Source organism: Thalassotalea litorea (assembly GCF_043642205.1).
Lineage (GTDB): Bacteria > Pseudomonadota > Gammaproteobacteria > Enterobacterales > Alteromonadaceae > Thalassotalea_A > Thalassotalea_A litorea.
The window spans coordinates 39,943-92,576 of sequence record NZ_JBHZSG010000012.1; the positions used below are offsets into that span (position 1 = coordinate 39,943).

Sequence of the window (52,634 nt, forward strand, 5' to 3'; positions counted from 1 at the left end):
GCGGAGTGGACGGGACTCGAACCCGCGACCCCCGGCGTGACAGGCCGGTATTCTAACCAACTGAACTACCACTCCGCATCTCGGTCTTTGCTCAACATGTCGTTGAATGCGGCGGGAATAATACGGTTATGGATTACATGAGTCAACACTTTTTTCAGATAAAACTTACTGACTGAACAAATGTCGACCAAAACGGCGAAAGTCGCCGCTAGCTTGCATATTTATTGAGCTTTATTCGGTTGCAATGTCTTCGACGGATAATCGCCAAATCGGTGCGCTACCTTTCTTTTCAACCGTATCCAGACGAGCTTCGTGGTCTTTTAACTCTTCAGCGTTGGCCATGATCACCGGTAATGGGTTGCGATTCGATTCGATTCTCCGAATACCTGCTGTAGCCCCTTCATCGCCATCGCCATGTTGCAAATTCAACGTATTTTGCAGTCTGGTCATTTCGATATAGACGAAAGCCAGCAACTGTGCATCAATCAATGCACCGTGATAGGTACGATCCACTAACTTATCTACGCGATAAAATCTCGCCAGATAATCCAACGTTTTGGGTGAGCCAAATTCATCTCGAGACACTTTTAACGTATCGGTAACGGTACAGATATCATGGGTCATTGGCAGACCGCGATTTACCATGGCAAATTCATGATCCATAAAGCCGACGTCAAATTTAGCATTATGGATGACCAGTTCAGCGCCACGAATAAATTCTATAAACTCATTAGCCACCTGGTGGAACAAAGGTTTGTCTGCAAGAAAGTCATTGGTCAGACCGTGGACGTCGATAACTTCCTGCTCCATTTCCATTTGCGGGTTAATGTAAACATGGTAATTGCGACCGGTTAACCGGCGGTCAATCATTTCGACACAGCCAATTTCAACAATTCGATGTCCAGCTTTTGGATCAATACCCGTTGTTTCTGTATCGAGAATGATTAATCGTTCTTGTTGTGTTTCTTGCACTTGATGTACCTGACAAATAAAGAATAATGACTTAACAAAATAGCCACGGGAAATTTTATCGGTCGTTGATAAAACCCCAAGCCGAAAAATTAGTATGATGGTACACTGGCACCAGCAATAAGCAAAGTAAGAATAATCAGCCTATGAAAAAACACGTGGATATATACACTGACGGCTCATGCCTCGGTAACCCGGGACCGGGCGGGTACGGAGCGTTACTGATATATAAAGAACACCGTAAAGAACTCTCGCAAGGCTATAAGTTAACCACCAATAACCGTATGGAAATGTTGGCGACTATTGTAGCTTTGGAATCATTGAAAGAGAGTTGTGATATCACCTTAACGACGGATAGTCAGTATGTTCGACAAGGCATAACACAATGGATCCACAATTGGATCAGAAATAACTGGCGAACAAGCGCAAAGCAACCGGTTAAAAATGCAGATCTTTGGAAACGTTTGTATCAGGAAACTCAGCGTCATAAAATTGACTGGAAATGGGTAAAAGGTCATTCTGGCCACCCTGAAAATGAGCGGGTTGATGATTTGGCCCGTACCGCTGCGGAAGGTAAAAATTTAATCGAAGATGTAGGCTATCAGGAGTAAATACGGTAAGTTACTACGTCATAAGAATCGGACCCACATTATCGAGCCGATATTTTAATAAATTCTCAGGATGAATTATGAACCCGGATATTAAAGCATTTTTCCATCAGGCATCATTCACTTTGACCTACGTAGTCTCCTGCCCGCAAACCCGGCAATGCGCGATTATTGACCCAGCGCTGGATTTCGACCCGATAGCCTGTCAAATCAGTTCTCAGTTTAGTGACCAATTGATTCAATACATTCAGGATAACCAACTTAACTTATCCTATATTCTGGAAACTCACGCTCACGCAGACCACATTTCCAGCGCCAGCTATTTAAAATCAAAATTAGGGGGCGAAATCGGCATCAGCGCAAACATCAAACGTACTCAATCGGCCTTCAAAGTGATTTTTAATATGGCCAAGCAGCTCAATGAAGGGGCTCAGCACTTTGATCGATTACTGCGTGAAGGCGATAGCCTAGCGCTTGGTAACCTATCCATTGATGTTCTGGAAACCCCCGGCCATACCCCTGATAGCATTACCTTTGTCATCGGCAAACACGCTTTTATAGGTGATACCCTATTTATGCCGGATTCCGGCAGTGCCCGTTGTGACTTTCCTGGCGGTGATGCGCGACTGCTGTATTCTTCAATACAAAAATTATACGCACTGGGCGATGCAACCTGTCTCTATATGTGTCATGACTATCAACCGCAAGGCAGAGCATTAGCCTTTCAATGCACTGTCGCTGAGCAGAAACAGCAAAACATTCAGGTTCGTGAAGGTGTCGCTGAGCAAGATTACGTAAAAATCAGAGAAGCACGAGACGCGACATTAGCTAATCCAACTCTTCTATTCCCTTCCCTGCAATGCAATATTCGGGCAGGAAAATTACCGATACCTGAAGATAATGGTCAGGTATATTTCAAACTTCCGGTGAACGTCGCTTAATTATTTAAGCGGCTCTTCCCTTTCCCAGTTTCGTCTTTTACAAGCTCAGGAAACTCGGCCAAATTAAGGCGCACCCGGGGAAGCAGGATCCCCGATGCTATCACTATCATGGCTAAAATCCATTGCACGTAAACCTGCGTGCCGATTTTTCCCTGCCAGATAATGCTATAGATACTAAACAAAACCGCTTCAATAATCAGTATCGCTAACGCCACCCAAATCATCCTTGGCCACAAAAACCTGACCAGAGGCGAGGCATCGGGTTTTCTGAAAAACACCACATAAGCAAACAATAACGACGGTACAGATACCGCTAAAGCGACATAAAACGTTTGTGGAACTGGATACGCTAACTGAATGAGCTGCAATTTATCACGCATGTTCACCAACGACAGCAAGCCCACCAGGTACGCTCGATTCAGATATATCATGACCAGATAAAACCACCACGACAACTTTAGGCATTGGTGGCGATCAAAATCTTTTAATGAGTACTTGGCATATGGATGTACTGCTTTCTTATCCATCGGGCTTTCTTAGTCCAAAATCTAATGCGGGAACAGATCCGCAAAATCGTCTTCGAGGTTATTAATCGCGGCTTTAATCGCAACTAAAGCACGGGATTTAAACTCACGATAATACAAGATATAAACAACCATAAGGCTGCTAAAAATGAATAGTAATGGGTGGAAGAACCAACAAAGTGCAGCTAATGCAAAATAATAAGACCGCAACCCATAGTTATACGCATGTCCGGCCTGATCCTGAACTACCGCCATTTGCTTGGCGTAATCTATCAAATTTTGCTTTTTGGTGCCTTCTTCAAATGGCGCCGCCCCCATCATGATATTAACAAAGCCATACTGGCGCATCGACCAGGTAAACTGGAAAAATGCCATAACAAAAATAATGACCAACAGGCTCAATTTAATCTGGATTAAAATGGGCGTTTTTTCTGCCGCATACGGGATTGCAGATAACATGCTGGAGACATTATCCACTTGGGTGAATAACGTTAAAACACCGGCAAGAACCAGCATGGTAGACGAGGCAAAAAATGCCACGTGGCGATCAAGATTAGATAACATAGCGGCATCAGATACCCGGATATCGTGATCAAACACATGCCGCATCCAGATGATCCGCGTTTGATGCAAACAGCGTGAAAGACACGGTGTGGTTTTAGCTTTATGTCGTGAAAACTGGGTATAGCCGACCCAGCTAGCAACAAAAATGAAAAGCGCGAAGTAATCTAATACTGTCAATGTCCAATCTCCTTGATAATCCGGGCTATTATGCCTAAAACAAAGTCATTATTCGACACACATATCTTAAATTTGTCGTTTTTTCTGTCCTTTCCAGCCCATTAAACACACCCTAAGCAGCTGTTAAATATAACGTTTATATTGCGCCGTAACAAAAATTTACAATTTGACATAAACACCGAATAAAGGTATAAAAAACCAAACGTTTTCGGTATCCCGGAAAAATAAAAATAACAGCAAAAATAGGAAGTTTGAATGATTTTGCTTAGGGAAAACGTTAAAGGTCTCTTACTTTGTGTTGGTCTTTTTCTTGTCTCATTTGCCTCCGTATCCAAACAGCAATTTTCAATTCCCCATATCAAGGCTGATGTTACGCTTGATGGAGAACTCAATGAGGCTGCCTGGCAACAAGCTCAGCGCGTTGACCTGGATATCGTCAACCACCCTTATAACAACACCCCTAGTCCGGTTAAAACCCAAGTCTATATTTTTGAAGATGGCGAAAAGATTAACTTTGCATTTAAAGCCTTTGATCCAAATCCGAAAAATATTCAGGCATTTTTGCGGGACCGGGATCAAGCCTGGGGAGATGATTTAGTCGGCATCAAACTCGATACGTTTAATGATCATCGCCTTGCATACAAATTTTTTGTCAACCCGTTTGGGGTCCAAAATGATGGCATTCAAAATGAAATGACCGGCGAGGACAGCAACCTTTGGGATGGTATCTGGTACTCTTTTGGCAAAATCACGGATTTTGGCTATTTAGTGGAATTTTCAATCCCTTACCGTGAGCTTAACTTCCAACCAGGTGATGATATTAAAACCTGGGGCATTGAAATGATGCGTTTGTACCCAAGAAACCAACGCTTGCGTATTTCTCATATCAAAATAGATCGTGACAATCAGTGCTGGGTTTGCCAGATGGATGAATTGACCGGGTTTGAAAACGCCAAAACAGGTCAAAACCTTACCATAACCCCGTCATTGGTTGCGTTACATAATAAAGAAAAAGCCGATTATTTATACCCCGATGACCAGTCGCAAACAAAGGATTGGCAGTCTGAAAATGACATTGAACCTGGCTTGAATGTCCGTTGGGGAATTACCCCGGATACGCTGTTGAACGTTACGTTAAATCCTGATTTTTCCAATGTTGAAACCGATGCCGGACAACTTAGCGTGAATCAAAACGAAGCATTATATTTCGATGAGAAACGGCCATTTTTTCTAGATAATTCTGAATATTTTTCCAGCCAATCGGATTTGGTTTATACCAGAAATATTGTTGACCCTGATTTAGGTGTAAAGCTGACAGGCCGGGAAAGTGGTCATTCATTTGGACTGTTTACCGCCAAAGACCAACAAACCAATTTTATTTTACCTGGCAATGTATATTCTCGTCCGGTTGAAGTGGCTGGCGATAACTGGAGCAGCGCACTACGTTATCGATATGATGTTAATAATGATCTGTCTCTGGGATTGATCTCAACCATTCGCCAGGGAGACCAATACCATAATCTCGTTTCCGGTGTAGATGGAAAATACAAAATCACAGATTCAAACAAAGTGGTCGCCCAGGTGATGTATTCGGATACCGAATATCCTGACGACTTATTTAATCAATTTTGTATGGAAGGCCAATGTGGTCATGCCAGCTTAGTTGGTAAGCAAGATGAACGTTTTTCAGATACTGGTTTTAAAATTGGTGTTGAGCACAATAGTACAAACTGGAGTCTTAGTGCCCACTATCAGGATTTAGGGCAGGATTTTCGCGCAGATTTAGGTTACATGCCGTTAATCGACATCAAGCAGTTGAAGACCAATATTGAACGCATCGTTTACAGCGATGACAGCTGGTGGACCGACCTATATTTTGGTGCCGAATATGAATCAACAAACAATCAGGAAAACGAGTTAATTAACGAATCTTTTGCAGCAAATTTTAGCATATTTGGGCCGATGCAATCATTCGCAATGATTAGTCTGATAGAAGAAAATCGAGTGGGACTTAGATTCAACCCAAACGATACCAGTATTGATGGCAATACCACCTTGTTTGATCTATCAAAGATGAATGGCGTATTTCTGATCCAACCCTTACCGAATTTTGTCTTTCAACTTTATGCTGAGGTCGGAGATGGTATCGATTACTACAACGATCGGGTTGGCGATGCGATTGTGTTTGCCCCTGAAGCGACCTGGAACATCAATCAAAATACTCAATTAGATATGGCGTATACCTTTGCTAAGCTCGACGCGGAAGGTGCCAATGTCTACATTGAAAGAGTATCCGATATGCGTTTAAGCTATCAGTTTGATATCAATAGCTCGATAAAATTAAACCTTGTTTATACCGATTCAGATATAAATCTTAGCAATGATGCTTGGGCATACGATTTTGCCAATTACGATTTTGACGATAATATCGCCGAAAAAAATAACGTGTCTGCGCAACTTATTTATTCTTATCGGATTAACCCACAAACGGTATTTTTCTTGGGCTACTCCAGTAACGGCTATAAAGCGATTGGCCAACCCAATACACCCGACCAATTCCTATTAAAAAGACTGGCTAAAACCGAGAATGAAACGGCCTTCTTAAAGCTCAGCTACGCCTGGATGTAACGGTAATAAAAGATTGCTCTTTGGAGCTTGCCTATCAGAGCAATCTTTTTCAGCACTTTACACGTGTTAGTGAAATAAACAAAGGCTAACACCGTTACATAATATGAATTGCGACACTGTCACAGTGCTGTTGATAGCAGGCCGTTAACTGGTTTTTTCCCTTCGGCAACGTATCATGCTCGATTCGTTCCCCTGCGACTCTTTCTTCGTTTAAATACCATTGCACCGGATTACGACTTGCTTTGGGCAATAGACTCTGTCCCGTAGCCAAAAACAAATGAGCATTGTCTTTTGGGAAAAGAATCTTCAGTGGTGATTGACTGATAATTCGATCAGGGCGTTGTATGCTCATCCAGTGTTGCAAGTGCTCTGGCCACTGATGGAGATTCTTGAGGTTGTGCTGAGTTTTCATGGTCACTGGCGTCAAACCATTGATGGTGTAAGCGCGGTGTAATGACCTGCACTGAGCATCAGCCACCAAGGTGCTGGCTAACCCACTGGGCCAACATATGGCTTTTTCCACTACATTATCCGGTTGTTCCCAGCTATCTCGTGGTTGCGGTAATTGATCAAAAACATCGAATAATAATGGCGCAGCCTGATTCGCGCCGGTCTGCCCGACAAAAGGCGAACCATCCGGTCGGCCAACCCACACCGCAACGGTATAACCGATACTAGAACCAATCGCCCAGGCATCCCGAAAACCGTAACTGGTACCGGTTTTCCAGGCGATTTTACGATTAAACGCCGCCGCAAACCGATCTGACGGCTCAATCTCACTGAGAATATTCGCAATAATCCAACTACTTTCCCGGGTAAGAAACGGCGACGTCTTTATTTCATCCATTGTGGTATAACGTGGAAAAATTATCTCACCGCCGCGGCCAAATGCTGAGTACATGGTCAACAGTTGTTCCATGGAACTCCCCACTCCGCCTAACGCAATACTCAAATTTGCGGTTTTTCGATGCAAGTGAATGTCTGCTGCTGCAACCCTATCGACAAAATACTGCGGCGTTAAACTATCCAGAACCGCAACAACCGGGACATTTTTACTCAGTTTTAATGCCATATCCATAGCAACAGCGCCATCAAAGCGTTGATCGAAGTTTTCTGGTTTGTAGCCAGAAAACGTTTGCGGCACATCGCTTAGCAGGCTTTTAGAATGCAATAATCCTCGTTCGAGCCCTAACGCGTATATAAAAGGTTTTAACGTACTGCCAGGAGAGCGGATTGCAACCGGCATATCAACATGCCCTGCCCTTTGTTTATCGAAAAAGTCAGCAGAGCCTTTGTATGCTTTCACTTCACCGGTAGCATTTTCCATTACCATCACTGCCATAGATAATTTTGCCGGTAATTGTTGCAAGTGCTGTTCAATAATGGCTTCAACATCAGATTGCAGCTGATGCGAGATAAACGTGGTGATCGATGACGTTATGGATTTCCCTATTGCTACTGATTGATTGACAAGATCATTGTCCTGATTTTTTGTCAGACTATGTCGTTGTCTTTGCCATTGTTGTTTTAATTTTCGACTCAGTAGCGGCGCCAGGGTTACCGTGCTTTGAATATTTCCCGACACCTTGTCTTGCAGATAAAAAGGCAATGCTTGCTGAGTAATCAGTCCATCCTGTTGCAAACGCTGTAGCACCTTATTGCGAGCATGAAGAGCCATCGCCGGGTATCTGTCAGGTCGATATTGATTTGGTCTTTGTGGCAGGACGACCAGTAATGCCGCTTCATTGATCGTTAACTGTTGCGCGCTTTTACCAAAATATCGCCAGCTTGCGGCAGCAACTCCTTCAATATTCCCACCCATCGGGGCATGGCGCAGATATAATTCAAGGATCTCATCTTTGCTGTATTTAGCTTCTAATTGCAATGCTCGGAATATTTGTTGTAGCTTACCCCAGTAACTGCGTTGATAGGGATGAAACAAACGGGCAACCTGCATCGTCAGGGTCGAACCACCGGACACCACTTTGCCGTAGTAGATTTGTTGCCCGATAGCCCGGACTAACGAGAACGGGTTAACGCCGGGATGCTGGTAAAAATATTTATCTTCATAGCTTAACAGGGCTTGCAGGTAAAATAGCGACACCTTGTCGCGACTCACATCAAAACGATAGAACCCCAGCTCATCTGTGAATTGGCGCAAAGGTGTACCATCGGCGGCAAGTACCGAGATGCCAACGGGCCGTTCAATAACCTGTAACGGAAATGTCCAGCTAAGGCCCTTAAATGTCAGCCAGGGCATAATTAGCATGATAGTCAATGCTACCCACCTTTTTCGGCTTAACAGCCGTCCCATGGGCTTAACCATAACGAAGGGCCACCGGCAATAATGTTGGATTCGTTCCATTAGCATTTGATATCAATGTTCTATCGTTAAAAAATCATTCTAGCTTAGCAACGGCTTGCGCAAGCGTGAGCATTTAAAGCTCAGGGTGTTTTTAGCTCAGGGCTGTTTTTAGGCTCACGGCTGTTTTTAGGCTCACGGCTGTTTGATCACAAATTCATCAAAAACGGGCTCAATAAAGAGTAGTCGCTCAGGCTCGTACATATCTTCTATCAACGCCGGTGTCGCCTTTGCAATCGACGGCGTTTCAGCACGGATCACGTAGGCAAAATTGTAATTTTTACGACCATCCATGGCGACTGCCGCTACATACCTGTCGTTTCGAAACTCTTCATGAAGTAGCGCTTCAGCTTTTAACCCTGCCGCGCGTAACACCTCATTGGCATTGGTAAACATCGGGTTTTCGATCACAAACCCGGTTGGGAGAAAATCGACCAGCAACGCCTGATCCACTTTTTCATTACTGTGTGCATCAATCACCACAATCAGTTTCTCCCCGACATTTAACGGCTCACCTTTATAGACATCACCATTTTCGCGCAATAGTTGCTTACCCAGGTTTTCATAATCCATGGTCGATTGATATGCCGCTTTATCGCTCGCTGGGCCCCTTGCCAGTATTTCCACATACAGAGGGAAATCATTGCTATTTTCAATCACCCCACCGTCAATCAGAGGTAATCGGGTGATCCCCATTTGTACCTTGTCGTCAAAATCGTGCTCATACGCATCGTTGTTATCCTGTGGGGCTTGTTCGTCGGTTTGTTGCTGAACATCAACATCCTGTTGAACAGCATGCGCGTATTGATATTGGTATGGTTGCTGACGATCCTGGCCGAGTAAGGTTCCAAGCTCCACCAGCGCGATTTGCTCTTGCGTACTTAAGTACTGTCTTCGATTAAGATCGCGTTTCACTTTTTGTATCAGGTCGTTACGCATGCGAATAACCTCATCCGACAACTTAACATAGCCACCTAGCTCACTGATCACGATGGCGATCCGGGCATAGTCTCGAAGGTACGAACCATAATCATAGTTCCACGAATGCTGTGCGATACGAGGGGTTTTCTTGCTATCAAGTAGTAATTTCTGCCCATTTTCAATATCCCCTTTAAGCATCAACGCCGCACCTAAATAGGCGCTTGCTAATGGCCCTGGGGCAAACCCGCCCTGTAATTGCTGCAATTTCCCATAGTCAATTTGATTGGTTTGGGCTAATAACCAATATCCGTAATATTGAGCCGGAGGTTGATTTTGGTAGGCACGTTGTTTAATCCGTTTTATGGCCCGGTTCATCATGCTTTTTGGCACAATTTGGGGATAATTTTCATTCGCTTTTAACAGGAAATCGGTGACGTAGACACTCACCCAGGGATCTTCTTTACCGTGTTTATTCCACAGCGCAAAGCCACCGGTCGATTTTTGCATCCCACTTAGGCGGGCGATGGCCGTTTCTAGCAAATGACGCGGGGTATTGTTGTCTAGTTTCGACTGCTTCTGGGCGTTTAAATCTGGATTGTCGATCAGCCAGGGTAATGCTTTCGATGTGGTTTGCTCCGCACAGCCATACGGATAAGCAAACAAGTGTTCGGCATAGGGCATCGGATCGAGTAAGGCATTGGCCGACAACGCCAAGCCACCAGGATGATTTTGACTCAGCTCGATGTCTTGCCAAAACGCATTGTTTAAGGTCAGTCTTTCCCCAGCAGATAACGTCCGTGTCGATTTCTTTGTTATTAATGGCATACCATCGCGCACCGGGACCGTCCAACGGCGACTAAACGAGGATGCCTGGCTTTTGATGTGAATGGTAACAGCAGCCGAGTCAATACCTTTGGCAACCTTAAATCGCACCGGAAGATGCGCTCTTTCTCCGTATTTTAATGCTACATTCAATTGCGCTTTAGACAATAGTTGCAATGCTTCTGGCAATTCTATCGTCATGTCGATTTCCATTGCATCATTAGCGCTGTCACTGTCGGCTTGATGAAAGACTTCCAGCATTACCTGAGACTCATCTCCGGGTGTCAGAAACCTCGGTATGGCCAGTTCGGCGACAATGGGTGCGCGAATCGTCACATCCTTGATTGCCTGACCAAAAGAATCCTGGGTAAAAACTGTGGCGATCACTTGCGCTTCGCCATTGTAATCGGGGATCTGCAGGGAAACCTTACCCTGGCCGCTATCATCAAGACGAATGGCTTCACTCATCAGGGTAATGGTTTTCGATTCAACCAGTTGGTCGGGGCGCTGATTGAATGCAACCTGAGCATCACCGCCATAGCGATGCTGAAGAAAAGAGTCCGGCCGTTGCTGATAAAATCTGGCGTACAAATCTACAACATCGCCCCCATAACGCTGGTGCGAAAAGAAATAATCAAATGGGTTTTGTGGATTGTAACCAGAAAGATTAACGATGCCTTTGTCTACCATTGACACCGTGACCCATGCCGGTTTTCCCGCACTGTCTTTAGCATCAATTTGCAAAGAAGCCGTTTGCAAAGGCAATAAGATATCCTGATGGCTAATGTGAACCTGCAATTCTCGTTCACTTCGATCCAGAGCAATTGGCGCGATCGCAAATAAACGGCGCGGCACGGCTGCCTGATTAGACACCAAGGTGGCGCTTAGGTATAGATCGTGGCGATTGCTATCGCTATCTATGGGCACAAGAATTGTGGCTTCACCTTCTGCAAGTTGTTGCTGATAAGTCCATTCCACCTGATCCGATTCCAGCGTCAACAGTAGCTTACCGGCCACCGGGGATTGGATTTGAACCGCAGCCGTGTCTCCCGCATGATAAGTGGTTTTATCCAATCTCAACCCTAATTGATCCGGCTTGGCGGGTTTTTGTTTGCCCGCACCCTGCCATTGGGCGTTAAACGCATAAGTTGTTTTGGTGCCGCCAGCTTGCCAGGTCACCAAACGATAATTTCCATATTCCACCCGTAATTTTAGTGGTTTCGATTGTCCTTGCTCCGTCTGCACTTGATCCATATACACAGGACGCCACTCATTGTCTCGATGCATGCTCCAACCGGCCTGATCTTCGTAAGTCCAATAGTATCCACCCCGATTACGTTCTAGCCGGTATTCAATATTACCAGCCAATAACGCCTGGCCATCGGCGGATAAAACACCAAGTTCAAAAGATACCTGTTGATAGGCCTGCACCTTAGCCGGCGCCTTGATCGCCGTTAATGGCTCGCCGCTCCAATAGGAAATTTTTTGTTTGCGGGTAATCGTAGCACCGCCTTGTTCAAATAATTCACTGGTCAAATTGACCGTAACCGGAGAGGATAATTTATCCAAAGACATCAATGGATAATCAAATGACGCTTTGCCCTCTTCGTCTAACTGAATCGCATCAAATTTGGGAAGATCCCGAGACGGATAAATGGTGTAAGGCGTACCAACAAAATACGCTTGATAAGGCCCTTGCAAATGATGTAACGATTGATAATACGGGGTGATTTTCAACTGATTCCCTGCGGTAGGCGCACCGAATAAATAACGGCCCTCCACATCGAGCGTGACTCTCGGCTTCGGTTGCAAAGTGATAGTACTGGTCTCGACCTGTAAATCCATCCGTTCAGGTACAAATTCAGAGACGAAAAAGGTTAATTGCGCAATGGCTTTTTTAGCGCCGGAATGGGTTTTCACCCGCGCATGCCATTTGCCTAATGCTGCACTCATAGGGATAAGGTATTGAGTTTGAAAAAATCCCGCATCATTACCCTGCAACCAGCGATTGGCAATGATTTTTCCATCGGGTTGTACAAATTCGACATAGAGCCGGGATTGCTTTACAAGCGCGCCATCCTGATCCCGTAACAAAATATTCAGCGGTAGCGCCTCTCCACTTTTAAATAAATCTCGATTCGAGTACACATAAGCCTGTACAGGCTGGTATGCATTGCCGGTTACATCAAAATCTGACAAATCCAGGGGCATTTCCTTTAGCGGCAACCAACCGGTATGTTGCGGAGTTTCGATCAGCAAGACTTCATTGCCTTGAGTTTTGTATGGAAACTGCCCAAAGCCGTTTTTTAACGTTCCTAGCTTGGTCTTTCCCACATTCGGTTGCAACACGTAAACGGTTGCGTCTTGGGCAAATGCGCTACCAGAAAAATAGGTCGCATGAATCGCCAGTTGCTGTTCAAAAACTTTCGCCTGAATACCAATGTCGGTGAGCAGAACCTGAATAAATTTTGTACTGTCATAATCAAACTGCCCCCCACCTTTCACTGCCAGTAAATACCAACCATGGCTTAAATCTGACGGCAATTTCAGATCCAGAGACTGACTTTTATTCACTGGCAGTTTAGGGAGTTGAAAGTCCAGTGTCGTAATCGATTTAAGGTATTTACTAAGTCGCTGCACCTGATAAGAGGAAACCTGTCGGTTATAAAAACTTTTTTGGATAAATTTTCCAGGCTCGGTTATTCGCAGTATTTCCACCGAAACACTGTCCAGATTGACCACAGACAGTGGAATGGTTCTGGGTCCATCGGCGGGTATCACCGGGCCTCTGCCCAAAATCGTGACATCGGAATTTATTTGCGCAATCGTGACATCTTTACTGGCAAAGGGTGTGACACCACCAATATCAAAGGCTTCCACCCGATAGCGACTACCTACCTCAACCTTTGTATTAATCAGCGCCAGATTATTTTTATTCAACTGGTTATAAGCTGATAGGTCCTGCAATGTTTTATCAGCCTGTATTTTAGAAATACGAATCTTGAATGGTTTATCGATGGCAGCAACCGGCTGCGCAAACTGGACAATTATGGCGGGTTTGTCTTTGTGCATATAGTGGCCCATGTAATCGACTTGATTGGCCATTACCGTGTTCATTACCAGTAGCAAGAAAAGTAACAACAAGGGTGGTAGGAAATTGTGCGAAAATTGGAACTGGTGGTGAATCCTGACTTGCATTCTTAGTCATCCGTATTTATGAAAGAAAGCGCCAAACGGCTGATATAATTACCATTTACATTGATTAAAATTAGCAGGCATTACCGTAAAGATCATGACCTATTATCGAATAATTGTGATCAATTATGACAATCGAAAAGCCAGTGAACCCGGTTTCATCATCGAACTTTCAACTGATTTTCAGCTAAATTTTAGCCGGTTATAATCAATCAGTTTTCGATAAGGCTGACGAAACAGTGATTATTCATCACTGATGACAATTTCAGATACGGTGTAAGAAGGTGTCAACGGCACAAATACAAACGTATTTTGACATAACAATGCGCCAGCAGTGACCTCGAACAAGGTATCCTTTTAAATCGTCATTAACTCCGGTGAGCTATGCTTGCTCATGTCGATTTACGGATACCTAAGTTGCGTTAGCTAATGTTGTTTTTGTCGAGCGGATGGCGGTGCTGACCGGGTTGTCGCTCTCGTTGGCGCTCGAGGTGTTGTTGTCTGATATGAACGTGTCGGCGCGCGCATGGTACTCGATGGTGTGCTACGAGGGCTCGGAGTTGTTACCGACGGCGTAGAACGGGTTGTCGGCATGGTGCGAACGGCAGGAGAAGACGCCGGCGTCATGCTGCGGCTCGACGAGTTCATTGCCGGTTGGTTCACGCTTCGGGTTGGCAGCGTTGTAGAGCGGTTCGACTCGCCTAGGCGTCTTGATGAGACGCTGGGTGGTTGCGATATCGTGCGAGTATTCGTAACCGTAGTGCGCGCTGGCTGATTCACCGGCGTTGCCGCATTCCCTGTTCGCAATCTCTGCTCGCGCAGCTGATTGTAGTCAGAACGTGAATGCGACAGCTTATCCTGAACCTGCTGATAACGATCACGACTCTGCAATTGTTGGCTCAACTGAGTATTAGAACGATTGATTTGTTCCGTTGCAGACGGTGTATCTGCCACCTGACGACGTTGCTCATTGCCTGACCGCGCCAAATCCCGGCGCTGCTGCTCAAACCTTTGCTGGTAATTTTGAATCAACTCTTTGTTGACCGGACGTTTTGCCAAATCCTCGTTGTTGTTGATTACAGGATTGGCCCGATTATTGAGTGCTGGAGATAGTGCAGTATTAGTTTTTGATGCGGGTTTAGAGCTGATATTGTTACCCGTATCTCTGATCTGCGCCTGTGTTTGTATGTCGCGTTGCAGCTGCTCTTGTTTTTGACGCATTAACTCTTTACGTCCTAAGCCCTGCTCGCCACCAACGTAACCCATTTTACGCATATCTGCGTTTGGCTGGGTAACATACGCATCACGATTTGATTGGTATTTTGTTTTTGTATAGTCGGTTCGGTAACCCACGCCTTTACGATGTTTAGGATCATGTTTCCATTGCTGCCCAAGATCTTTTTTAATCTTGGTGGCGTAGTAAGGTTTTTTATGATGATATTTGCGGCCAGGATAATGCTGGTTGCGATAATGATACGGCTTATATCGATAATCGTTATACACTCGCATATGATAACCAGGCCAGTAAAACGAATTAAAATGATAGTTAAACGAAATACTCACACCCGGCAGCCAGGTATAGTAACCAATCTGGGCAAAACGATTGTGATTATGATGCCAACGCCAATCCCAATAAACCGGCGGGTAATAACCCCAGCGCCAGTTTCCGTAAACTACGCGTGTATCGTAATAAGGCACATAAATAACTTGCGGCTCTGGTGATTGAATAACAATGACGTTGTCTTCTTTATAGACTTCGACTTTGTCCATATTGCTAAGGCTGCCAGCCTCATCAGCCTGCTGTCGCAACGACTGAATACTGGCAAGAAGACGCGACTCGTCGTCAAGGAATGCATCACCTAAATCCTGAAGCCAGTCCAGATCATCAGCGATCCGTTTTAATACTTCAGGAAAGGCAATCAACGCTTTCACGCTGGGATCCCAATCTTCCTCTGCCGCGGCTTTCATCGCTTCGTCATTTGCCAAAGATTCATTTTCTGCCCGCCAACGACTGGCTTGAACAACTTCTAATGGGTAGGTAGAGGCGATAAGAATATGGGTTAACAGGCTATCCGGATACAAGGCTATAGGCGCCAGCATTTGTTCTAGTTCCGCGTCGCTAAATACTTGCTCACCACTAGCTTGTTGCGGCTTATCCGGGGCATTCACCCGGGTTTCTTCGGGATTACTGATTTGCCGCGCCGTGTTGTTTGCTTGCTGCGCACATGCCATTGTCGCCGTTCCAGTCAGACAGACAAGTGCAAGCCATTGAGTTAAACGTTTCATAAACCACCTCTTCGCGAAGATGCTGTCCTTGCTGCCGGGTTGGTACCTTGAGTATAACCTAAACAGATGAAAGACGATCCTGACTCATATTATGTATAGGTATGACCCTGAGAACCTTGTTTAGTTTCAGCAAGACTCGAATGATGTCGAAATAGCTGTCATTGCAGCTCACTGAAAATACAGAAAAATTTTTCTCTTGTTATTGTTATACGTGATTGCGGGAGAGCTGTCTACGACAACACTCGTTCGTAAGATTGATAACTCATTAGTTAGTATTTTTGATAAACCGTGGAATGATTGGTTAAATAACTCATCCATTATGTTCGCCAACTGTCATATTAATACCGATATTTTATGGTTGGGCGTGTACAAGGTGCGAGTTCAGCGACGAAAATTAAAATATTGATCAGACAATATCGGGCCAAGATCCACGTGGTTATATCTTTTATGGACGTTTGTGGTGAATCTAACTCAGCCATTTATACATCACATAAGCGTCAACATAACCTTGCTCAGGGTGTTTAAACGCTTTAGGCAAGCGACCACAAATATCAAAACCGAGTCGTTGCCATAACCGCACCGCGCCGGTGTTTGAGCTGGCCACAAAATTAAATTGCATCGCCTTATAGCCAAGCTCTGCAGCCATCAGTTGCGAGTGTTCACACATACGGGTTGCCAGGCCTTTACCGCGGGCATCCTGTGCGACCATATATCCACAGTTACAAACGTGGCTACCCGGACCCGCTTGATTGGTTTTAATGTAATATGTCCCAAGAATATTGGTGTTTTGCTCAACCACAAACGTTTTCTCTGGCAGTTCCATCCAAACCCTGAAGGCCGATTGTTTGTCCATATCTGTTGGGTAGGCATAAGTATCCCCCTGGACAATAATCTCCTGCATAAATGCGAAAATTTGGTCAAAGTCATCGACCCTTGCCTCTCTTATTTTCATTAAGAAATCCCTCCGGATTCGTGTCACTGCAAGCGTTTATTGTCTGTCAACGGGCCCATACGGCATGATACCCTTCCATGGCTACGACCTAGACAGAGGCGAGCACGACTTGGCTCCCAGTCCCGTCATTACGCACATCAATCCGCAGTGCCATTTGTTCTTTTAACTCATTTACATGGGAAATAACCCCGATGGTACGACCGGTTGATTGCAAATCAATCAAGGTATTGATGGCTAGTTGCAACGAATCCTGATCGAGGCTGCCAAAGCCTTCATCGATAAACAAGGTATCGAGTTCAATACCGCCTGAGCGTTGCTGAACCACTTCAGATAGCGCCAGTGCCAGGGCTAAAGAGGCCATAAAAGACTCGCCACCAGACAAGGTTGCCACAGGACGTACTTTGCCGGTATGCGCATCATCAACGGCCAAGTCCAGACCGGCGGTCACATTGCGCTTTTGTTGTTCTTCGGCCTGACGTACCAGGGTGTATTGGCCTTTACTCATCATCTGCAATCGGCGACTGGCAATGGACAGGACATTATCGAGTATATCGGCGAGTACAAATCGCTCTAACGAGACTCGGACTTTACCTTTCCCGCTTGCGGCATTGGCAAGGGTGCCTATCACTTCATAATCTTGTTTATGTTGTTCCTGACGTTTTTGATACTGTTCTACACGCTGAAGGACATTCGCCGAACCTGCCAACGCGATAGCGGCCTGACTCACGGCTTTTTCCTGTTGCTGATAGCGGCCATCGATAGTATCCAAATTTGCCTGTAATGCTTCAAGATCGGATGCTTTTTGACCGGACAAACGCTCCGATAACAACGCCAGATTGTCTGCCAGTGTTTTTGAGGTTTGCTGGTATTCATTCACTTCCGTCTGTAAACGTCGCAGACTAAACTCATCCAGACACGCATCGCTAAACGCCTGCTGGTCAGGAAAGCTGCTCGACGTTAACTGTTGTTGCCAATAATGTTGCGCCTGTTGACATTTTTGTTGCAACTGCTCGCCATGTTGGCGTTGCGTCAACATTCGGCTTTCAATAGCGCTAAAACGCTCTGTAGCTTTTTGATAACCTTGCTGAGCCTGGGTTAACTGACTATCCAAATTAGCGATTGCCCGTTGATTATCCTCAATCGCCTTGGTCAACACGTCGTTATCACGATATTGCTCTGGCAATCCTTGTTCGGCATCAGATAGCTTCATTTTTGCGGTTGCGTGTTGCGCTGCAATGGCGGGTAAGCCTTGTTCTAACTGTTGCATATTCGATGCCAATCGTTGCAATTCATCATGCATGGCTTTGAGTTTATCGGTCGCTTTTAATAATTGTTGTTGCTGTTGTTTCAATCCCGTAATTTGGGTTTGATTATCAGCAAGTGCCTGCTCGGTTTCAACACAGGGTTTCACTTCGCCATTAGCCTGCTGCAACACTTGTTGGTGCTGGGATTGACACACTTCCAGCTCGCGTTGAACCTTAGCTAAATTCACCTGAGCACGTTGCAATAGCTGTTGTTTTTGATCTCGCATCGCCCGTTGCTCATCGAGCATGGATTTGGTCACCGTCTGTTCGGGCGATTCACTTTTTGCCGGTGCAGGATGCTGTGTTGAACCACATACCGGGCAAGGCTCTGATGGGTTTAACTGAGCCGCTAAAATCGCCGCTTGCGAGCTATGCCACTTAAACTCAAGTGTCATCAATGCGGTATGTTGATGTTCCAACGCCTGTTGGCACTCGTTAACCTGTGCTTGTTGCTGCTCCAGAGATTGTCGCAACTGCTGTTGCTGGTTGGTCAGTTGCTCAATTTGCCGACCCGCTCGTAACTGCTGCTCCAATACATGTTGTTGTTCAATGAACTTAGGCAAACTATCAACGGCTTTTTGCAAGGAAACAATCAAGGCTTCGCCTTTGTTAACCCGTTGCGAATATTCGCTGATTTTGGCTTTTGCCTGTTCGATACGCTGACGGCAGTCTTGTTCTGCCTGAGATTGTTGCTGACATTCGAGCTGGATCAACGCGAATCCTGTCAAGGTCTCCCGAAAATTTGCCAATTGCTGCTGGCTATCAAGCAAAGATTGTCGCTGTTGATATTGCTGTTGTGCCGTATGTAATTGATTCTCGTGTTCCTTAACGTTTTTTCTGGCTTCTATTTCAAGCTGTTGGGTTTGCGAAATTTGCTCTTGTATTTGCTGCAAATCCTGGCGCAATGATTGTAGCGCCTTAAAATCTGGTTCGAGCCGAGCCGCCTGCTCTGCCTGCTGCAATTTGCGGCCTTGCACCTGCATATCTTCAGCCTTTGCATGGTGCTCTGCCTGTGATTGTTGTAATCGCGCCAGTTCAGAAAAATCTTCGTTTAGTTTCTTGCCTTGTTGATAAGCAATAATGGCCTGCTGCCGTTGTTTTTCCAGTAGTCCCTTTTGCTCGGTCAGCGCCTCAAGCTGAGCTTGCTGCTGTTGTTGGCGGCTGAGTAATTGCGATAACTCCTGGACACTGGCTTCTTGTAATGCCTGATTGATCAGGTCCTGATTTTGCTCATAATCGCCTTTAATTAGCGCCGCTTTTTCTTTCAGGATTTGCTCAATTTTTTGATAAATCTGGGTTTGGAACAGGGTCGATAAAATCGCTTGCCGGGCATCGGATTTGGCCAGCAGTAGCTCGCGAAATTTGCCTTGTGGTAACACCATCACCTGGCGAAACTGGTCGACACTCAAACCAATAATTTCACGGATCCTATCATCCGCATCTTTTTTCTTTTTCGCCACTAAAGTGACTTCTTTTTGTTGTGCTCCATCATCGACTAATTCGCGAAAGTGGGCGCTGGCTTTTTCTTCGGTGAAACCATCACCTCGCTTAGCCGGCCGCAATTGTGTTGGCGTTCGGGTGATCCGATATTGTTTATCGCGGATCGCAAAGGTTAATTCCACCTGAGTCAGCGTGTCATCATCAGCATTGTCACAACGAACCGCAAAATCTTTGCGCGCTTCATCCGTGGTCTCGCCATACAAGGCAAAGCAAATCGCATGCAAAATGGAAGATTTACCCGCACCGGTTGGCCCATCAATCAAAAATAACGGGGCATGACCCAATTCTTGGAAATCGATCACCTGTTTATCGGCAAAAGGGCCAAACGCCTGGATGGACAGACTTAAAAACTTCATTCCTTGCCCTCCGTTAATGCTTTGGCCTGAGTGATAGCATCCTCGAGTATCTGTGTTTGTGATGGCGACAATTCATTTTCAGTTACCTGGCTGAAAAATTCGCTAAACACCTGCAGCTCATCCTTTTTAACGTCAGCATCCGCGTCGCCATTGGGGCTATGTTGGCTTGAGTCGTAGTCGCTCGAAAATTGCCTGCGCTCCATCTGCAATACATTGGGATAGACTTTTCTAAGACGTGCCAACGGCTCCAATAAGGCTTGTTTATCCATCAAGCGCACCAATAAATAATCATCAAAATTGGCGTCGTCTTTGCCTATTTGTATCAGTTCATCGAGCTCACCTTCGATAATTCTCAGGTTATGGCGTGCGTGCAGTGGCAACAAAGTAATGCTCGCAGGCTTGTCAGCAGTTAGCTCGACTAACGTTACCGACTTATTCTGCTGATGTTCAGAAAAGGAATATTTCAATGGTGAACCACTATAGCGAATATGTTGTGCCCCTTTAAATTGTGGCCCGTGTAAATGCCCCAGAGCAACGTAATCAAAGTCAGCCAGAGGCTGCCAGGATACCCGGTCTGCGCCGCCGATGGCTAAGGGGCGTTCCGAGTCAGATTCGCTGGCGCCATCAATAAAGCAATGACTTATCAACACCGATGCCATATCCGCTCTGTGCTTACGGTGCTCTTTTAAAATCTGTTCAGCCATATAGCTGTGCGCATCATCATAGGTTCGCAATACCTTATCGTCACCAAGTTCATTGGCGATTTGCTCAGCAAATGCTTCTCTGACTTCCACAGGATCATGGTACGGCAACCCATAAAACGCGACATTTTCACCTTTTTGATTTTTCACGATCACCGGCTCACTCGCCTGCTGCAAATCTGCGAGAATATGCAGGTTCGCCAGCCGCATCTGTCTGGCGCCAAACCGCAGTCGTTTGGCACTGTCGTGGTTGCCACTGATCATGATGATTGGAATGTTGTGCTGTTGTAAATCAACCAGAAACTTATCCAGTACATCAACCGCTTGCGCGGGAGGAACCGACCGGTCGAAAATGTCGCCAGCGACGATGATGGCGTCAACCTTATGCACTACGGCATATTCTTTGATCTGAGAAAGCACAAATTGCTGATCATCAAGAAGAGAAATGTTTTGGAAAAGACGACCGATGTGCCAGTCTGATGTATGCAAAAAACGCATGCCAATCCTTTGATATATGCTTCGAAGTCACGAAAATGTTCTGAATGTAATCACGAGTCTACCACAAGCGATTTTATCGGGCAGTAGGCGTAAAGATTTTTTGTGCGGGTTCTGTGAAAACTTCACTTATTGGAATGGGTATTAGCTTGCTCTTTATGTAGCAGTTCGTTAGATTGAGCAGCTATAAATTCGCTAATACATTGAATCTTGTCGTTTAAGAATTATGTTCTCAAATCTATTAACAACCAAACCGCTAATCGATGCCCAGAGTAAAGCCTGGATTGATGATACGTACGCCTGGCTAGAACGTCATTTTTCCAGTTCAGACCCAAAGCTGAAGCCTCGCTTCATTTTACCCACCAATGACTACTATCCTGGCCGGGTGGGCAGCGTTGATGAAATGGCGCAGAGTATTTTTGAGAAAACCGGCGAATATGCGGGCATGCGCCAGTGGCCGGTGGTATTGCGTTGTGCATCAATGGCTGCGCCACCACCAGCTAATACGTTGCCACATTTAAGTTTCCCTAATGGCTTACGCGGCACATCAATTCGCGTGGTCAATAACGACTTTTCCATGCAGGGTGGTCAACCAATGGTATGGCCATATCAGGAACCACAGGTGAACCATCCACAATTAATGATTGCTAACTTTGCTCAAGGCTACGCGGCATTGCTTATGCAACACACGATGGACAACCCACCCGGCGGGCCAGAGTTTCGAAACCAAACCATTGATTTACTCGCATGCTATCTGGGATTTGGTGTCATGATGGCCAATACAGCCTATCAATTCCGCGGTGGATGCGGCAGCTGTTACAGCCCTTCCGCAAATCGACAGACCATGTTAACGGAACAACAAACCGTTTACGCGCTGGCACTTCACTGCGTGAATAACCAGCTGGATAGCTCTCCCGTACGTAAACAGCTAAAAGCGCATCTGCAAAAAGACTTTAAACGCGCATTAAAGCAGGTTAAAAGCGATCATTAATTTATTCTATCGCCAGAGGCAGAAAAGCTCTGGCACAGCACTTTAAGCCGCTTATTCTCCCCCCACTACCTTTAGCGCAGTGTGTTATCCCGCTTGCCGCTCTTTTCCCATATGCGTCGTCAAAGCATGAAAACGACCAATAATACCAATCACATTAAGTTTGTGCACAATTCAGAGTTAGGGCAGAGGTTCACTGGCAACATAGACGTTATTGAAATTTACGTTGAAGGAAATCTAAAAGACGAAAGTTTACGTAGTGATTAATGAGGCATCTTTGAAACAGAGGGCACATGATGAAAACTATTGGACTTTGGATATACGATTGCTATACAACGGTGTTTGATTCGCGTAAAAATCCGCTGAGACACATACCGGATCCCGTCAGTCGTTTCTATATTATGACCATCTTAGCCACGATGTGGAGTTTTTGTTTCGCAATCTATTTGGGAAGCATGATTTACTTCGGCTTAAGCCTTGCCGCACACATCATTTTGCTTCTGATGTTTTTCTTCACTATTTCTGTTTTCTACGACGCCGAGAAAAATCACTCGTCATGGTTATTAAAGCTACGCCAAGAGCATTGATGATCTTTCGAGCACAACAACGCAGCATCACAGTTTCCAGCGTCAAAGGGTTTGAAGCATTGAAAAGGTGAGGCTTGTTACAACCATAGCGATAAGCCCAAATGCATTCGCATTGTGGTTTCGCTACCAGTACCTAGTCGTTGTTGATGTCAGCTCTGGCCATGGCAACTAATTCTTCAGCAGCCACCTTTCTCTCATCGATAACCACAGTCGCAGAGATTTTGTCCTGAATTGCCTGACGATTTGCATCCCAGTAGATTTGGACAAAGCCCAGCAGTCCCGTGGCAAGGCCGGCGCCATAGCCACCATATCGGCCAAAGCTGTCCCATATCGATAACCGTGTGCCATCAAGTTGAATGACCCGGATACCCAGCAGTTTCTTACCTGGGGTTTTACCATTGAACAACGAACCACAAACGGTGAAATAAAATGCTGCCCAACCAAATCCAAGTCCAAGATCACGAATCAGCGCTTTAAAAAACTCAATAATTGAATAAATCGGCTGGGTGGCTTTGTCCTTGATCTTACCGGCTCTACTCGGTTCGTCATCCACGGCAGGTGTGTTGTCGGATCCTGCGGGTATTTCCACCTCTGGCACCACAGTAACCGTTTTACTACCCGTATCAGCTTCGGCTGTTGCGGATTTATCTGATATGGGTTTTGCTGCCGATGTCGTCGTTGCATCAATCGCCACAGCGTCAGGCACTTTTTCTTGTTCTTGTTCTTGTTCTTGTTCTTTAGCCGATTGAGCCAATAATTCATTATACGAGGCGGTTAATTCCGACGCTAAACGTTGACGTTCTGTCGCCTTGATTGGCAATTCATTGGTAATTTCCGAGAATAAATTCTTAGCCTGTTGTTGTGTTAGATTAATGGATAACACTTGTTCTGGCACCGGCGCCAACACCTCTTGCCAGCATGCCACTTGCTGATCACAGCCTTTTTCTTTTACATTTGTCACGGTTTTTATAACGAACCCCGTTATCTCTAATGTTTTACCCAGATCAAACTCCGCTTCGATTGGGTCACCTGAGCCATTGGTAACTATCTCACCGTAGGATTGCCCATCATTGGGATCTAATGGGTTTTTGCCATTAAATAACGGAGGCAACAACTGTACTAATAAGACGAAAATGATAAGGGCACCGAAAAATCGCATGACCGCGCGGCGTTTGCTGCCATTAACTTTGCCAAGTTTTTTCGCCCGTTTTTTGCTGCCAAAGCGAAATGCTGCAATGGCAATGGCCAATGCTAAAAACTCACCGCCGGCGGAAGATAAAATGGCAATTAAAATTAAATCAATCAACATCGCGACGCCGCGTTTCCATGGTGATGCAATCGCGGTACCAAATAAATTCTGATCGATTGTAAATGCAAAAGGGGTAATGACTTCTCGAGTTTCACGGCGAGTAAATTGCGCTTCCTGCTCACCTTCCATGGGTAACGAGTTCATCTTGTCTCCTGTGCCTTTTTTGTTGTTTTTCAATCAATAACTACAATAACGCTTTTATGCCATTGGATAAACCGTCTAATGTCATCTCATACATCTCCCCTGCCATGATCTGTTCCATCAATCCGATGGATTGATAGTAGGGCCAATAGGTTTTGGATTGCGGATTTAGCCAAATACAGTGGCCAAAATGATCTAACAGGCGCTGCATCCAGACGCTGCCCGCTTCTTTATTCCAATGCTCAACGCTGCCCCCCGGATAGGTAATTTCATAGGGCCCCATGGTGGCATCACCCACAAAGATAATTTTGTAATCTTTGGGAAAGGTACGAATGATTTCCCAGACATCAATCGTATCATTGTGACGTCTCTCATTATCTCGCCAAACCTGCTCATAGATACAATTGTGGAAGTAAAAGTATTCAAGGTGCTTAAATTCTGTATGCGCCGCTGAAAACAGCTCTTCACAGGCAAGGATGTGATCATCCATCGAACCACCGATATCAAAAAACAATAATACCTTGATAGCATTATGTCGTTCAGGCCGCATTTTTAAATCCAGATAGCCGGCATTTTCAGCGGTGGCTTTGATGGTGTTGTCCAAATCCAGTTCCGATGCGGCGCCCGTACGGGCAAACTGACGTAATTTGCGTAACGCCATTTTGATGTTTCGCGTCCCCAGTTCAACATCCGCATCGAGGTTACGAAACTCGCGCTTATCCCAGACTTTCGACGCGCTACGGTTACGACTTTCATTCTGTCCGATTCGCATCCCACCGGGATGCTCACCATAAGCTCCAAACGGGGATGTGCCACCGGTACCAATCCATTTATTTCCGCCCTGGTGCCTTTTTTCCTGCTCCGCTAAACGCTCACGCAGGGTTTTCATTAACTCTTCCAGGCCGCCGAGTTGTTTGATTTTCTTGCGCTCTTCTTCTGTGAAGTGACGTTCAAAGCGTTTTTCCAACCATTCTTTGGGGATTTTATCCAGGTTTAAGTCGATGCTTTCTACCCCTTCAAAATAATCTGCGAATGCGCGGTCAAACTTGTCAAAGTGGCTTTCATCTTTCACCAGAATCACCCGGGAAATGACATAAAAATCATCTAGAGACGCAAAAATCACCCGCTTTTCTAATGCCTGAATCAAGTCCAGCAACTCTTTCAAAGTGACCGGCACCTTGTAGCGTTTCAGAGTAAAGAAGAAATCAATTAACATAGGTTCACAATCACAGGGAATTATCGAGAGCGATTTAAAAACGCGAGTTTTTCGAACAGATGAACATCCTGTTCATTCTTTAACAATGCACCATGCAATGGCGGTATCACTTTGTTCTGGTTGCTTTCATGCAACACTTCTGGGCTAATATCTTCAGCGACTAACAATTTGAGCCAGTCAATTAACTCAGACGTTGACGGCTTTTTCTTTAAGCCTGGTACGTCCCTTAATCCAAAAAACAATGATAAGGCTTCATCAAGCAAGCGTTGCTTAATATTGGGAAAATGCACATCAACAATGGCCTGCATCTCTTCTTTTTCAGGGAATTTAATGTAGTGGAAGAAGCAGCGCCTTAAGAATGCGTCAGGTAGTTCTTTTTCATTATTCGAAGTGATGATGACAATTGGACGCTGTTTAGCGACCACTTTTTCCTGAGTCTCGTAAACAAAAAACTCCATTTTATCGAGCTCAAGCAATAAATCATTGGGAAATTCGATGTCAGCTTTATCGATTTCATCAATCAATAATACCGGCCGTGTATTTTGTTCAAATGCCTGCCACAGTTTACCTTTGACAATATAGTTGCCAATATCCTTGACCCCTTCTTTACCTAACTGACTGTCTCGCAGCCTTGAAACCGCGTCATATTCATATAGCCCTTGCTGAGCACGAGTGGTCGATTTAATGTGCCACTGAAACAACTGGCAATTAAGACTGGCCGCCAGTTCTTCCGCCAGCATGGTTTTGCCCGTACCTGGCTCTCCCTTAATTAACAAGGGTTTCTCAAGAGTCATCGCGGCATTTACCGCTAACTGCAGATCCTGACTGGCAATATAATTTTGTGTACCTTTAAACACGAACAAACCTCCAATGCCGCGCTAAACGTTGAGCGACATTTATATAATGAATAGAAATAAGTAAATTACAACTGAATGGAATTAGTTATAACGTTCTATTACTTCTTTGAAAACTGAAAACTGAGTAATCTTAACTATAATACCAACAACCATCATCTAAACTGTATTTGAAAGCGTAAATTATCGCTACATAACAGTATGTTAGAGTATGCATTGTTGGAGTGCTTATTAATAAACGGTGCTAGTCACTGTGGTTAACGCAGCGTTTAATGCAAAGAATAACCCAAAGGACATATCATGACCAACGTATATCAAGATAACTCTCAATCTATCGGGAACACCCCGCTAGTAAAGCTGAATAGTATCACTAGCGGTAATGTTTACGCCAAAATCGAAGCTCGTAACCCGAGTTTCAGTGTGAAGTGTCGTATCGGTGCCAATATGATCTGGGATGCAGAGAAAAGTGGTAAGTTGACCAAAGGCAAAACCATTGTTGAGCCTACCAGTGGTAATACCGGTATCGCACTTGCTTTTGTTGCCGCTGCAAAAGGATACGATTTGATCCTGACGATGCCAAGCACTATGAGCCTTGAGCGTCGAAAATTACTTATTGCCTTAGGTGCGAAACTGGAACTGACGGAAGGCGCAAAAGGCATGAATGGTGCGATCCAAAAAGCCAATGAAATTGTAGCCCGTGATCCGGACAACTACGTTCTAATGGGTCAGTTTGACAACCCGGCCAATCCACAGATTCATGAGCAAACCACAGGTCCTGAAATCTGGAAGGATACCAATGGCGAGATCGACATTTTTGTTGCGGGTGTGGGTACTGGCGGTACCATTACCGGCGTCAGCCGTTACATCAAAAATGAACAAGGCAAAGCGATTCAGTCAGTCGCTGTAGAGCCGACTGATTCTCCGGTTATCAGCCAGAAAATGGCCGGCGAAGAATTAACGCCAGGTCCTCATAAAATTCAAGGTATTGGTGCTGGATTTATACCTGGTAATCTTGATCTATCGTTGATCGATAGCGTCGAGAAAGTTGGGAATGAAGAAGCTATGGCAATGGCGCATCGTCTGATGCGCGAAGAAGGTATTCTCGCAGGCATTTCTTCAGGAGCAGCGGCAGTCGCCGCGAAACGTCTGGCAGAAGATCCCGCCAATGCAGGAAAAACCATTGTGGTGATTTTGGCAAGCTCAGCAGAACGCTACTTAAGTAGCCCACTGTTTAGCGACACCTTCACCGATGCAGAATTGGTACAATAGCCACAAACTCTTATTAAATCTGGGGAAGCGAAAAACAGTGCTGTATCCTGTTTTTCTTTAAATGAATCCCTGCCAGAATCTGGCAGGGATTTTTTTATCCTTTTTAATGAGACACCCACGTTAAATTTCAATATTCCTGTCAGGATAATAATCGGAGGAGTAACGTATTGTATCCTCCGGAATCGAAGACTAAATTCAAAGTAAATTGCAGTTTTGGATAACCTTTACGATGGGTGTCCCGATAAAGGGTCCTGATAAGAGTTCGGCAAAGCGGGTACCAGAGCCTTTAAAAATCGAGCTTTACCAGTGAGCTAACGCTCGGTTAGCCTGGTAAAAGCGGCGCAACTTAATCTAGGCTCGGTAATTGATTGCGCGAAGAATGACGCTACCCTCCTCCTCCTCTGAACCTGTTTTGACAAAGCAATCAAAAACACGTCAACGGATACTTACAATGGGTGTCTTAATTTTTGTTTCTTTATTAGCGCTTTAAATGCTGATTTGCCATAAACGCTTGCGGTGGGTGTCCAATTAAATCCGCTGATTTGCCATAAACGCTTATGGTGGGTGTCCAATTAAATCCGTTCTGAACCTGTTTTGACAAAGCAATCAAAAACACGTCAACGGGTACTTACAATGGGTGTCTTAATTTTTATTTATTTATTAGCGCTTTAAATGCTGATTTGCCATAAACGCTTGTGGTGGGTGTCCAATTAAATCCGTTCTTGTGGTGGGTGTCCAATTAAATCCTGCGGTGGGTGTCCAATTAAATCCGTTCTTGTGGTGGGTGTCCAATTAAATCCGTTCTTATTAAATTGATGTGATTAGGAAACATTTAAGCCAATCCTGTTCAGACTTTGTATGACATCAATAAAAAATCCCCGACAAAGATGGCGGGGATTTCAACGTTTGTGTTTGTGCTTGGCGGCACTAAATTGTCTGGCGACGGCTTAGTTTAAGTTTTATTCCCCAAGTACTATGCCTTCTCGGCGGGGATCGGCGCCACCGATAAGTTTGTCCTGGAAGACTTCAATGCCGTGTAAGCCGCTATTTAAGTCACGAACACTAACCTTATGCCCCATCGCCTCTAGCGCCGGTTTGATGTCCTCAAGGTCGGTACCCTTTTCCAGGGTTGTTACATCATTGCGATGGGTAATTCTCGGTAAATTAATCGCGTCCTGAATCGACATTTGCCAATCCAGAACACCAATCAAGGTTTGAGATACGTAATTGATAATCCGACTGCCGCCGGGAGAGCCTACGACCAAACGTAAACTGCCATCGCCGTTAAAAACCATCATCGGCGCCATCGAACTACGCGGACGTTTTAATGCCTGTACGCGATTTGCGACTTTCACACCATTAACTTCAGGGATTTTTGAAAAATCTGTTAATTGATTATTTAACAAGAATCCGTTCACCATAACTCCTGAGCCAAACGCCATTTCTATGGTTGAGGTCATTGATACAGCATTGCCTTGTGAATCAACAATACTCATATGGGTCGTTGATGGAAGTTCGTAGGCGTTATCGTTGGCACGAGACAAGCTAGGAAATTCCCCTGGCTGTGCTTTTCCCATGTCTTTTTCAGGATTGATCAAGCGGCTTCGCATCTGCAAATAGTCCGGGGCTAGCATCTGCTGAGTCGGTACATCGACAAAATCTGGATCGGCGAGATACTTATTACGGTCGGCGAACGCCAATCTCGAGCTTTGGGTATACAAATGCGCCGCGGTGACGTCATCAGTGGTTAACTGACTGAGATCAAACGCTTGTAACTGACCTAAGATTTGCATAACGGCTACACCACCTGAGCTTGGAGGGCCCATGCTACATAACTCGAAAGCGCGATACGGTGCACAAACCGGTTCTCGTTGTTTAGCCTGATAGCGTTGCAGATCTTCCACCGACAGGCCGCCTGGCGATATCGGCGAATGTTGAACCGCTTTGGCAATATCTTTGCCAATCCAGCCATGATAAAAGACATCGCTGCCCTGCTCCGCCACATCTTTTAAAACGCGAGCAAATTCTGGATTTTTCAAGCGTTCACCCGCTTGTATGGCTTGCCCGTTTGGAAAGAAATAATTGCTCGACGCCGTTAGTTTTTTCAAGCCTGGGTTTATTTCCAGTTGTACTAATCTGGCAAGTCGCGGCGAAACAATAAAACCTTCTTCGGCTAAGCTAATGGCATCTGCAAACAAACTTTTCCAAGGCAGTTTGCCGTGTTGCTGATGAGCCATTTCCATCATTTTAAACAGGCCAGGAACACCAACACTGCGGCCACCGACGACGGCGTCGATCCAAGGGACAGCTTTGCCTTGCTCATTTAAAAACAGATCTTCCGTGGCCGAAGCGGGTGCAACTTCTCTGCCGTCAAAACTCAGCAATTCACCTTTTGCTTTGTCGTAATACAACATAAAAGCGCCACCGCCAATACCTGATGATTGTGGTTCAACCAGACTCAATACCAACTGCACCGCAATCGCTGCATCAACCGCGCTACCGCCTTGTTTCAAAACATTATAACCGGCCTGGGTGGCGAGCGGATTGGCCGCCGTTACCATAAAGGATTGTTTCACAACTGCCTGTTTATGGGTGACGCCGGTCGCCGCTTCGGGTTCACCTTCTTCGCGCTTTTGTTTCGCTGCGGGCGCGTCATTTATGCATCCTGCCAACATAGCAATACAGACAACTATCCCGGACAACTTCTGGATACTTACCATGAAAAAATCCTTATATTTGAGATTAATGTGAATTCGACCTAGTATGCGCAAGTTGCGCCTGAAAATCATTAAATTGTTCAAAGCCAGACAGCACTTTTTGATACTTATCCACGTTGTTTTCTAAAATTCCCAAAGCATGGACAGTCGATTCCAACGTTGATAAACCACGTGGGTCGTGATGTTTACGAATATGATATTGGCTAGTGAATGTTTCCGGCAGGGTCAATTGTAAAAGTGCATGCAAATTTTTCGACAACTGCAATATTTTGTAGGCTTTTTTCCAGGTGCCATCAATCACAATAAGGCGCCTTGTCTTACGTTCAGTAGGCGCAATTATCGACGCAATTTTGGCTCGTTCCCCAGGATACAGCAAACAAACCTGATAACCAGGTTCATTGATTAAAGTATTTAGCGTTTGATGTTCACTAAAATCTTCACCGACAAACAGATGACACTTTGCCAGGCTCAATGCTAATAATGCCGCAGTTCCTTTGGCCTGTTTTTCTTCACTTTTATGTTGCAAGATGATCACCTCCACTTCATTTTCCGTGGTATGTGAAAATTCACAAATACAGGTGACTAGCGGTCGATGGCACCTTGTGCAATACTGTCTGCTCATTGGTGAAAGCCAATTCAATAATTAAAACAACACCCATTATATGCGCGAAACCCTTTTATGTTGAAGTTATCTTTGCCCTTGCAATTGAATGCCTGGCTTACGCCGTTTATTGTTCTGCTTATTTCCGTATCCGTATTTTTGTTACCCGAAACCATATCGCAATCGCTCATTTATGACCGCGACGATATTGCCGATGGTCAATTCTGGCGTTTGTTAACCGGGCACTTTGATCACACCAATCTCAATCATATGTTACTCAATCTGGCAGGCCTTATTATGTTGTGGGCTTTGCATGGTGATCATTACCGGCACGGCTTATTTATCGCGGTGTTTTTAATGTCCGCGATAACCTGCAGCCTGGGCATCTACATCTTTGATCCAGACATGACACGCTATGTCGGATTATCTGGTGTCCTACATGGCATTTTTGTCTTTGGTGCTATCGCTGATATCAAGCAGCAAGATAAAACCGGCTATCTATTATTGCTCGGGGTCACGGGTAAAATCATTTATGAACAATTCGCTGGTGCCAGCGCAGATATGGTGGAACTAATAGGTTCTGATGTTGCCATTGATGCTCACCTGTTCGGAGCCATTGGCGGACTGTTGGCCGGTTTAGTCTGGCTATGGCGACCATTTGCAAGCCCAAAGGCTTGATACCAATCACACTAAGTTTGTGCACAACTCCCTCTGGGTGAGTTTTAAAGGCGTTTATTTTGCGTTACTGATTTTTCCTGATGTTGAGAGCGGTATAACCATTCTCTGCAATCAAAGCCTTGCCTAAAAGCCTTTAAATTCTCACTGAGTGAGCAATCATTTAATGTGATTGGTATTATACCAAAAAGCTACTGCTCATCCGATTTTGGTGAAACAGTAGCTTTATTGGCTTGCAAGGTGCTGGTTTACTCAGCACAAAACAAGGTTTAGAGCGTCTCTTCAAATAGCTTAAAGATACGACGGTATTCATCTAACCAACTGCTTGGTTGCACAAAACCATGTGGTTCTACCGGATAAATCGCCGTTTCAAAATCTTGTTTTTCCAGTTCAATCAATCGCTGCACCAGACGCACGGTATCCTGAAAGAATACGTTATCGTCAATCATAGGCGCATTGATCAATAAAGGCTTCTCAAGACCTTCCGCAAAATAAATCGGAGAGCTGCGCTCATAAGCAATGGCATCGTCACCGGGCATATTCAAGATATTTGACGTATAACCATGATTGTAATACGCCCAATCGGATACCAAGCGCAATGCAGATCCAGAAGCAAACACCTCAGGTTCTTTAAACATTGCCATCAAGGTTAAAAATCCACCATAAGATCCGCCATAAACCCCGATTTTATCTCGATCAACATCGGCGTTATCCACTAACCAATCAACGCCACTGAGCATGTCCTGAACTTCCGGCTCGCCCATATGACGATAAATAGCGGTGCGCCAGTCACGGCCATAACCTTTTGAGGCTCGGTAATCCATATCGATAACCGTATAACCTTGCTGAACTAACATTGAGTGGAACATAAATTCACGGAAGTATCCGGACCAGCCAAGGTGAGAATTTTGCAGATAACCCGCGCCATGCACAAACATCACTGCTTTTCCTTCACCGCCTTTACCTTCTAGGGCGTCGCCTTGATACACGCGAGAAAATACGCCTTGCTCGGTATGCTTTGATGGTACCTCGACAATACTCGGTGCAACCCAAGGCATGGCTTTAAATGCATCCGATACCGTATGGGTTAACTGCATTGGCTTATCAGCAGTGCCCACAGCTTTGATATACAATTCTGGCGGCATCGTCGTTGTAGAATGCTCAATCAGTAGCTTACTTTCATCTGGGGACAATGCATATTGATTCATGCCACCAAGATCCGTTAACGCTTCAATATCACCGCCGTCGCGAGCGACTCGATAGATTTCATAAATCCCGGGATGCTTAACATTCCCCTGAAAGTAAAACGCATCCTGGTCTTTCGAAACGGTTAAATTGCGAACTTCATATTTGCCCGATGTTAACGCTTGTGGCTTACGATCAACAGGTTTTACGTATAAGTGGGAATAACCCGACTCTTCCGACAGATAATAAAGGCTCGGTGAGTCTTTTAGCCAACCAAATTGATTGAACTCCCAGTTAATCCACGCGTCATCATGCAATCGATGCTGAGTCACTAACTGTTTTTCTTCAAAATCAATCGTAGCAATCCAACGGTCTTTGTTATCCCAGGCTTCCATCATAACGGCAACCTGAGAACCATCCGGATGCCATTTAATGCTATCGGAAAAACTCAGCAAATGGATGTTTCTTGGCGATTTTTTCGATTCGTAAGTTTTCCCTTCACGCGCATGGTTTTCTTTGCGTACGTCAGCAAGTACATCTTCATCAAAACCATCCAAGCTATTGTAATTCAATAGATATTGCGCATTGTATTGTAAATCAATAAGGTACAACTGCTCTGAATATTGACGATTGTCGCCGACACGGCGGCGGGCTGGTACTGCCGCGATATTGCCATCATCGGTAATATAGTTCGGCATAATATCGGAATCATTGCGCCAGCCCTCATTGCTGCCAGTGCTTACAACGATATAACGTCCATCAGGAGACAGTTTTGCCTGCACAATGCGCTTGTCTTTACCAAAATAGAACACCGCTTTATTGATGGTATCGTTTTCGGCACGAAGAGCGTTGTCTTTTTCATTCTGCAAAGCCTTATTGCGCTGTTGCAAGGCAACATAATCAATCAGTTTGCTTTGTTCCTGCGCCAGATAACTTTGCGCACCATTTTTGGATTTTGGTGTATCGGTCATTTGCAGGTTTGCTAACTCCGCAACCTGGAACGTTGCAAGATCCAGCGCATAAAAGCTATTGCCTTGGCGATACGAAATGCGCTCATTAGTCAAAAATTGTGCCGATGATTCTTTCGCGGTGGTAAAGGTTAATTGCTGTATGGAATCCGTTTCCAGATTCTTCAGAAACACATTACCTTCGAATGTGTACAGTTCTTGTTTACCATCTGCAGACGTCACCGCATTGCGATCGGAAAATTTATGCAGCTGGGCTAAACTGACCGCCTGCCCTTGCTGCTCACCAACCGCATGCAAGTATAGATCACGAACCGGGTTGCCTTCGCGCTTTTGTAAATACAATACCTGTTCACTATCATCGCCCCAATACCAACTTGTTGGCGTTCGGCCAATCCAGTCCGGATCTGACATGATCTTTTCCATAGTGATCACGCTGCTATTTTCAGCTAACTGGCTATTATCTGCTTTGATGACTGGTGTAAGTTCGAAATTTGCCGTCTGGCTGGTATCAGCTTGTGGGCTCTGAGAGGCTGCACATGCTTGCAGACCGAACACTATTGACGCAACCAGTGCGGTGCGTTTGACCGTGCACTTGATGCTCAAGCGGTTAACGTTTGTCATTTACATCCCATTTTGTTGTAATCGTTAAACATTCATTTAAACAAAAACTTGCCCCCCAGAGCAAACAGATCTTGTACCAATACGTTAATACGCCGATTTTCTGAGGTTAATTGCCTAAACAGTTAAGGTATTCATTTTACTCAGCAAGCTAAGGAAAATTACCTAACTCGCTTTAGTTTTCATGTAGCTCCAGTGGTAAACATTAGAAGCCGTCAATTAGACGAGCAAATATCTACCCATTAAACAAAAGCATATTGGCAGTTTGGTAATACGCAAATATTGCCGGTTGTTCGGTATTTTTAAGTGATGCCCTAACCTTGCTAACCTCTTCGTTGCAATTTTATAAAACAAAGCTCGACACCTGGTTCTCGCTCTTTGCTATAATGCCCTACTATTTTCACCATCATTGTTGTTTTCTATGATCCCACAACCTAAAGTCGCGCTGTTTGACTACCCCAAATATTGGGCCGAATGCTATGGCACGGCACCATTTTTACCGATGAGCCGTCAGGAAATGGACGAACTGGGCTGGGACAGTTGTGACATTATTCTGGTTACCGGCGACGCCTATGTCGATCACCCAAGTTTCGGCATGGCCGTTATTGGTCGCATGCTCGAATCACAGGGCTTTAGGGTTGGTATTATTGCTCAACCGGATTGGCACTCAAAAGATCCGTTTATGGCACTGGGTAAGCCGAATTTATTCTTCGGGGTTACTGCCGGCAATATGGATTCTATGATCAACCGCTATACCGCTGAGCGTCGATTACGTCACGATGATGCCTATAGCCCGAATAATGAAGGTGGAAAACGTCCAGACCGAGCGGTACTGGTATATTCACAACGTTGTAAAGAAGCTTATAAAGATGTGCCGGTAATATTAGGTGGTATCGAAGCCAGCCTCAGACGTATCTCCCATTATGATTACTGGTCAGATAAAGTTCGCCGCAGCGTGATTTTTGACGCAAAAGCGGATTTACTCATTTACGGTAATGCCGAACGCCCGTTAATTGAAGTAGCACACCGAATCGCTCGGGGTGAATCCCCGGAAACCTTAACCGATGTGCGTGGTACTGCGTTTATTACCAAGCAAGCATTACCTGGTTGGCGCGGCGTCGATTCGAGAAGCATTGACCGTCCCGGTAAAATCGATCCGATCCCGAGTCCTTATCAGGATATGACCCCGCAAACCTGCGCCAGTGACGATAAACCGGCTCAGGACTCAGCGGATGTGCAGATTGTCGATGTATCCAAAGAGCCAGTGCCGATCCAAATCAGCGATTATCAAAATAAAAGCTGGGATAAACGACACAAACCCTGGGAAAAAACCTATGTAAAACTGCCAAGCTTTGAGCAGGTCAGTCATAATAAAACGTTATATGCCCATGCGTCTCGAATTTTCCATCAGGAAGTCAATCCGGGAAGTGCCCGTGCGTTATTGCAAAGCCATGGCGATCGGAGTGTCTGGCTAAACCCACCGGCTTATCCATTGAGCGAAGCGGAAATGGATGGTGTCTTTGGTTTGCCTTATGCACGTGTGCCGCATCCGGTATATGGCGATGCAAAAATTCCCGCCTACGATATGATCAAAACGTCCATCAACATTATGCGTGGTTGTTTCGGAGGCTGCTCATTTTGTTCTATCACCGAACACGAAGGCCGTATTATTCAGTCTCGTTCTGAACAATCGATTCTCGATGAAATTGAAGACATCAAAGAAAAGGTGCCCGGATTTACCGGGGTGATTTCAGATTTGGGCGGTCCTACCGCCAATATGTACAAACTGCGTTGCAAAAGCCCGAAAGCGGAAGCCACCTGTCGCAGGCCGTCATGTGTTTGGCCGGACATTTGTGGCCATATGGATACCGATCACACGCCTACAATCAATCTGTACCGTAAAGCTCGAAAAGTTCGTGGCATTAAAAAGGTTTTGATTGCATCGGGAGTTCGTTACGATCTCGCGATTCAGGATCCTGAATACGTAAAAGAGTTAGCCACACACCATGTGGGTGGTTATTTGAAAATTGCTCCTGAGCATACCGAAGATGGACCTTTATCGAAGATGATGAAGCCAGGTATGGGTACCTATGACAAATTTAAGGAAATGTTCGATCATTACTCCAAAGTTGCCGGTAAAAAGCAGTTTTTGATCCCGTATTTTATTTCCGCTCATCCAGGCACGACCGACGAAGACATGATCAATTTAGCCCTTTGGCTGAAAAAGCATGACTTCAAACTCGATCAGGTACAAAATTTTTATCCCTCACCACTTGCGAACGCGACCACCCTGTACCATACCGAAATCGACTCATTATCGAAAATTCGTAAAACTTCGGCCAGCGTGCCTGTAGCCAAAGGTGGCCGTCAACGCCGCTTGCACAAAGCGATTTTACGCTACCATGACCCAGTCAACTGGCCGATAATTCGCGAAGCCTTGACTAAAAAGGGCTTGGCTCGAAAATTAATTGGTAATGGCCCGCAGTTTTTAGTGCCGCCGGAAACCCGCAGTGAAAAAAATCAGCAATTTCGTAAGGGCAAAAATAATGCCAGCGGCTACAAAACCTCACCGGGCCAAAAAGCAAACGCTCGCTCAAAGCCAGGGCAAAAAGGCTTAACTCGGTTCAGCAAAAACCAGTTTAAATAACTTACCAACGAAGACGGGGTGGTAATCCACTTTTCCATTCAGGAATCGATGAACCAACCCGTCCTGAGTTATTTGCCATAGCACGATGTTAACCGCTCGACGGTTATACCAATCACATTAAGTTTGTGCACAACTCAGAGTTAGGACAGAGGTTTAGTTACAACATAGGTTTCATTGATATAGTCATTCTATATTAATGAAATATAGGGTCGTAAATGGACCTTAAGATAAACTCCCTACGGGTGAGTTTTAAAGGCGTTTGGACTACGTTACTGATTTAGGTTGATTTTGAGATAATGGAGCGACCATTCTCTGCAATCAAAGCCTTGCCTAAAAGCCTTTAGATTCTCACTGAGTGAGCAATAATTTAATGTGATTGGTATTACATTCAATAAATTTATTTCGTGGATGCACTTTTTTAAAAATAGAGCTCGGCCAATAATCATCAAAATACTCTGCCCAGACTCATCGGTTTCGACTTGTTTTTCGTATCTAAATCTATAACCTGTAGTTAAGTGATTTAATGCACGATAACCTAATTGATCGATAAGTTAGAGAAAACAATGATCTAACACTATAATTTGAAAAAAAGAACAATAGCAAGTTGACAGGGTTATCAATGAATGTAGTGGTGAAAATAATCTTGCCTGGCAGGCTGCTACATCGATAAACACAGACTGTTTAACTGGATAACAACTTGAAAAGCAAACTCATACTCTATTTAAGTGCTCTACTGATTCTGTCAGTCGGTGCGAATACCTACCAGTTTTTCTCTAACGTTGAGAAGACCCACAGACCCATGTCTGCTTTGGCAGAGACGTTAAATGTCCAGGCCTCATCGGACTCACCAATTATAAGTCGAAAAACATCATCTGAGTCGACAGTACAGGATTCTGATGTGCAGCTTTCGCTGGTTGAAGTTCCCATCGGCGAGTCTGACCGAGAAAATTTACAATTACTTGTCGCAACCTCACAGCAATTTTTTAATGTTCGTCAGTTCGATAACGCCGCGGACATTTATACCGACATCGAGATGTTATCTGAAACGACAGCAACACAGTTGAAAAGCCAGTGGGTATCTCAATCATACCAGTGGCTCGACCAAAAACAGTTCACTTTGATCAACAGCTTGCTCGACAGTTTTCTGGCATATGCCCCCGACGATGAAGACTGGTTATTGGTAAAAATTAATTATTTTGAAGCCATCGACAAGAAACAGGCTGCCATCTTTTTATACTATGAACTCATCCACAACTCCTTTGATTATGAAAAAGAAGAGACGTGGCTAAGCCAAATTCATCAAATCGCAGAGAAGCAACGACGAAGTTTTGCTCATAACGGCGCTTGGCACGAGCAAATTGATTTTTTTGAACCTCTGCTGATGGAAGAGCCCAATTATCCGCCTTACATCCTTGCTTTGAGTCAGGCATTTATTCAACTGGAAGAATTTACTATTGCAGATTCTTATCTCGATAACATATCTCACCTAACCGCCTATCAAGGCCAGGTCGCCAAGCTGCGTCGCCAGATGCACAGCTCGCAAACGGAATTACAGGCGATCAAACTAAACAAGCTGAATGAGCATTTCATGGTGAATGCGCGCATCAATAAACAATACCGCACCAATTTAATGATTGATACGGGAGCATCGATAACGGTGTTATCGGAAGCCTATTTCAATGCCTTAAAAGAAAGCGGCGACATCCGGGTTAACCGACAATTAGAAATCAACACCGCGGCCGGCAATCAGGCGGCTTACTCGGTGATTGTTGAATATTTCAATATTGGTGAACACCAGCTCGAAGATTTCGAAATTGTGGTAATGGAATTGCCTGGATTTGAACACGCTGATGGCTTGTTAGGCATGAATTTTTTGAAACAATTTAAGTTTGAAATCGATCAGGAAAACTCCCTGTTGTTTCTTTCTGAGCCTTAAAATAATTTTGACAACGGAGCCGACCATGCTCGGCCCAAGGCCTTGCCTAAAAGCCTTTAAATTCTCACTGCAAGGGAGACTTAGTGGACTTGGTTTAACAAGCGTTTGTATGGATTGGCATTGGATTATATAAAAAAGCCCTTGTCTTGCCTGATTCAGGTCTTAACAAGGGCTTTTGTTTATCTAGGTTAGTCTGGCCGCATAAGGCTTTACTTCACGATGAGTATTTACCGTATTATCGAGCTTGCCAGGGCTACCACAAGTAGCCGCCACTAACCTACTTAACAGTGCATATTAATAAGTTAGGCCGCATTGCGCTTTTTGCCCTTCATCATACGATGTTTGCGTTTTATCGTGGGAAACGACAGTAATCTAAACCTTACCTGCTTACCCTGCTCTTGCAATAGAACACTGGCAAAGTGGGTGTCGATAACCTTGGCGAATAATGCCAACGTCAAACAGGTTAGTGGAACATATATCAAAGAGACAATGACTTGCTCAAACCAGACCATATCCATAACAATCGGCAAGGCGATGATCAGGAACGCAAACCCGCGAAAAAACCATAAATATTGTGTTCGATTACTATTCATTGTGAACCTCACAATTGAGCTAAACATCGAGGTTAAGAATAGAAAGAACGAGAAAATTCAGCAAAAGGAAAATATTCACGCTTTAGGTGAATATTATTCACCTCCCATTAACATATTCCGAACCCAACCGATAAATGTCTGAATATCCTTGTTTTCTTGATCTGCATTTCGATAAACGGCATAGAGAGCCATTGGGAAATCGGCTTTAAGATCGAACGGGTCCACCAATATATTAGAATGTAATAGGTAATTTTCGATAGGTGACATGGCCAGAGCAACACCTAATCCCTGCTCTGCAGCCTGTAATGATGCATCGTAATCATTGAAGGTCAATTTCGGCTCTACTTGCAATTTGCCATTGCCAACCGCTCTGCTCCAGTTTCCCCATACATTTTCAAAACCAGCCAGGTCAATAAGCGGCACGTGTGCAATTTGATGTACTTCAGTTAAGTCGTTTTGTTCTTTAAACGTCGGCGAGCACACGGCCATAATTTCAACATCCATGATTTTTTCAATCGCTACATCCGGCCAATTTCCATCACCGATACGAAACGCCAGATCAATATCTTCATAGCGTAAATCCAATAAGTTCATCGAGGTTTCAATTCGGATATCTAAAGTCGGATTCTGCTGCTGAAAACTGGCGAGCCTGGGCAAAATAATATTTCGTGACAAAGACGGGAACGTTGAAATTTTCAGAATATTCGATTGAAAGCGATTTTGTAATTCACGGGTAGCATGTTCCAGTTTTTGCAACGACTGACTAACCACATTTAAATAGCTTTGTCCTGCCGCATTTAAGCTTACGCCACGTTTATCGCGCTGAAACAATTCAAAACCAAGGAACTCCTCCAGCGAGCGGATTTGATGGCTCACTGCCGAGGGAGTAATAAATAACTCAACGCTGGCTTTTTTAAAGCTTTGATGACGGCCTGCCGCTTCAAATACGACCAACAAATGCGCCGGGGGTAATTTTCGAGCCATGAATTCCTGCAGGTTAGCCAAACTAGCTTTATTTTAGTGCATCTATGTCAGTCTGCATTCGCACGGTCTGCATGCGCACGGCCCGACACGTTATTGAAAACATTTGTCGTGCACGAACATATATGTGTTATACCAATCACATTAAATTATTGCTCACTCAGTGAGAATTTAAAGGCTTTTAGACAAGGCTTTGATTGCAGAGAATGGTCGTTCCATTGTCAAAATCAGTAACGTAGGATAAACGCCTTTAAAACTCACCCATAGGGAGTTTACCAGAGGCCCATTTACGACCCTATATTTCATTAATATAGAATGACTATATCAATGAAACCTATGTTGTAACTGAACCTCTGCCCTAACTCTGAGTTGTGCACAAACTTAATGTGATTGGTATTATCAATTAATATCGCTAGCTTGAATGTGTCATTGCTACGATAGTGAATATCATACAGTGAATATCACGCATTAGTGTTGAAGTGCGCTAATCAAACGATAACTGAGCGTAACCAAAACACTTGGGGACGAGATAATTGATTGGGTTATCCACCGAATGGCCTTGTTTAAGGCAATAATTGTTGATAAGTATGAAAATTAACCAAATAGTTACAAATGCTAAAATGTAGAAAATAACAGCGAAACAGAAGGAGGATGTTTTAAACAACACTCTTCATCAGCTAGCTAAGTCAATGACTTCTGTCAGGCGTATGTTCAGGGAGAATCAATTAATCAGCGCTTCCTGTCTATCCCATCAAGCATAACTAATTGTTTATTGGTTTGATTCTACTGAGCAGATGGTAGTCCTCCAAAAATTGAAATCAATTACGTTTTGCTACGAGTCGATTTAGAGATTTTCCTTTGGGGAATACTTACTCATGTTCTTCCTCCTCCAGTGGCAAACGACCTTCTCATTGGAGGCATTATTGCCCACAGGCCACTTGTGGATAACTATGTGAATAAGTAAAACCTCAATAAAATTAAAGGCTAGAGAAGAGAAATGATTTTTTTGATGATTGAATCAAAAAGTAAAGACATTTTTATCGACGAATTTGAAATAAATTTTGCTGATTTATTAAGTTTTACACAAAAACAGTGGATAACTTTTGCGGTGCCTTGCCGTATCTGCCCTCAACTTTTGCAAGCATTTTTTTAAACTTTTTTTTTATATTTGCAATATTAAAAAAAACGGCTTATCCAGTATCAAACTTACGCCAAAATGAATTACAATTTTATCTAATTGGATTATCGACGGAACTCGAATGAAAACCGCATTAGTCATTGGCGCTACCGGGCTTACCGGCTCGTTATGTATACAAAAACTTCTCAATGATGACCGTTACGCCAATGTAATAGCGCTAAGCCGACGCCCACTGGCAATGACGCATGCAAAACTCGTCCGGGTTGAGATGGCGGACGACCAACTGCAATCGGTTTTTCTGCAATATGAAATCGATGAGGTTTTTTGTTGTCTTGGCACCACCATAAAAAAAGCCGGTAACCGAGAGGCGTTTAAGGCCGTCGACAAATCCCTGGTACTTAGCATCGCAACACATGCATACCAAGCGGATGTGGGTAAGTTTGCGGTGATCTCAGCTCTGGGGGCGAATGAGAAGGCCAATAGCTTTTATAACCAGGTGAAAGGCGAAATGGAGCAGGCGCTAATCGCCATGGGTTTTAACCAGCTGATCATTGTACGGCCAAGTCTTATTTTAGGACCCAGACAAGAATCTCGTAAAGGCGAAGATTTTGCGAAGTCTGTGTATCGAATGGTTGCCCCGGTAATAGATAAATTGTTACCAGCCTACCGCCCGGTTGACGCTGAGCGCATTGCACAAGCGATGATAGATACACTTAATCAGACACACACCCAGCCTGTAACCATTATCGAAAACAAAACGCTGCACAGTCACTAATTCAGGTAATAAACCACAGAGCCAATATACGCTGCTGATTTTAGTTAACCGTGTCTTATGCAAACAAACGCATTACAAACAAACGTAAATTCGCCCCGTTGGGCTTTTTATCATTGTTTCATTTTACCGTTAATTTCAATTCGTGTACCCGATGGCGATTTTAAAAACACTTGCGACAGGGATATTTCTTTGACATGAACCAACGAATGCTCAATGTGTTTTCGCTCTAGCCGTTGAACTAGCGCGGCTAAATCAGACGACCGGAAAGCAACATGATCGAAACAACCTTGCTGGCACGTTGGCACGTGCTGATTGCTCTCTGACAGATGGATGACGGCTTTGTCATCAGCATATAGCCAAAAGCCCTTGCTTGGAAATTCCGGTCGATACCCTTCCCGTAAACCAAGCACATCACAGAAAAATTGTTTCTCGTTTTCCAGTAATTCCGCTGGTCCTTTAATGTTAATGTGATCTAAGTGCATCTTGTCCTCACCGATATTCATGGGAAATTTAACGTTCATTAATCAACTAACACTAACTTACCCTGCGTGCTGTCATCGCGGTTATGTAGTAAATGATCCTCAGCCCTAACTCTGTGCTAATTTTGTATGTACTCTGCACTATGCAAAAACCTATTTGAATGGGCAAAAACGTGTTTTACAACACACCATGTTCCGTTAATAGGGCGATTAACTCTTCTTCAGTCAACACTGCTACACCTAACTGGCTGGCTTTGGTCAATTTTGATCCGGCTTTTTCACCCGCAACCAGAAAACTGGTTTTCGCAGATACACTACCAGAAACTTTAGCGCCTAAGGTTTGCAAATGTCCTTTTGCGTCATTACGGCCCATCTGACTCAAGGTCCCGGTTAGAACAAACGTTTGATCTTTAAGGGGTAAATCATCATCGGCTTTTTGTTCAATCGCTGGCCAGTTAAGCCCAACCGCTAATAGCTCCGTAATCACATCCTGATTATGGCTTTCGGCAAAGAAATGTAGAATATTATTAGCAACCACTTCCCCCACATCCGCCACAGCCACTAACTGTTCAAAACAAGCCTGCTGCACCGCCGCTAAGGTTTTAAAGTGTTGGGCTAAATTACCAGCGGTGGCTTCGCCGACTTCGCGGATGCCTAATGCGTAAATAAATTTCGCCAGGGTTGTATTTTTTGCGTTCTGCAATGCAACTAATAACTTATCCGCGGATTTCAAGCCCATCCGCTCTAAAGTGGTTAGTTGCGTTTGATTCAGGGTAAACAGATCCGCCGGTGTTTTGATTAATTCTTCATCGACCAATTGTTCTACCAACTTGTCTCCCAATCCATCGATATCCAATGCCTTTCTCGACGCAAAGTGTTTGATCGCCTCTTTGCGTTGCGCCCCACAGAATAAACCGCCGGTACAACGCAACACAGCCTCCCCTGTTACCCGTTCAACGGCAGAGTCACATACCGGGCATGACTGAGGAAAAATGATATCTCTTGCATCCTGCGGACGTTTATCCACAACCGCACTGACAATCTGTGGGATCACGTCACCCGCTCGACGGATCACAACGGTGTCGTTAATTTTGAGCCCTAAGCGATCGATCTCATCCTGATTATGCAAGGTTGCATTAGAGACGGTTACCCCACCGACAAATACGGGTTGCAATCTGGCAACGGGGGTAATCGCGCCGGTACGGCCCACCTGAAACTCTACATCCAATAACTGGGTAAGCTCTTCCTGGGCGGGAAATTTATACGCGGTGGCCCAACGTGGTGCCCTGGCAACAAAGCCTAATTGCTGTTGATCGGCAATGTTATCCACTTTCAATACCACGCCATCGATTTCATAGCTAAGCTGATCACGACGACTCAAAATATCCTGGTAAAAATCCACACAGTCGCTAGATTTTTCAACCTGAATAATTTCCGGACACATCGGCAGACCAAGGTCTTTGAGCTTCATCAGCCGTTGATAATGGCTATCAGGCAAATAGTTATCGCCATCTTCTACATAGCCTACGCTGTAAGCATAAAATGATAAGTTGCGCTTGGCGGTGATCTTTGAATCTAGCTGGCGCAGCGAGCCGGCGGCGGCATTACGTGGATTGGCAAATGTTTTCTCACCGTTTTTAATGGCATGCTCATTCAAGGCGTCAAAACTCGCCTTGGGCATAAATACTTCACCTCGGGCTTCAAAAACCGCGGGTAGGTTTTCACCACGTAGTTTTAGCGGGATCGCATTAATGGTTTTTACATTCTCGGTGATATTTTCCCCAACCTGACCGTCACCTCGGGTAGCTGCCTGCACTAAAATACCATTTTCATATCGCAGACTAACCGCCAGGCCATCCAGTTTTGGTTCACAACAAAAACGGATGTTGTTTTCACGTCCCAAACGCTCTTTTATACGGTTAATAAACCCCTGCCACTCACTCTCATCAAACACATTGTCTAAAGACAGCATAGGAATTTGATGGGTCACCTGGGAAAACGACTTAAGCGCTTCGCCCCCCACTTTTTGCGATGGAGAATCGGCTTGCTTCAATTCCGGGTACTGCGTTTCTAACGCGATCAATTCGCGCATTAACCCGTCGTAATGGCTATCGGGTACCGTCGGCGCATCGAGTACATAATACTGGTAATTGTATTCATGTAACTGACTGATGATTTGCATCATCTGGGTTTGAATTTGTGTTTTATCAGACATCTGTTTAAGCAACCTTAGTCACGTATCTTTTGTGGTGTACCGCCCGGCAAAGGCGGTTAAAGCAAAGCCTCCAAGGGAGGCTTTTGAATGGATGTATTATACGTTAGCGATGCGACTTTTGCGGTCGAATTCACGAATTTTGGTTAGGTAATGTTGTTCGGTTTGCCGGGTCATTACACTGCGTTGTCCGTCTAGAACCTGACCACCGAATTCACTGGCTAACTGTTTTGCCGCAGACAACATAAGTTTAAACACTTTGCTTGGATCGCCTGCATTAGGCAAGGTCATGAATAAGGTTAAACCTGTCGTGGCAAAATTTTCCATATTATCCAAATCAAAAGTGCCAGGGTTTATCATGTTGGCTAACGAAAAATGGATTGGACCTTTGCCAGAGTTATCCTGATGGCGATGGAAAATATTCATATCCCCATACTTCATACCCAGCGTCAAAAGACTTGGCAATAAAGCCGCACCGGCTATTAATTGATTCTGCCCGGCCACAACGCTTATCGCGAGTACTTCTTGCTCGATATCAGCCGCTGGTTTAGTTTTTTCTTCCTCAACAAAATCGATTTCGATTTGATCACGGCGGATCTCAGCTTTGGTTTTCTCAACACGTCGCTTGTATTGATTATTTTCTGCAACTTCAGGCACGACTTCCTCCACGTTCTCAGGTTCGGAATTAAAGCTTGGCTCGGTAAATCTCATCCCAGCGGATTTCGTGCCCTGCTCATGAGCTTCAAAGATTCTTTCCATCTCAGCCATTGCCGGCTCACTGGCAATGTCCATTGCCGGATCGTTAAAATGCTGGTGAGCATAAGGATTTGAATCGTCGGTTGCCTGGTCATTGGCCACCGAAATTATCTCTTCACCCAGCACAGGATCTAAATAACCATTATCTGTGCCATGCGGCTCGCTTAACCCCGATTTAAATGCGCCAGAATCCTCACCATAGCCATTGGCAGGCGCGGCGGCTGCGATGTTGTCTTGTGAAGGGAATCGCTGTTCAGAACCATTGTCGGTTCCAGAATTCGCCTTTTTAACGGGATTAGCCACCACTTTTTTCGGTCCTACCCCATCTTGATCAAACCCGGAATTGTCGAACATCCGTTGTTCCATCTCTTCGGTAGATTCAGAAGCAACGGTTTTCTTTAATTTATAGGGATTTTTGCGCTCTTTGCGCAAGGTATACATACCGTGAATGCAGAGTCCGGCAATCGCCAGAACACTAATGATAAGGAGAATGTCTCTTAAATTAAATTCCATATTTAAGCCTGTTTAAGATGCTTGCGCCATAGCGACGGCTTCTTCGATATCCACAGCAACCATTCTTGAAACACCTGGTTCATGCATGGTTACACCGGTAAGATGTGTCGCCATTTCCATCGCAATTTTATTATGACTAATGTAGATAAACTGCACCGTTTTCGACATTTCCTTGACCAACTTACAGAAACGTTCAACGTTGGCGTCATCCAACGGAGCATCGACTTCGTCCAGCATACAAAATGGTGCCGGATTCAGACGGAAAATCGCAAACACCAATGATAATGCGGTTAGGGCTTTTTCACCACCAGAAAGTAAGTGAATCGTACTATTTTTTTTGCCAGGTGGTCGAGCCATAATGGTAACCCCGGTATCGAGCAAATCTTCACCGGTTAAATCCAGATAGGCACTACCGCCACCAAACACTTTTGGAAATAGGTTCTTCAGATCGTCGTTCACTTGATCAAAGGTTTGTTTAAACTTCGCCCGACTTTCGCGATCAATTTTACTGATCGCACTTTCAAGGGTCGACAACGCATCCTCAAGATCATCATTTTGCTTATCAAGGAAGCCTTTGCGTTGCTGCTGCAACTCATATTCTTCTATAGCAGCAAGGTTGATTGCACCCAATCCATCAATGTCTTTAGCAATACGCGCCAGCTTTATTTGCCATTGGTTTTCTTTGGCATCATTCGGTAACGCTTGCAATACATCTTTAAGCGATTGTTGCAATTCATCGAGTTGCTCAATGGCGGTATTCGCTCTTACCCGATAATTCTCACCGTCGAGGGTGATTTTCGCCATCTTGTCTTTGATCACTGAAATGTTATTCAACAGTCCTTGCTGGCTTTGATTAAACGCCATGATCTCGTTGTTCGCTACAGATTGTTGCTGATGTAAAGTCTGCTGCTGCTGATCCAGTTCACTGCTTTGTCCAAGCTTTTGTTGTAATTGTTCCTGATCATCCAATAACGGGATTGCCAGCGCTTCCTGGGCCACCAGCAATTCCTGTTGTTGCTCATTGGAAAACTGAATCTGCTCTTCAATGCGTTGGATCATTAACGCCAGGTTTTTTAATGTGGATGATAGTTGCTCGCGCTTGACCAGTTTGTGTTGCAAATCCTGATTAAAGTTATTGATGCGACTTTGCCATTGTTGCAGCTCCTGACCAGAGCCTGTGCGCTGCCTTTCCAGATTTTCGCCATCATCTACCACGTCCTCTAATTGCTCTGCCAACGCTTCTTCAGTAAATGTCAGCGTTTCCGCTTCATCGGTTTTTTCAATAATACTGGTTTCAAGGCTCATCAGCTCTTCAGACAATCCTGTTGCCTGTTGCTTAAGCAAGCCCAACTCCTGGTTCACCAATTGCAATTGTTGCTGTTGGCTTGAAAGATGTTGCTCGGCCTGCTGCCATTGCTGTTTACCAGAAGTCGCTGCCAATTTGGCTTGCTCGAGCGCGACTTTTGCCTGCTGAACGCGAGTTCCCAGCTCACTAACCGAATCTTCTTGCCCCTGCACCTGCTCTTGTAATTCCAGCAATTGATTCTGTCTTGCCAGTTGCCCAGATTCACCTTGCAATAAGCCTTTTTGCATCCAGTTTTTGCCAAACCACAAACCTTGTGGGCAAATCACCGATTGGTCATCGTCAAGTGACGCAATCATGCTTCTGGCCTGTTGTTCATTGTCAGCAACAGACACCTTGCTTAATAATGTCTGAATGGAATGTGGCGTTAGAATTTTGCTACTTAGTGTGCCGCTTTTCACCAGATTCTGTGCAACTTTGGTATCCAGATAAATGGCGCCCTGCTTTAGTGAAAATTGTGCGGGTAACTGCGCCGTAACGTTTGCTTGCAACCAGTGCCCTAGCACCATCTCAACCGCCAGCTCCCAGCCCTTTTCAACACTTAGCTGTTGCACTAATTGCGTTTGGTTTTCTAAGCCAAGATCAGATAACAATGCCTGCTGTTGCTGCTGCCAGTCACTGCTGGTTTGGGTTACCTGCTGTAGCGCCTCAATTTGCGTTAAGGTTTTGTTGAGCGCCTTTTGTGCGTGTTGTAATTGCTCGGCGACATCCTGGTAATGCTGAACGTTTTGCTCCACCAGATTTTGCTGCTGGCTATAAATCGCTTGATATTCTTCGACCTGCTCGGCCATCACAATGGCATCTTGTTGAAGATTTTTTTGTTTGCTGGTGATGGCATCAATATCAAAATTTTGTTGTTGTTGCAGCAGCTTCTCGCGTCGTAAGGTTAATTGTTGCACCTGTTGGCGCGCCGCATCAATTTGCGATTTCACCAACTGACGCTTTTGCATCAACTCATGTTTTTGCTGCTGAAATGCCTGCCATTTATCCTGCCAGGATTGCTGTTGTTCACTTAGACGTTCCGCTTGCTCGCGCGCTTGTTCCAGTTGCAATTCAAGCTCTTCAATTTGTGGTTCAATATCGCTAAGCTCAATATCCAGCTCCTGGCGCTTGGCCAGTTCCTGCTGCAATTGCTGCCTATTATCCTGAGCGCGAATGTTAAGCTTATCGAGATCCTGAGACAGAGTTAATTTGCGCTGTTTGCCATGTTTGATATTTTCTTCAAGGCGGGTAATTTCGGTACGTAAACTCAGTTTTCTCTGAGCCAGACTATTTAACTCGCTCGAACTGTGTTCCTGGGCTTGTCTTGCTTTGACAATGCTAAGCTCGCGCTCACCCTGTTCAGCATTCAGTTTTTCTAACTGAACTTGTAGCTTTTGCTCTTCGGTTTTTAATGCATCAAGTTTGCTGTGGCAATGTTGCCAGCGTATCGCTGCGATTTGCGACTTAAATAAGCGTTCTTGCTGTTTTAGATCTTTAAATCGTATCGCCGCCTGAGACTGACCGTGGAGCTTTTCCAACTGGCCATGCAGTTCATGACGAATATCAGTTAGGCGCGATAGGTTTTCCCGTGTCGCCCGAATACGATTTTCGGTTTCCCGACGACGTTCTTTATACTTAGAAACGCCAGCGGCTTCCTCAATGAATATACGTAAATCCTGGGGTTTGGATTCAATTAAGCGGGAAATCATCCCTTGTTCAATGATCGCATAACTGCGCGGACCAAGACCGGTGCCTAAAAAGATATCAGTGATATCTTTGCGTCGACATTTACTGCCATTGAGGTAATAGGTGTTTTGACTGTCACGGTTTACCACTCGGCGGATGGATATTTCCGTGCGATCCGCCATGGAACCTGTAAGGCGTTGTTGCTGGTTATCAAACACCAGTTCAACACTGGCTTGCCCGGTAGGTTTTCGGGCGGTAGAGCCATTAAAGATAACATCGGTCATTGAGTCGCCGCGCAGGTTTTTGGCAGAGCTCTCACCCAGCACCCAGCGCACTGCATCAATGATATTCGATTTACCGCAGCCATTAGGACCGACAATGGCGGTCATCTCTTGTGGAAATGGCACATTAGTCACATCCACAAAGGATTTAAATCCGGCTAATTTTATCTTTTTTAAGCGCATCGATTCTTATCGTTATGAGACAAACACAAAGTCTGCAATTACGTATCCTCGTTCTTACTGATCGGTGATTTTACATTTGACTCGTTTTCTTCACCGGCGGTGGACCGCATTGATTTCCATTAATAACGGCACACTTTTAAGAACTGCTAAGTTGATAATACCTGATTCAAATAAATATTGAAGAAGTTTGTAACACTTATTCAGTTGCCAACCCCCATTCTTTCAGTAAGATATTTAGCATATTTACGTATTGTGGAAAACAGGATGAATCAGCCGCAGTTCCAACAAACGGCAGCCCAAAGTGGCGCCAGTTATTTTATGCAGGGTTTTAAATTAATTCGTACCAAAGGTATTCGCCGGTACGTTTTCGTGCCACTTATCGTCAACCTGATATTGTTTGCTTTCGCATTTTATCAATTAAGTTTTTATATTGATGACTGGATTGGGCAATTGGAAGCCTGGTTGCCCTCAGCACTTAGCTGGTTAATCGTTATCGTTGAACCGTTAATTTATATCGCCAGCGTCATCGCCGCGTCGTTTGTATTTTCTACGGTTGCCAACTGGCTGGCGGCGCCATTTAATGGCTTGTTATCGGAAAAAATTGAGCAGCATTTAACCGGGCAATCACTCAGCGATGGCGGCTTTGTCGATATCATCAAAGATATCCCGAGAACCTTATATCGCGAATGGCGCAAGCTGATGTATTACATCCCTCGTGCCCTTGGTTTCTTTTTGATCTTCTTGTTTGTGCCTGTGATAGGACAAATTATCTGGTTTGCTTTTATCGCCTGGATGATGGCGATTCAGTATTGTGACTACCCATTTGATAACCATAAAATCGATTTCCAGACGATGCGCACCAGTCTCAGTAATCAACGGGGTAAATGCTTTAGCTTTGGCCTGACCGTATCCTTGTTTGCCATTATCCCAATTCTCAATCTGGTATTAATGCCAGTGGCTATTTGTGGCGCAACGGCGATGTGGGTTGATCACTTTCGTCGCGATCACGTTTAACACCGTTCTTTATTTTTGCCTTTTTATCCTGGTAAACAATAATCCCAGAGGAGTTAAACATTAAATGCAACAACCACTAAAACTGCGAATCGTAACCTATATTCTTGCCTTAATATTTTTCGCGTCCGGCATGGCGAAGTTATTTGCATTGCCATTTGAAATTGCAGCATTCGAGCGTTGGGGTTACTCAATGACTTTTATGTATTTGGTTGGCGTAATTGAGGTAGCCGGTGCCTTAGGGCTTCTGGTTTCAAGATTTTCAGCGATTGTTTCACTTGCTCTTGCGGCATTTATGATGGGGGCAATCGCCACTCATCTGATCCATCAAGAGTGGCCTATGCTGGCATTCGCTACAGCTGTCGCCCTTGGCGCTGCCTGGCGTGGCTGGGTATCGCTCAAAACAAAGCGGGGTAGATCTTAGAGGCTATAAAGAAACCCTGGGGTCACAGTTGTTGAATCATCAACAACTGTGACCCCAGGATAGTTAATTGCTGTACAAGTCGTTGGTTAATCTATTGGTCGGCGATTAACCCATACGTTTTACAAAACAATCGACAAAGCGTTGCGGCGATGTTGGGTCCATATTGAAATATAAGGAAGGTTCGATAAGCTCAGCTTCCATCATCGCAAAACCATCCTGATGACGAACGAAATCAAGGCGCGCGTACATTGGCATGGTAGGTAAGCATTGTAACGCATGCTCGGCATGCGCCAGTAGAGCGGCTTCTGGCTCTGCAATCAGCGCTAACCGGCCACCGTGTTCTTCCTGTACCCGAAAATCATCCTGCTTCGGCGTTTTCAAAATGCTATGGCTGTACTGACCATTAAAATAGAAGCAGGAAAACTCACCCTCTGAGATCACATGTTCCATAAAAGGCTGTACCATAAAATCGCCCTTAGCAAAGGCCACCTGTAATTCGGCAATGGCAGCTTCAACATTGTCTTTGCGTAACCAGAAGGTATTGTCCGCATTGGCGCTCACGCAAGGCTTAATAACGATTTGTTCGGTTTTAAAATGCTGAAAATATCCGCCTAGCTCGCTGGCATCAAATTGCGCTTTCCATAACGTCGGTACAATCGTTACCGCTTGTTGTTCCAGCTCCTGTAAATATTTTTTATTAATATTCCAGCGCACCGTTTGCAGGTCATTCTCCAATATGGCCGTCGACGCTTCAATGGTTTCAAGCACTTCAACAAACTCTTGTTCATATTGCTGATAATCCCAGGGGCTGCGGATCAAAACAACATCATATGCATTCCAGTCAATAGACTTATCATGCCAGTCTACCGTATGGGTTTGCCATCCAGCATCGAGAAAAGGTTTATCGAGTAATTCGTCGTAAACTTCGAATTCTTCCAGGTTTGCCATCGACAATATCGCGCAGTGTTTCAAAATCAGCCCCTCAGCTAAAGTCGGACGTTGCTATGTTGCTACGTTACATTCTAGGTTGGTTGTTACGTTGTTTTCACAAACTGCGCAGAGTTTACTCCCGTTGTTGATGACTTAGCAAGACGATTAGGACAATTGTTATTGTTCAGGCTGACGACAAAAGTTTTAGCCATGATTTTATTCGTTAATTACCCACTTATACCAATCACATTAAATTATTGCTCACTCAGTGAGAATTTAAAGGCTTTTAGACAAGGCTTTGATTGCAGAGA

At 44.7% G+C, this 52,634-nt stretch carries 32 protein-coding genes, 1 tRNA gene and 1 pseudogene; 11 read left to right on the top strand and 23 right to left on the bottom strand.

Annotated features, from left to right (window positions below; translation table 11 throughout):
* Nucleotide 1: 1 nt before the first annotated feature.
* Together ACHUFQ_RS08135 and dnaQ are read right to left on the bottom strand one after the other, a co-directional pair.
* Nucleotides 2-75: transfer RNA gene (locus tag ACHUFQ_RS08135), tRNA-Asp, on the bottom strand.
* Between the two features lie 156 nt (nucleotides 76-231).
* Nucleotides 232-972 carry a DNA polymerase III subunit epsilon gene (gene dnaQ / locus ACHUFQ_RS08140; RefSeq protein ID WP_394174612.1) on the bottom strand — a complete coding sequence of 247 codons (741 nt, stop codon included), beginning with the start codon at nucleotides 970-972 and terminating at the stop codon, nucleotides 232-234.
* A 143-nt stretch (nucleotides 973-1,115) separates the two neighbouring features.
* Here dnaQ and rnhA point away from each other — a divergent pair, with 143 nt between their 5' ends.
* Complete coding sequence (gene rnhA, locus ACHUFQ_RS08145; RefSeq protein WP_394174613.1) at nucleotides 1,116-1,580, top strand: ribonuclease HI; 465 nt, start codon at nucleotides 1,116-1,118, stop codon at nucleotides 1,578-1,580.
* Between the two features lie 77 nt (nucleotides 1,581-1,657).
* The gene (locus ACHUFQ_RS08150; RefSeq protein ID WP_394174614.1) at nucleotides 1,658-2,518 is read left to right on the top strand and encodes an MBL fold metallo-hydrolase; all 861 of its coding nucleotides are present in this window, start codon (nucleotides 1,658-1,660) and stop codon (nucleotides 2,516-2,518) included.
* Here ACHUFQ_RS08150 and ACHUFQ_RS08155 read toward each other — a convergent pair.
* Nucleotides 2,515-3,045: a DUF2919 family protein gene (locus tag ACHUFQ_RS08155; protein WP_394174616.1), complete on the bottom strand. Its 531-nt coding sequence runs from the start codon at nucleotides 3,043-3,045 to the stop codon at nucleotides 2,515-2,517. The two genes, ACHUFQ_RS08150 and ACHUFQ_RS08155, sit on opposite strands and share 4 nt — an antisense overlap.
* Nucleotides 3,046-3,066: 21 nt before the next feature.
* Nucleotides 3,067-3,783 carry a DUF599 domain-containing protein gene (locus ACHUFQ_RS08160; RefSeq protein ID WP_394174618.1) on the bottom strand — a complete coding sequence of 239 codons (717 nt, stop codon included), beginning with the start codon at nucleotides 3,781-3,783 and terminating at the stop codon, nucleotides 3,067-3,069.
* A 255-nt stretch (nucleotides 3,784-4,038) separates the two neighbouring features.
* Between ACHUFQ_RS08160 and ACHUFQ_RS08165 the strand changes: the two genes are divergently transcribed.
* On the top strand, nucleotides 4,039-6,411 hold the full coding sequence (locus ACHUFQ_RS08165; protein WP_394174619.1) for a carbohydrate binding family 9 domain-containing protein: 2,373 nt from the start codon (nucleotides 4,039-4,041) through the stop codon (nucleotides 6,409-6,411).
* A 94-nt stretch (nucleotides 6,412-6,505) separates the two neighbouring features.
* Here ACHUFQ_RS08165 and pbpC read toward each other — a convergent pair whose 3' ends face one another.
* The 6 genes and pseudogenes from pbpC to ACHUFQ_RS08195 all read right to left on the bottom strand — a co-directional run bounded on the left by pbpC (nucleotide 6,506) and on the right by ACHUFQ_RS08195 (nucleotide 21,308).
* Nucleotides 6,506-8,680 carry a penicillin-binding protein 1C gene (gene pbpC / locus ACHUFQ_RS08170; RefSeq protein ID WP_394174658.1) on the bottom strand — a complete coding sequence of 725 codons (2,175 nt, stop codon included), beginning with the start codon at nucleotides 8,678-8,680 and terminating at the stop codon, nucleotides 6,506-6,508.
* Between the two features lie 228 nt (nucleotides 8,681-8,908).
* On the bottom strand, nucleotides 8,909-13,621 hold the full coding sequence (locus tag ACHUFQ_RS08175) for an alpha-2-macroglobulin family protein (protein ID WP_394174620.1): 4,713 nt from the start codon (nucleotides 13,619-13,621) through the stop codon (nucleotides 8,909-8,911).
* Nucleotides 13,622-15,157: 1,536 nt separating this feature from the next.
* Nucleotides 15,158-15,997, bottom strand: a pseudogene (locus ACHUFQ_RS08180) (DUF3300 domain-containing protein); the annotation flags it as partial.
* Between the two features lie 466 nt (nucleotides 15,998-16,463).
* Nucleotides 16,464-16,949, bottom strand: coding sequence for a GNAT family N-acetyltransferase (locus ACHUFQ_RS08185; RefSeq protein WP_394174621.1), 486 nt, complete (start codon nucleotides 16,947-16,949; stop codon nucleotides 16,464-16,466).
* Nucleotides 16,950-17,037: 88 nt separating this feature from the next.
* Nucleotides 17,038-20,109 (bottom strand): AAA family ATPase, encoded by a 3,072-nt coding sequence (locus tag ACHUFQ_RS08190; protein WP_394174623.1) that lies wholly within the window; start codon nucleotides 20,107-20,109, stop codon nucleotides 17,038-17,040.
* Complete coding sequence (locus tag ACHUFQ_RS08195) at nucleotides 20,106-21,308, bottom strand: exonuclease SbcCD subunit D (RefSeq protein ID WP_394174625.1); 1,203 nt, start codon at nucleotides 21,306-21,308, stop codon at nucleotides 20,106-20,108. The genes ACHUFQ_RS08190 and ACHUFQ_RS08195 overlap by 4 nt, the downstream gene beginning before the upstream one ends.
* Before the next feature lie 223 nt (nucleotides 21,309-21,531).
* On the opposite strand from ACHUFQ_RS08195, the gene ACHUFQ_RS08200 reads away from it, so the two are divergent.
* Nucleotides 21,532-22,296: a hypothetical protein gene (locus tag ACHUFQ_RS08200; protein ID WP_394174626.1), complete on the top strand. Its 765-nt coding sequence runs from the start codon at nucleotides 21,532-21,534 to the stop codon at nucleotides 22,294-22,296.
* A gap of 717 nt (nucleotides 22,297-23,013) precedes the next feature.
* Here the strand turns inward: ACHUFQ_RS08200 and ACHUFQ_RS08205 are convergent.
* The 3 genes from ACHUFQ_RS08205 to ACHUFQ_RS08215 are packed head-to-tail and all read right to left on the bottom strand — an operon-like array spanning nucleotide 23,014 to nucleotide 26,403.
* On the bottom strand, nucleotides 23,014-24,333 hold the full coding sequence (locus ACHUFQ_RS08205; protein WP_394174628.1) for an RDD family protein: 1,320 nt from the start codon (nucleotides 24,331-24,333) through the stop codon (nucleotides 23,014-23,016).
* 40 nt (nucleotides 24,334-24,373) lie between these two features.
* Nucleotides 24,374-25,546, bottom strand: a complete 1,173-nt coding sequence (locus tag ACHUFQ_RS08210) for a vWA domain-containing protein (protein ID WP_394174630.1) — start codon at nucleotides 25,544-25,546, stop codon at nucleotides 24,374-24,376.
* Between the two features lie 20 nt (nucleotides 25,547-25,566).
* Nucleotides 25,567-26,403, bottom strand: coding sequence for an AAA family ATPase (locus ACHUFQ_RS08215; protein ID WP_394174632.1), 837 nt, complete (start codon nucleotides 26,401-26,403; stop codon nucleotides 25,567-25,569).
* A 297-nt stretch (nucleotides 26,404-26,700) separates the two neighbouring features.
* Here ACHUFQ_RS08215 and cysK point away from each other — a divergent pair, with 297 nt between their 5' ends.
* Nucleotides 26,701-27,669 carry a cysteine synthase A gene (gene cysK, locus ACHUFQ_RS08220; protein WP_394174633.1) on the top strand — a complete coding sequence of 323 codons (969 nt, stop codon included), beginning with the start codon at nucleotides 26,701-26,703 and terminating at the stop codon, nucleotides 27,667-27,669.
* A 959-nt stretch (nucleotides 27,670-28,628) separates the two neighbouring features.
* Here cysK and ggt read toward each other — a convergent pair.
* Nucleotides 28,629-30,344: a gamma-glutamyltransferase gene (gene ggt / locus ACHUFQ_RS08225; protein ID WP_394174660.1), complete on the bottom strand. Its 1,716-nt coding sequence runs from the start codon at nucleotides 30,342-30,344 to the stop codon at nucleotides 28,629-28,631.
* A gap of 67 nt (nucleotides 30,345-30,411) precedes the next feature.
* A complete protein-coding gene (locus ACHUFQ_RS08230; protein WP_394174635.1) occupies nucleotides 30,412-31,008 on the bottom strand; it encodes a tRNA-uridine aminocarboxypropyltransferase in 597 nt (198 codons plus the stop codon).
* Between the two features lie 57 nt (nucleotides 31,009-31,065).
* Here ACHUFQ_RS08230 and rrtA point away from each other — a divergent pair, with 57 nt between their 5' ends.
* Nucleotides 31,066-31,665 carry a rhombosortase gene (rrtA, locus tag ACHUFQ_RS08235; protein WP_394174636.1) on the top strand — a complete coding sequence of 200 codons (600 nt, stop codon included), beginning with the start codon at nucleotides 31,066-31,068 and terminating at the stop codon, nucleotides 31,663-31,665.
* A 266-nt stretch (nucleotides 31,666-31,931) separates the two neighbouring features.
* On the opposite strand, the gene ACHUFQ_RS08240 is transcribed toward rrtA, so the two are convergent.
* On the bottom strand, nucleotides 31,932-34,436 hold the full coding sequence (locus ACHUFQ_RS08240) for a S9 family peptidase (protein WP_394174637.1): 2,505 nt from the start codon (nucleotides 34,434-34,436) through the stop codon (nucleotides 31,932-31,934).
* Between the two features lie 418 nt (nucleotides 34,437-34,854).
* Here ACHUFQ_RS08240 and ACHUFQ_RS08245 point away from each other — a divergent pair, with 418 nt between their 5' ends.
* Together ACHUFQ_RS08245 and ACHUFQ_RS08250 are read left to right on the top strand one after the other, a co-directional pair.
* The gene (locus ACHUFQ_RS08245) at nucleotides 34,855-37,080 is read left to right on the top strand and encodes a YgiQ family radical SAM protein (protein ID WP_394174639.1); all 2,226 of its coding nucleotides are present in this window, start codon (nucleotides 34,855-34,857) and stop codon (nucleotides 37,078-37,080) included.
* 697 nt (nucleotides 37,081-37,777) lie between these two features.
* Nucleotides 37,778-39,016, top strand: a complete 1,239-nt coding sequence (locus ACHUFQ_RS08250) for a retropepsin-like aspartic protease family protein (RefSeq protein WP_394174640.1) — start codon at nucleotides 37,778-37,780, stop codon at nucleotides 39,014-39,016.
* Nucleotides 39,017-39,318: 302 nt separating this feature from the next.
* Here the strand turns inward: ACHUFQ_RS08250 and ACHUFQ_RS08255 are convergent, their stop codons facing one another.
* Both ACHUFQ_RS08255 and ACHUFQ_RS08260 read right to left on the bottom strand, forming a co-directional pair.
* On the bottom strand, nucleotides 39,319-39,609 hold the full coding sequence (locus tag ACHUFQ_RS08255) for a hypothetical protein (RefSeq protein WP_394174642.1): 291 nt from the start codon (nucleotides 39,607-39,609) through the stop codon (nucleotides 39,319-39,321).
* 93 nt (nucleotides 39,610-39,702) lie between these two features.
* Nucleotides 39,703-40,593 (bottom strand): LysR substrate-binding domain-containing protein, encoded by an 891-nt coding sequence (locus ACHUFQ_RS08260; RefSeq protein WP_394174643.1) that lies wholly within the window; start codon nucleotides 40,591-40,593, stop codon nucleotides 39,703-39,705.
* 1,256 nt (nucleotides 40,594-41,849) lie between these two features.
* On the opposite strand from ACHUFQ_RS08260, the gene ACHUFQ_RS08265 reads away from it, so the two are divergent.
* Nucleotides 41,850-42,503: an NAD(P)H-binding protein gene (locus ACHUFQ_RS08265; RefSeq protein WP_394174645.1), complete on the top strand. Its 654-nt coding sequence runs from the start codon at nucleotides 41,850-41,852 to the stop codon at nucleotides 42,501-42,503.
* 110 nt (nucleotides 42,504-42,613) lie between these two features.
* Here ACHUFQ_RS08265 and ACHUFQ_RS08270 read toward each other — a convergent pair whose 3' ends face one another.
* The 4 genes from ACHUFQ_RS08270 to smc all read right to left on the bottom strand — a co-directional run bounded on the left by ACHUFQ_RS08270 (nucleotide 42,614) and on the right by smc (nucleotide 49,958).
* Entirely contained in the window at nucleotides 42,614-43,024 is a 411-nt protein-coding gene (locus ACHUFQ_RS08270) for a VOC family protein (protein WP_394174647.1), read from the bottom strand.
* A 136-nt stretch (nucleotides 43,025-43,160) separates the two neighbouring features.
* Nucleotides 43,161-45,197, bottom strand: a complete 2,037-nt coding sequence (ligA, locus tag ACHUFQ_RS08275) for an NAD-dependent DNA ligase LigA (RefSeq protein WP_394174649.1) — start codon at nucleotides 45,195-45,197, stop codon at nucleotides 43,161-43,163.
* 96 nt (nucleotides 45,198-45,293) lie between these two features.
* Entirely contained in the window at nucleotides 45,294-46,463 is a 1,170-nt protein-coding gene (gene zipA / locus ACHUFQ_RS08280) for a cell division protein ZipA (RefSeq protein ID WP_394174651.1), read from the bottom strand.
* Between the two features lie 12 nt (nucleotides 46,464-46,475).
* Nucleotides 46,476-49,958, bottom strand: coding sequence for a chromosome segregation protein SMC (gene smc, locus ACHUFQ_RS08285; RefSeq protein ID WP_394174652.1), 3,483 nt, complete (start codon nucleotides 49,956-49,958; stop codon nucleotides 46,476-46,478).
* 264 nt (nucleotides 49,959-50,222) lie between these two features.
* Here smc and cysZ point away from each other — a divergent pair, with 264 nt between their 5' ends.
* Both cysZ and ACHUFQ_RS08295 read left to right on the top strand, forming a co-directional pair.
* The gene (cysZ, locus tag ACHUFQ_RS08290) at nucleotides 50,223-50,972 is read left to right on the top strand and encodes a sulfate transporter CysZ (RefSeq protein ID WP_394174653.1); all 750 of its coding nucleotides are present in this window, start codon (nucleotides 50,223-50,225) and stop codon (nucleotides 50,970-50,972) included.
* 64 nt (nucleotides 50,973-51,036) lie between these two features.
* The gene (locus ACHUFQ_RS08295; RefSeq protein WP_394174654.1) at nucleotides 51,037-51,393 is read left to right on the top strand and encodes a DoxX family protein; all 357 of its coding nucleotides are present in this window, start codon (nucleotides 51,037-51,039) and stop codon (nucleotides 51,391-51,393) included.
* Between the two features lie 105 nt (nucleotides 51,394-51,498).
* Here ACHUFQ_RS08295 and ACHUFQ_RS08300 read toward each other — a convergent pair whose 3' ends face one another.
* Nucleotides 51,499-52,365 (bottom strand): ATP-grasp domain-containing protein, encoded by an 867-nt coding sequence (locus ACHUFQ_RS08300; protein WP_394174655.1) that lies wholly within the window; start codon nucleotides 52,363-52,365, stop codon nucleotides 51,499-51,501.
* Nucleotides 52,366-52,634 lie beyond the last annotated feature (269 nt).

Bases quoted from the DNA above. Each gene is read 5' to 3' on its own strand.
- rrtA (WP_394174636.1), top strand. From the start codon at position 31,066: ATGTTGAAGTTATCTTTGCCCTTGCAATTGAATGCCTGGCTTACGCCG.
- cysZ (WP_394174653.1), top strand. From the start codon at position 50,223: ATGAATCAGCCGCAGTTCCAACAAACGGCAGCCCAAAGTGGCGCCAGT.
- ligA (WP_394174649.1), bottom strand. From the start codon at position 45,197: ATGTCTGATAAAACACAAATTCAAACCCAGATGATGCAAATCATCAGT.
- ACHUFQ_RS08230 (WP_394174635.1), bottom strand. From the start codon at position 31,008: ATGAGCAGACAGTATTGCACAAGGTGCCATCGACCGCTAGTCACCTGT.
- ACHUFQ_RS08200 (WP_394174626.1), top strand. From the start codon at position 21,532: ATGTTCTCAAATCTATTAACAACCAAACCGCTAATCGATGCCCAGAGT.
- zipA (WP_394174651.1), bottom strand. From the start codon at position 46,463: ATGGAATTTAATTTAAGAGACATTCTCCTTATCATTAGTGTTCTGGCG.
- cysK (WP_394174633.1), top strand. From the start codon at position 26,701: ATGACCAACGTATATCAAGATAACTCTCAATCTATCGGGAACACCCCG.
- ACHUFQ_RS08265 (WP_394174645.1), top strand. From the start codon at position 41,850: ATGAAAACCGCATTAGTCATTGGCGCTACCGGGCTTACCGGCTCGTTA.
- ACHUFQ_RS08190 (WP_394174623.1), bottom strand. From the start codon at position 20,109: ATGAAGTTTTTAAGTCTGTCCATCCAGGCGTTTGGCCCTTTTGCCGAT.
- ACHUFQ_RS08255 (WP_394174642.1), bottom strand. From the start codon at position 39,609: ATGAATAGTAATCGAACACAATATTTATGGTTTTTTCGCGGGTTTGCG.
- ACHUFQ_RS08210 (WP_394174630.1), bottom strand. From the start codon at position 25,546: ATGTTAATTGATTTCTTCTTTACTCTGAAACGCTACAAGGTGCCGGTC.
- ACHUFQ_RS08155 (WP_394174616.1), bottom strand. From the start codon at position 3,045: ATGGATAAGAAAGCAGTACATCCATATGCCAAGTACTCATTAAAAGAT.
- pbpC (WP_394174658.1), bottom strand. From the start codon at position 8,680: ATGCTAATTATGCCCTGGCTGACATTTAAGGGCCTTAGCTGGACATTT.
- ACHUFQ_RS08205 (WP_394174628.1), bottom strand. From the start codon at position 24,333: ATGAACTCGTTACCCATGGAAGGTGAGCAGGAAGCGCAATTTACTCGC.
- ACHUFQ_RS08240 (WP_394174637.1), bottom strand. From the start codon at position 34,436: ATGACAAACGTTAACCGCTTGAGCATCAAGTGCACGGTCAAACGCACC.
- ACHUFQ_RS08270 (WP_394174647.1), bottom strand. From the start codon at position 43,024: ATGAACGTTAAATTTCCCATGAATATCGGTGAGGACAAGATGCACTTA.
- ACHUFQ_RS08295 (WP_394174654.1), top strand. From the start codon at position 51,037: ATGCAACAACCACTAAAACTGCGAATCGTAACCTATATTCTTGCCTTA.
- rnhA (WP_394174613.1), top strand. From the start codon at position 1,116: ATGAAAAAACACGTGGATATATACACTGACGGCTCATGCCTCGGTAAC.
- ACHUFQ_RS08195 (WP_394174625.1), bottom strand. From the start codon at position 21,308: ATGCGTTTTTTGCATACATCAGACTGGCACATCGGTCGTCTTTTCCAA.
- ACHUFQ_RS08245 (WP_394174639.1), top strand. From the start codon at position 34,855: ATGATCCCACAACCTAAAGTCGCGCTGTTTGACTACCCCAAATATTGG.
- ggt (WP_394174660.1), bottom strand. From the start codon at position 30,344: ATGTTGGCAGGATGCATAAATGACGCGCCCGCAGCGAAACAAAAGCGC.
- ACHUFQ_RS08165 (WP_394174619.1), top strand. From the start codon at position 4,039: ATGATTTTGCTTAGGGAAAACGTTAAAGGTCTCTTACTTTGTGTTGGT.
- ACHUFQ_RS08185 (WP_394174621.1), bottom strand. From the start codon at position 16,949: ATGAAAATAAGAGAGGCAAGGGTCGATGACTTTGACCAAATTTTCGCA.
- ACHUFQ_RS08175 (WP_394174620.1), bottom strand. From the start codon at position 13,621: ATGGCCAATCAAGTCGATTACATGGGCCACTATATGCACAAAGACAAA.
- ACHUFQ_RS08150 (WP_394174614.1), top strand. From the start codon at position 1,658: ATGAACCCGGATATTAAAGCATTTTTCCATCAGGCATCATTCACTTTG.
- ACHUFQ_RS08260 (WP_394174643.1), bottom strand. From the start codon at position 40,593: ATGGCTCGAAAATTACCCCCGGCGCATTTGTTGGTCGTATTTGAAGCG.
- smc (WP_394174652.1), bottom strand. From the start codon at position 49,958: ATGCGCTTAAAAAAGATAAAATTAGCCGGATTTAAATCCTTTGTGGAT.